This is a genomic window from Shewanella woodyi ATCC 51908 (genome assembly GCF_000019525.1).
Taxonomy (GTDB): domain Bacteria; phylum Pseudomonadota; class Gammaproteobacteria; order Enterobacterales; family Shewanellaceae; genus Shewanella; species Shewanella woodyi.
Window position 1 is genome coordinate 5,882,494 of sequence record NC_010506.1, and the last position, 52,910, is coordinate 5,935,403.

General features: G+C 42.6%; 44 protein-coding genes (1 of these 44 running past the window's edge). 13 read left to right on the forward strand and 31 right to left on the reverse strand.

The genetic code is table 11. The features are described from left to right. Together SWOO_RS25110 and SWOO_RS25115 are read left to right on the forward strand one after the other, a co-directional pair. Positions 1–162: the final stretch of an SLC5/6 family protein gene (locus SWOO_RS25110; RefSeq protein ID WP_012327456.1), read on the forward strand. It extends 1,140 nt beyond the left edge of the window; 162 of the gene's 1,302 nt are visible here — the last part of the coding sequence; its start codon lies beyond the left edge, outside the window; it ends in the stop codon at positions 160–162. 295 nt (positions 163–457) lie between these two features. Continuing rightward, positions 458–1,762: a lactonase family protein gene (locus SWOO_RS25115; protein WP_012327457.1), complete on the forward strand. Its 1,305-nt coding sequence runs from the start codon at positions 458–460 to the stop codon at positions 1,760–1,762. Between the two features lie 102 nt (positions 1,763–1,864). Here the strand turns inward: SWOO_RS25115 and glmS are convergent, their stop codons facing one another. From glmS to glmU, 4 genes are all read right to left on the reverse strand, one after another. Then, positions 1,865–3,694: a glutamine--fructose-6-phosphate transaminase (isomerizing) gene (gene glmS, locus SWOO_RS25120; RefSeq protein WP_012327458.1), complete on the reverse strand. Its 1,830-nt coding sequence runs from the start codon at positions 3,692–3,694 to the stop codon at positions 1,865–1,867. Between the two features lie 50 nt (positions 3,695–3,744). After that, complete coding sequence (locus SWOO_RS25125; RefSeq protein ID WP_012327459.1) at positions 3,745–4,515, reverse strand: DeoR/GlpR family DNA-binding transcription regulator; 771 nt, start codon at positions 4,513–4,515, stop codon at positions 3,745–3,747. A 181-nt stretch (positions 4,516–4,696) separates the two neighbouring features. Then, complete coding sequence (locus SWOO_RS25130) at positions 4,697–6,841, reverse strand: TonB-dependent receptor (RefSeq protein ID WP_012327460.1); 2,145 nt, start codon at positions 6,839–6,841, stop codon at positions 4,697–4,699. Positions 6,842–7,047: 206 nt separating this feature from the next. Further along, positions 7,048–8,412 carry a bifunctional UDP-N-acetylglucosamine diphosphorylase/glucosamine-1-phosphate N-acetyltransferase GlmU gene (glmU, locus tag SWOO_RS25135; protein WP_012327461.1) on the reverse strand — a complete coding sequence of 455 codons (1,365 nt, stop codon included), beginning with the start codon at positions 8,410–8,412 and terminating at the stop codon, positions 7,048–7,050. A 209-nt stretch (positions 8,413–8,621) separates the two neighbouring features. On the opposite strand from glmU, the gene SWOO_RS25140 reads away from it, so the two are divergent. Then, positions 8,622–9,764 carry a hypothetical protein gene (locus SWOO_RS25140; RefSeq protein WP_012327462.1) on the forward strand — a complete coding sequence of 381 codons (1,143 nt, stop codon included), beginning with the start codon at positions 8,622–8,624 and terminating at the stop codon, positions 9,762–9,764. 45 nt (positions 9,765–9,809) lie between these two features. Here the strand turns inward: SWOO_RS25140 and SWOO_RS25145 are convergent, their stop codons facing one another. The 16 genes from SWOO_RS25145 to SWOO_RS25220 all read right to left on the reverse strand — a co-directional run bounded on the left by SWOO_RS25145 (position 9,810) and on the right by SWOO_RS25220 (position 24,108). Then, positions 9,810–10,238 (reverse strand): F0F1 ATP synthase subunit epsilon, encoded by a 429-nt coding sequence (locus tag SWOO_RS25145; RefSeq protein WP_012327463.1) that lies wholly within the window; start codon positions 10,236–10,238, stop codon positions 9,810–9,812. Between the two features lie 72 nt (positions 10,239–10,310). Further along, the gene (gene atpD / locus SWOO_RS25150) at positions 10,311–11,687 is read right to left on the reverse strand and encodes a F0F1 ATP synthase subunit beta (RefSeq protein ID WP_012327464.1); all 1,377 of its coding nucleotides are present in this window, start codon (positions 11,685–11,687) and stop codon (positions 10,311–10,313) included. A 35-nt stretch (positions 11,688–11,722) separates the two neighbouring features. After that, positions 11,723–12,583, reverse strand: coding sequence for a F0F1 ATP synthase subunit gamma (atpG, locus tag SWOO_RS25155; protein ID WP_012327465.1), 861 nt, complete (start codon positions 12,581–12,583; stop codon positions 11,723–11,725). Positions 12,584–12,631: 48 nt separating this feature from the next. After that, entirely contained in the window at positions 12,632–14,173 is a 1,542-nt protein-coding gene (gene atpA, locus SWOO_RS25160; RefSeq protein WP_012327466.1) for a F0F1 ATP synthase subunit alpha, read from the reverse strand. A 14-nt stretch (positions 14,174–14,187) separates the two neighbouring features. Beyond that, positions 14,188–14,721, reverse strand: coding sequence for a F0F1 ATP synthase subunit delta (gene atpH, locus SWOO_RS25165; RefSeq protein ID WP_012327467.1), 534 nt, complete (start codon positions 14,719–14,721; stop codon positions 14,188–14,190). Positions 14,722–14,737: 16 nt separating this feature from the next. Next, positions 14,738–15,208 carry a F0F1 ATP synthase subunit B gene (gene atpF, locus SWOO_RS25170; RefSeq protein WP_012327468.1) on the reverse strand — a complete coding sequence of 157 codons (471 nt, stop codon included), beginning with the start codon at positions 15,206–15,208 and terminating at the stop codon, positions 14,738–14,740. Positions 15,209–15,245: 37 nt separating this feature from the next. After that, a complete protein-coding gene (gene atpE, locus SWOO_RS25175) occupies positions 15,246–15,497 on the reverse strand; it encodes a F0F1 ATP synthase subunit C (protein WP_011639455.1) in 252 nt (83 codons plus the stop codon). A 65-nt stretch (positions 15,498–15,562) separates the two neighbouring features. Beyond that, positions 15,563–16,357 (reverse strand): F0F1 ATP synthase subunit A, encoded by a 795-nt coding sequence (atpB, locus tag SWOO_RS25180; RefSeq protein ID WP_012327469.1) that lies wholly within the window; start codon positions 16,355–16,357, stop codon positions 15,563–15,565. Positions 16,358–16,369: 12 nt separating this feature from the next. After that, positions 16,370–16,753 carry an ATP synthase subunit I gene (locus tag SWOO_RS25185; protein WP_012327470.1) on the reverse strand — a complete coding sequence of 128 codons (384 nt, stop codon included), beginning with the start codon at positions 16,751–16,753 and terminating at the stop codon, positions 16,370–16,372. A 225-nt stretch (positions 16,754–16,978) separates the two neighbouring features. Further along, positions 16,979–17,869, reverse strand: coding sequence for a ParB/RepB/Spo0J family partition protein (locus SWOO_RS25190; protein ID WP_012327471.1), 891 nt, complete (start codon positions 17,867–17,869; stop codon positions 16,979–16,981). Between the two features lie 15 nt (positions 17,870–17,884). Beyond that, positions 17,885–18,676 (reverse strand): ParA family protein, encoded by a 792-nt coding sequence (locus SWOO_RS25195; protein ID WP_012327472.1) that lies wholly within the window; start codon positions 18,674–18,676, stop codon positions 17,885–17,887. 90 nt (positions 18,677–18,766) lie between these two features. Then, the gene (gene rsmG, locus SWOO_RS25200) at positions 18,767–19,387 is read right to left on the reverse strand and encodes a 16S rRNA (guanine(527)-N(7))-methyltransferase RsmG (protein ID WP_012327473.1); all 621 of its coding nucleotides are present in this window, start codon (positions 19,385–19,387) and stop codon (positions 18,767–18,769) included. 111 nt (positions 19,388–19,498) lie between these two features. Continuing rightward, complete coding sequence (mnmG, locus tag SWOO_RS25205; protein ID WP_012327474.1) at positions 19,499–21,391, reverse strand: tRNA uridine-5-carboxymethylaminomethyl(34) synthesis enzyme MnmG; 1,893 nt, start codon at positions 21,389–21,391, stop codon at positions 19,499–19,501. A gap of 459 nt (positions 21,392–21,850) precedes the next feature. Next, a complete protein-coding gene (gene mioC, locus SWOO_RS25210; RefSeq protein WP_041417850.1) occupies positions 21,851–22,291 on the reverse strand; it encodes an FMN-binding protein MioC in 441 nt (146 codons plus the stop codon). Between the two features lie 201 nt (positions 22,292–22,492). After that, positions 22,493–23,305, reverse strand: coding sequence for a bifunctional 2-polyprenyl-6-hydroxyphenol methylase/3-demethylubiquinol 3-O-methyltransferase UbiG (ubiG, locus tag SWOO_RS25215; protein ID WP_012327476.1), 813 nt, complete (start codon positions 23,303–23,305; stop codon positions 22,493–22,495). Positions 23,306–23,466: 161 nt separating this feature from the next. Continuing rightward, positions 23,467–24,108, reverse strand: coding sequence for a LysE family translocator (locus SWOO_RS25220; RefSeq protein WP_012327477.1), 642 nt, complete (start codon positions 24,106–24,108; stop codon positions 23,467–23,469). A 671-nt stretch (positions 24,109–24,779) separates the two neighbouring features. On the opposite strand from SWOO_RS25220, the gene SWOO_RS26420 reads away from it, so the two are divergent. The 3 genes from SWOO_RS26420 (at position 24,780) to SWOO_RS25230 (ending at position 28,236) form a co-directional block, all read left to right on the forward strand. Next, positions 24,780–24,911 carry a hypothetical protein gene (locus SWOO_RS26420; protein ID WP_258955850.1) on the forward strand — a complete coding sequence of 44 codons (132 nt, stop codon included), beginning with the start codon at positions 24,780–24,782 and terminating at the stop codon, positions 24,909–24,911. A gap of 163 nt (positions 24,912–25,074) precedes the next feature. Continuing rightward, entirely contained in the window at positions 25,075–26,439 is a 1,365-nt protein-coding gene (locus tag SWOO_RS25225) for an alanine/glycine:cation symporter family protein (protein WP_012327478.1), read from the forward strand. 618 nt (positions 26,440–27,057) lie between these two features. After that, the gene (locus SWOO_RS25230) at positions 27,058–28,236 is read left to right on the forward strand and encodes a winged helix-turn-helix domain-containing protein (RefSeq protein WP_012327479.1); all 1,179 of its coding nucleotides are present in this window, start codon (positions 27,058–27,060) and stop codon (positions 28,234–28,236) included. A gap of 711 nt (positions 28,237–28,947) precedes the next feature. On the opposite strand, the gene SWOO_RS25235 is transcribed toward SWOO_RS25230, so the two are convergent. The 5 genes from SWOO_RS25235 to SWOO_RS25255 all read right to left on the reverse strand — a co-directional run bounded on the left by SWOO_RS25235 (position 28,948) and on the right by SWOO_RS25255 (position 38,281). Next, positions 28,948–30,216: a NupC/NupG family nucleoside CNT transporter gene (locus SWOO_RS25235; protein WP_012327480.1), complete on the reverse strand. Its 1,269-nt coding sequence runs from the start codon at positions 30,214–30,216 to the stop codon at positions 28,948–28,950. A gap of 179 nt (positions 30,217–30,395) precedes the next feature. Beyond that, positions 30,396–31,235: a 5'-methylthioadenosine/S-adenosylhomocysteine nucleosidase gene (locus tag SWOO_RS25240; protein WP_012327481.1), complete on the reverse strand. Its 840-nt coding sequence runs from the start codon at positions 31,233–31,235 to the stop codon at positions 30,396–30,398. Positions 31,236–32,381: 1,146 nt separating this feature from the next. Further along, entirely contained in the window at positions 32,382–34,724 is a 2,343-nt protein-coding gene (locus tag SWOO_RS25245) for a DUF2357 domain-containing protein (RefSeq protein ID WP_012327482.1), read from the reverse strand. Between the two features lie 26 nt (positions 34,725–34,750). Further along, positions 34,751–37,018 carry a hypothetical protein gene (locus SWOO_RS26340; RefSeq protein WP_012327483.1) on the reverse strand — a complete coding sequence of 756 codons (2,268 nt, stop codon included), beginning with the start codon at positions 37,016–37,018 and terminating at the stop codon, positions 34,751–34,753. A 12-nt stretch (positions 37,019–37,030) separates the two neighbouring features. Next, positions 37,031–38,281: a DNA cytosine methyltransferase gene (locus SWOO_RS25255; protein WP_012327484.1), complete on the reverse strand. Its 1,251-nt coding sequence runs from the start codon at positions 38,279–38,281 to the stop codon at positions 37,031–37,033. Between the two features lie 350 nt (positions 38,282–38,631). On the opposite strand from SWOO_RS25255, the gene SWOO_RS25260 reads away from it, so the two are divergent. From SWOO_RS25260 to SWOO_RS25275, 4 genes are all read left to right on the forward strand, one after another. Then, a complete protein-coding gene (locus SWOO_RS25260) occupies positions 38,632–39,192 on the forward strand; it encodes a DUF2913 family protein (protein WP_012327485.1) in 561 nt (186 codons plus the stop codon). A 64-nt stretch (positions 39,193–39,256) separates the two neighbouring features. After that, complete coding sequence (locus SWOO_RS25265) at positions 39,257–39,649, forward strand: hypothetical protein (RefSeq protein ID WP_012327486.1); 393 nt, start codon at positions 39,257–39,259, stop codon at positions 39,647–39,649. An 813-nt stretch (positions 39,650–40,462) separates the two neighbouring features. Continuing rightward, positions 40,463–40,894, forward strand: coding sequence for a DUF417 family protein (locus SWOO_RS25270; protein ID WP_012327487.1), 432 nt, complete (start codon positions 40,463–40,465; stop codon positions 40,892–40,894). A 52-nt stretch (positions 40,895–40,946) separates the two neighbouring features. After that, complete coding sequence (locus SWOO_RS25275) at positions 40,947–41,939, forward strand: catalase family peroxidase (protein WP_012327488.1); 993 nt, start codon at positions 40,947–40,949, stop codon at positions 41,937–41,939. A 994-nt stretch (positions 41,940–42,933) separates the two neighbouring features. Here the strand turns inward: SWOO_RS25275 and SWOO_RS25280 are convergent. After that, positions 42,934–44,043, reverse strand: coding sequence for a Fic family protein (locus SWOO_RS25280; protein ID WP_012327489.1), 1,110 nt, complete (start codon positions 44,041–44,043; stop codon positions 42,934–42,936). A 265-nt stretch (positions 44,044–44,308) separates the two neighbouring features. Between SWOO_RS25280 and SWOO_RS25285 the strand changes: the two genes are divergently transcribed. The 3 genes from SWOO_RS25285 (at position 44,309) to SWOO_RS25295 (ending at position 48,255) form a co-directional block, all read left to right on the forward strand. After that, complete coding sequence (locus SWOO_RS25285; protein WP_012327490.1) at positions 44,309–44,536, forward strand: hypothetical protein; 228 nt, start codon at positions 44,309–44,311, stop codon at positions 44,534–44,536. Positions 44,537–44,850: 314 nt separating this feature from the next. Further along, entirely contained in the window at positions 44,851–45,606 is a 756-nt protein-coding gene (locus tag SWOO_RS25290) for a sulfotransferase (RefSeq protein ID WP_012327491.1), read from the forward strand. A gap of 102 nt (positions 45,607–45,708) precedes the next feature. Continuing rightward, positions 45,709–48,255, forward strand: a complete 2,547-nt coding sequence (locus SWOO_RS25295) for a helicase-related protein (protein WP_229377276.1) — start codon at positions 45,709–45,711, stop codon at positions 48,253–48,255. Between the two features lie 745 nt (positions 48,256–49,000). Here SWOO_RS25295 and mnmE read toward each other — a convergent pair. The 5 genes from mnmE to rpmH form a co-directional block, all read right to left on the reverse strand. Continuing rightward, the gene (gene mnmE / locus SWOO_RS25300) at positions 49,001–50,362 is read right to left on the reverse strand and encodes a tRNA uridine-5-carboxymethylaminomethyl(34) synthesis GTPase MnmE (RefSeq protein ID WP_012327493.1); all 1,362 of its coding nucleotides are present in this window, start codon (positions 50,360–50,362) and stop codon (positions 49,001–49,003) included. A 121-nt stretch (positions 50,363–50,483) separates the two neighbouring features. Continuing rightward, positions 50,484–52,118: a membrane protein insertase YidC gene (gene yidC / locus SWOO_RS25305; RefSeq protein WP_012327494.1), complete on the reverse strand. Its 1,635-nt coding sequence runs from the start codon at positions 52,116–52,118 to the stop codon at positions 50,484–50,486. A 3-nt stretch (positions 52,119–52,121) separates the two neighbouring features. Continuing rightward, on the reverse strand, positions 52,122–52,379 hold the full coding sequence (yidD, locus tag SWOO_RS26195) for a membrane protein insertion efficiency factor YidD (RefSeq protein ID WP_012327495.1): 258 nt from the start codon (positions 52,377–52,379) through the stop codon (positions 52,122–52,124). Continuing rightward, positions 52,346–52,699: a ribonuclease P protein component gene (gene rnpA, locus SWOO_RS25310; protein ID WP_157582146.1), complete on the reverse strand. Its 354-nt coding sequence runs from the start codon at positions 52,697–52,699 to the stop codon at positions 52,346–52,348. The genes yidD and rnpA overlap by 34 nt, the downstream gene beginning before the upstream one ends. 24 nt (positions 52,700–52,723) lie before the next feature. Then, entirely contained in the window at positions 52,724–52,861 is a 138-nt protein-coding gene (gene rpmH / locus SWOO_RS26200) for a 50S ribosomal protein L34 (protein ID WP_012327497.1), read from the reverse strand. Between the last annotated feature and the right edge of the window lie 49 nt (positions 52,862–52,910).

A 52,910-nucleotide genomic window follows, 5' to 3' on the forward strand; every position in this document is an offset into this window, starting at 1 on the left:
ACTTCAATCTGCAGCCCTATCTTTGGTCTGGTTGGTTGTTTAATCCCAGCTTACCTAGTGTATAAAGTGCCACAGTTAAACAAGTATAAAGGTCCAGCAACTAACTTCATCATTATCACTGGTGTACTCCTTTGTATATCTCCCTTTATTGCATTTAGCTAACCTGCTCATAGACGCCCTTTAGGGGCGTTTATTTTTTCCAGACAAAAAAATTCCCGCTATAAGCGGGAGTTTTCTTTTAAATATAGACCAAAACCAGATAAGCGCGAATTCCCCCTCAACCAAGTATGACTAAGCCAGCATAAACTCCCGCTAATTTAGAGGTGACCGACTCCTTTTTTGAGCACTTCAGATACCTACCCAAGTTAACTAGAACAGTAAGATATTGTCTGTAAATACAAAAATAATTCCAAAATATATAAAAAGGTATAACAACGCCTAACGATGGAGCTTATCAATGAAAAAAACAGATACTCTAAAACTACACCAATTTCTACTTCCTATAGTCACAGTCGGGCTCATCTCTCTTTTAGGGTGTGAATCAAAAGTAGTTCAAACGAGTCGAGAAGCTTTATCCACTATCTATGTAGCCTCCAACAAGGCTGACGGCAACACAGTGGTTGGCTTTCGCAGTCTAGCAAATGGGAAATTTAAACAGCTTGGTGAGTTTCCAACAGGTGGAGAAGGTACGGGCGATCTTGAAATACCAGCTCTTCAAAAAGATGAAACACACCCTCTTGCCAATGGTGATGATCCTCTTATTTCTGCCAATGGTATTGTTGCGACCGATGATGGTCGACACGTACTTGTCGTGAACGCTGGTGATTCGACTATCAGCCTATTAAGAGTAAATAAGGACGGCTCACTCACACAGAAAAATACAGTCGAAGCGGGTGATAAATTTCCGGTAAGTATTGCCAGTCATGGTCAACATGTGGTGGTTGCTAGCGTAGGAGTCGATAACGGTAACGGCAGTATCAGTGCTTATATTATCAATACTGACAATAGATTAACGCTAGTACCAGGTTCTCGTCGAGATCTCAAAGCGAGACCTTCTACTACCTCTTTCAGCCATGATGGAAAACACTTAATCGTAAATGAGCTGGTTACTGGAAAAATAAAAATCTTTAGGATGTTAGATAACTCATTGTCAGCAGAACCCATTTCCACCATCAACTCCCCGCGCACAGCTAAGCGATTTCAGGCTATTCCGGTGGGATTTGATACTGGGGTATCAGACAGTGGCGATCTAATTTTTATGTCAGAGGCCCGTTTTTTAACCCCTGAATTTGGATTACGTGAACAAGCCAATGTTGTACCGCAAACACCAAAATACTCTTGGCAAACAGGCTCACTTTCCAGTTACACCTTAGATGGGCAAGGCAATATAAGTCTAGTTTCAGCAGATGTCCTCACAGGTAATAGTGTTGAGGGCGGAGAGATAGCCAACTGCTGGGTTGCACTCTCTCCAGATCAAAAAACACTATGGGCTGCGAATGCACTATCCAGCTCCATTAGTTCATTTGATATTAGCAATGACGGCTCTGTTCGATTAAAGAATGCCACCGCCTACAAATCTAAACCTGAAATGCTTTTCTTTAGCGACTTAGATACTAGTCATGACGGTAAGGAGTTATATCAACTGGTCGGCAATATGGGTCAGGTGATGATATTCGATATTCAAAACAATGGTGACTTAACAGTTAAACAGACACTAAGCGGATTACCAAAGCTAGGAGCTTATGGTTTGCTAGTTCTATAGCGCCTTTGTACTTTGTCTATATCATTAGTTGAAAACAAAAATGGCGGCTCCATAAGGAAACCGCCATTTAAATCTCACCCAATAGAGTAAGAGTTAAACCGATTACTCTACCGTTACCGATTTAGCTAAGTTACGTGGTTGATCCACATCAGTACCTTTAATTAAGGCAACATGGTAAGAGAGTAATTGCAAAGGTATGGTGTAGATAAGCGCTGCCATAAACTCATCACAATGAGGCACTTGAATCACTTTCATGGTGTCATCAGACTCAAACTCAGCATCCACATCGGCAAATACGTACATCAAGCCACCACGAGCACGTACCTCTTCAACATTCGATTTTAACTTTTCAAGCAGCTCGTTGTTTGGCGCAACCACAATCACAGGCATATCGGCATCGATCAAAGCCAGTGGACCATGCTTTAGCTCGCCAGATGCATAAGCTTCGGCGTGAATGTAGGAGATCTCTTTAAGCTTAAGTGCCCCTTCCATCGCGATTGGATATTGGTCGCCACGACCTAAAAACAGTGCGTGATGCTTGTCAGCAAAATCTTCGGCAAGTTCAGCAATAGCATCATCTAATCCAAGTGCTTGCTCAACTTTAGCTGGCATAGATTGTAAGCTTTGAGTAATTTTAGCCTGCATCTCATCTGACATACCATTATGGCGACCCACAACCGCTGTTAGCATCAACAGACCAGCAAGCTGAACCGTGAACGCTTTAGTAGACGCAACACCTATCTCGGCGCCAGCTTTCATCATATACGCCATATCTGATTCACGTACCAGAGATGAACCCGGTGAGTTACAGATGGTCATAGTGGCTTTGTAGCCCATCTCTTTTGCCAAACGCAGTGCAGCTAAAGTATCCGCCGTTTCACCAGACTGAGAGATAGTGACTAACAAGCTGTTAGGGAACATATGAGATTTGCGGTAACGGAACTCAGATGCGATCTCTACGTTACAGGAAACACCAGCCCAATCCTCTAGCCAGTAACGTGCAGCCATTCCCGCATGGTAGCTGGTACCACAAGCAATAATTTGTACGTGTTTAATATCTTTTAGAAACTCAGCAGCGTTCTCACCAAATGCTGAGTCCAACACAGTCCCGCTAGCAATACGCCCCTCTAAAGTATGGGCTATAGCACGTGGCTGCTCGTAGATCTCTTTTAGCATGTAATGACGGTACTCCCCTTTATCACCAGCATCATGGGTCACTTCAGACTCTTTTACTTCACGCTCAACAGCATTACCATCAATATCAAAAATGCTAACCGTACGACGTGTCACCTCAGCAACATCCCCCTCCTCTAAGAAAGCAAAAGAGCGTGTAACTGGAAGTAAAGCTAACTGATCGGAAGCAACAAAGTTCTCCCCAAGACCAAAACCGATAACCAATGGACTACCGCTACGGGCAACAATCATACGGTCACTGTCTGTACGGTCGATAACCACAGTACCGTAAGCACCTTCAAGCTGTTTCACCGTTGCTTGTACTGCAGCTAGTAGTGTGTCGTGGCTCTTTAACTCATGGTGTACTAGATGGCAGATAACTTCGGTATCTGTATCTGATGTGAAGACATAACCTAAGCCTTTAAGCATCTCACGTAGCTTGTTGTGGTTTTCAATAATACCGTTGTGAACAACAGCAATATCACCGCTAGAGAGATGAGGATGAGCATTACGCTCACTTGGCTCGCCATGAGTAGCCCAGCGCGTATGAGCGATACCTGTACCGCCTACTAATGGAGAATCATCAAGTGCAGCCGATAGCTCCTGCACCTTACCAACACGACGAGTCGTTCTTAGCTCTCCATCATTAATAACGGCGACACCAGCTGAATCATATCCACGATATTCAAGACGTCTAAGTCCCTCAACCAAAATTTCAGCAACATCCCTTTGCGCCACAGCGCCTACGATTCCACACATATTGATTACCTAATCTCTATAAACCAGAGTTAAAATTAAAATGAATTTGCTTAACTTACATGGCGTGCAAGTATGACCCGCACACCATGGTTAGTAATACTTTCAACCGCTTCTGCGGCAAGTCTGTCATCGGTAACAAGCACGCTCACCTTGCTCCATGGCAGCTCTAAATTAGGGATACGTCGCCCAACCTTGTCGGACTCAAGCATCACAATGACTTCCCGTGATACTTCTGCCATCACCTTACTAAGACCAGTTAACTCATTGAAGGTAGTAGTGCCGCGCTCGAGATCGATACCGTCGGCACCGATAAAAAGCTGATCAAAGTTATATGAACGCAATACTTGCTCGGCAACCTGTCCCTGAAAAGATTCAGAATGGGGATCCCAAGTACCACCTGTCATCAACAGAGTTGGCTCATTTTCCAGCTCATGTATCGCATTGGCCAACTGCAGAGAGTTGGTCATCACAAGCAGACCACGCTTACTGTTTAACTGCTGAATAAGCCCAGATGTCGTACTGCCGCTGTCGATAATGATGCGATTATGATCATTGATAAGTTCTGCCGCAGTTTCGGCAATCGATAACTTATTGGGTGCTATCTTGGCAGTAAACTGCTGTGTCACCTCATCAGGGATAGCAACCGCGCCACCATAACGACGTAACAAGAGACCTGTTTTCTCTAGTGCAGCTAGGTCTTTACGAATAGTGACCTCAGATGTTTCGAAACGAGTAGATAACTCATCAACACTGACCTCACCCTGTTCATTTAGGATGCTGATAATGCTATGTCGGCGCTGCTGGGTATTACGTTTGTTCATAAAACCTTTCAGTTAAGTTTCGTTTCGAAAGATGCATTATAGTGAAACGAAACTTTTTTACCAGTTTTGAAACTAGATAAAGATCAAAAAGTGCCAAAATTTAAGCAAAAAAAGCCCCTATCCAAGATAGAGGCTTATTTATTAAAGAATTTTATCAAAGAGTTAATCAATAAATATCAATTTAGAACTTAGCTTCCAAAGCTAAACCAAAGTGACGACCTTCACCCACTGTGACATCTTTGTAGTTACCACCAGCAATGTAGTCAGTATCAAATAGGTTCTTCACGTTCAAACGCACGCTCACATCACTGCCCATCACATCCATTGAGTAGGCTGCGCCCATATCGAAACGTACATAACCATCTTTAGAGATAGTATTCTCTGTATTAGCGAAACGCTCGCCCACATAGACAGCACCAAAGTTAAGGGCTAAATCATCGGTCATCTCATAACGAGTCCAGACGTTAGCCGACCATTCTGGTGCATCAATAGGTGTCTTACCATTTAACTTATCGCCTTCAGGTCTTTGATACTCAGCGTTAAGGTACATCATAGAACCGGTTAAGAACCAGTTATCACTAACCTGACCTTGAGCGCCCATCTCGAAACCTTTATGACGTTGTTCGCCACTTTGGGTCGTAATAGTTTGATGGCCACCAGAAATAGGGTTAGTAAGATCTTCTGTCACTGTGACGTTTGATACAGTGATATCGAATACTGCTGCGGTAAGCAGCAAGCTATCGTTAAACAACTCCCACTTTGTGCCTATCTCATACTGTTCACCATACTCAGGCTCAAGGTTCATCTTGTCATTCACATCTTCAGAATCGTTAACGATCCCTTGCGGTGTAAAGCTCTTAGAGTAGTTTACATAGATGCTGCCGTTATCAGCGGGCGAGTAGATAACACCAAACTTAGGTGAAACTGCGTAGCTGTTATTGCCTTCGCCATCTTTTTTCTGCTCATCGTAGCGAACACCAGCAAGCACCTGCCAACTGTCATTAATGGTGATCAGATCCTGAATATAGAAGCCGTAGTGCTTATAATCACTCTCATACTTAGAGTCATCATCATTGTAATCCAGTCCAGGGTTAGCGATTGGCTGACCAGGAATAACTGTCTCTGGTGCACCTTTTACCCGTAACTGGCCATAGTAATAGTCCAGCATATTAGCGCCAATCAGGAACTGATGATCGAGTCCGCCAGTTGAGAACTCACCCACAAAGTCCATATAACTTGTTTTATGCTGCCAGTCATCATAGCGATCGAACGGCTTCACCGTGTAACCATTACTGAATGGGTCTTCAGAGTATTGAGGCGATGAATCTAAGCGCTGACGGTTAAACTGCTGATCGTTATAACCCGCTTTTACCTTCCAATCATCACTGATGTGGTAAACGATATCCGCGCCCATATTAGTGATGGTATTATCGGTAAATGCCCATGGCTGATCCCAGATAATGTCACGGCCACCAATTAAGTCACCACTGCTGTTTAACCAGCCTCCGGTATCGATACCTGTCTTATCTTGAGTGTGATCATACTTAAGTGACAGGAGTAGATCGTCAGTGATATCAAACTCTAGATTTAAGTAACCTAACCAGCGATCACGCTCTTGGTTAGTGCCATCTTGATATTCACGCCAGTAGTTAGTGTCTTGCTTTACTAACACTGTACGGTAACGGATCGTTTCAGCTTCGTTTAGACTGCCACCTGCATCTAATTGAAAGCGAGTAGAGCCATGTTCATCGGTATCAAAACCGATATCAAGCATCGTCTCGTAAGTTGGCTTCTTGGTCACCATGTTGATCAAACCACCAGGGCCAGATTGACCATACAACATAGAAGATGGACCTTTTAGTACCTCAACTTGCTGTAATGTTTCAATAGGCTGCACATAGTGAGACCACTGCTGCTGACCATTAATCAAATAACCTGAACCTGAAGATAGTTCAAAACCACGAATACTAAATACCTGACGGTTCCACTTCTCAGAGCCACCAGTCACACTTGAATCGTTAACCAGTACTTCAGAAAGATTGGTTGCCAACTGCTCATCGGTCACAAAGTCAGGAATAACATTGACCGATTGAGGAGTGTCCATCAAATCGATATCACCACGCATAGCGCCTGATGCCGTTCCAGCTTTGTAATCATTAAAGCTTCGACCGGTAACAGTAATACGTTCAATATTAGCTGTAGGTATCTCTATGCTTTCCAGCTCTTCAGCAACAACTGAAGTAGCAGATAGTGCAGAGAATATTGCAATACTGATAGATGAATAGTTAAAAATACGATTTTTCAAAACACGCTTTATAGAAGACATTGCCAACCCCAATATGGATATCAAGAGCGAAAGTTGGGCGTAATATAAATGAGAATTATTTTTATTTAAGTTTCTTTACACAAGTTTACAAACACTAGTGATCAAGCTCTAAAAAACAGTAAAAACGCGTGGTGAAGTAATAGGAATAAGTGGTTAAAAAACAAAAAAGGCAGCTTATTAGCTGCCTTAATCGGGAAGAGATAAAACTACTTTTTCAGCTTAACCGGACGTGGCCATCCAGTCAGATGACGCTGCTTAACACGTGTAATAACCAACTCGTCGGCAGCCACATCTTTAGTTATGGTTGAGCCAGCCCCTAAGGTCGCTCCCTTGCCTATGGTTACCGGTGCAACAAGTTGCGTATCGCTGCCCACAAAGACATTATCTTCGATTACTGTCAGATGTTTATTGGCGCCGTCATAGTTACAAGTAATAGTCCCTGCACCTATGTTTACACCACTGCCAATCTGCGCATCACCAATATAAGCAAGGTGTCCTGCTTTGGAACCTTCACCCAATACCGCCTTCTTCATCTCAACAAAGTTACCTATGTGAGCATCACGTTTAAGCTCAGCACCAGGACGAAGACGGGCAAATGGGCCGGCACTCGCCTCAGCGCCCACTTTGGCACTTTCAACGATGGAGTAAGGCTTAATCTCGGCATTGTCGCTAATCTCACAATCGATCAAGATAGCACCAGCACCAATAGTGACGTTATTACCTATGGTCACCTTCCCCTGCATGATGACATTGACATCTATCATCACATCCATACCAACGCTCACCTCACCACGTATATCGATACGAGCAGGATCTCTTAGGTTAGCCCCTTCAAGCATGAGTTTTTCAGCTGCACGAGCCTGATAAGCACGCTCAAGTTGAGCTAACTGCACTCGGTTGTTAGCACCTTCCACTTCAATCGCAGAATCAGGCTGAGCCGTGGTAATGGCAACCCCATCTCTGTGTGCCATGGCTACGATATCTGTAAGGTAGTATTCGCCCTGAGCATTGTTTGATGATAACTGACCAAGCCAAGCTTTTAACTGCTTACCAGGAGCTGCCATAATGCCAGTGTTGATCTCATTGATAGCAAGCTGCTCAGCATTGGCATCTTTCTGCTCAATAATACCCACAACCTTATTTGCTTCACGTACGATACGACCATAACCCGTAGGATTAGGTAGATTAACGGTTAAAATAGCTAAGCCATTCTCTTCACGTGCAGCCAGCAGAGCTTCCAGTGTAGATGCTTGAATCAGCGGCACATCACCGTAAAGAATAAGCACTGTATCGTCATCAGCGATATTAGAGTTAGCCTGAGCCACCGCATGACCAGTACCAAGCTGCTCAGCTTGTAGCACCCAGTTAAGCTGCTGCTCACCTAACACACTTTGTAGCTTCTCACCGCCATAGCCGTACACCAGTTGAATAGCATCACTACCAACATTGTGAGCCGTATCGATCACATGCTGCACCATACTTTTATGGGCAATAGGATGTAAAACTTTAGGGAGATCTGAGCGCATGCGTGTTCCCTTACCTGCGGCCAAAATCACTACGTTCAATGCCATGGAGATATCCTTGAGCTGGTGCTAATTAAAGTATGCTAATACCAAAAAGTATAAGGTCTGTTTTATGGGCTGATTTTAACGGAAATCCCCATAAAAAGATAACCAAGTAACTCCCAATTTAAATACTCTAATCTATCCAGCCAAACATTTTTAATCTAATATCTGGCACTTTTGAAATATGCCTGTTAAATGTTTAAAGAAGAGCCCACATGAAAGAACTAATACTTACCCCATTAAAAAACGAAAATAGAGGTGGCGATATAATAAGAAGCTGCTCTATTTCTAGACTAAACGAGGGTAAAGAGGAAACTTCTTCACAAATACTTTGGTTTCAATTTCCTAAAGTAACTGAAGCTCCAGCCTCAGATGACTGCGACAGTTACTTACTATCTATGCTCTTAGAAGGCATGAAAGAGAACAGAAAAATCATAGTGAAAGGCTCTGTTTCACTAGAGTTACTATCAAACCTAGTTGAACTTCAATCAGCATGGAATAAGTGGCTTCCCAAAAAATACAATGTTGTAGATATTGAGGTCGATTTAATAAGAGAACCAGAGCTGCGTAAAAAAGGGGCTGTTTGTGCTTTTTCTGGTGGAGTAGATGCCACTTTTTCTGTTTGGCGCCATAGCCAGAAAAAACACAGTTACCGCTCCCAACAGATCAACCTATGCGCACTAATCCATGGTTTTGATATCCCTCTTACAGAGCAAAAAGCATTTGATAATGCTTTTATACGTGCAGAAAAAACTTTGCTGGATTTAGAGCTAAAGTTGGTTCAAATTAAAACTAACTACCGTGAAATATCCAAAGTATTATGGCCTCATTCCCACGCGCTAGCCTTAGTTGCAGCATTAAACCAATTGAAATATCAAGCGGGTACAGGCTTGATTGGAAGTAGTGAATCTTACGACTCATTAGTGATTCCTTGGGGATCATCCCCAATAACAGATCACCTATTAAGCTCAGATGAATTTACCGTTATTCATGATGGAGCATCTCACAATAGAACAGAAAAAGTATCTGAGATAGCAGAGTGGACAACTGGCGCCAACAACCTAAGAGTCTGTTGGGAAGGAGATGTTAAAGATAAAAACTGCGGCAAATGTGAAAAATGTATCCGAACTAAATTAAATTTTTTAGCTTGCGGTTTTAGTATCCCTAAATGTTTTCCAACCGATACTAACTTAACTGAACAAATCATTAAGTTGAAATTCAGAAATGATGTAGAACGAACTGAATGGGCTGAAATAATAAAACATGCAGATAAAAACAATATCAAAGCAGATTGGAAAAAAGCAGCAAATACCGTAATAAAAAGAAAATCTTGGTACAATTTTATCAAATTAAAATAAACAAAAAAGGCGCCCTAGGGCGCCTTTTTTCATCAAACAATAACCTTATCTGGCAATGTTCTTTTTGATGGTATCAACAACACGCAACTGAGCAACAGCCTGAGCTAACTCATTTGCTGCGGCAGCATAGTTGAAGTCAGCGCCAGCATCTGCCATAGCAGACTCTGCACGACGCTTAGCTTCTTCAGCTGCTTTTTCGTCAATTTCATCGGCACGCTTAACTACGTCAGCCAATACTGAAACAGATGAAGGTTGAACTTCCAGGATTCCGCCCGAAAGATAAAACACCTCTTCTTTCCCATCTTGCTTGACGATGCGTGCCATGCCAGGTTTGATATTTGTCAGCAGTGGCGCGTGACCAGGCATAACACCCAGATCACCTTCTGAACCAGTTACTTGTAGGTGTGCTACAAGACCAGAAAAGATGCTATTTTCTGCACTAACAATATCAAGTTGTACTGTCATGGCTGCCATCGGTTCTCCTTAAACTAGTTATCTGCACTCATATTTTGAACTAAAAGTTCTCAACAAGTGCAGAGCACTGAGTTATTTTTTGTTAGCTTTCTCAACAACTTCGTCGATTGAACCAACCATGTAGAACGCTTGCTCTGGAAGGTTGTCATACTCACCTTCAAGAATACCTTTAAAGCCACGGATGGTGTCTTTAAGAGAAACGTACTTACCTGGAGAACCAGTGAATACTTCTGCAACGAAGAAAGGCTGAGAAAGATATTTTTCAATCTTACGAGCACGAGATACTGTTGTCTTATCTTCATCAGATAATTCATCCATACCTAGAATCGCAATGATATCTTTCAGCTCTTTATAGCGCTGAAGTACAGTTTGTACACCGTTAGCAACATCATAATGCTCTTGACCAACAACCAAAGGATCTAGCTGACGTGAAGTCGAATCCAATGGGTCAACCGCTGGGTAGATACCCATAGAAGCGATGTTACGTGACAGTACAACAGTCGCATCTAAGTGAGCGAAGGTTGTTGCTGGTGACGGATCGGTTAAGTCATCCGCAGGTACGTATACGGCTTGAACAGAGGTAATAGACCCTGTCTTAGTCGATGTAATACGCTCCTGAAGTACACCCATCTCTTCAGCCAGTGTTGGCTGGTAACCTACTGCTGATGGCATACGGCCTAGCAGTGCAGATACTTCAGTACCCGCCAAGGTGTAACGATAGATGTTATCAACGAAGAAAAGAACGTCTTTACCTTCGTCACGGAACTTCTCAGCCATAGTTAGACCAGTCAGTGCCACACGTAGACGGTTTCCTGGAGGCTCGTTCATCTGACCATATACCATGGCCACTTTATCTAGAACGCCAGAATCTTCCATCTCGTAGTAGAAGTCGTTACCCTCACGAGTACGCTCACCTACACCAGCGAATACTGATAAACCTGAGTGTGCTTTAGCGATGTTGTTAATAAGTTCCATCATGTTGACGGTCTTACCAACACCAGCACCACCAAACAGACCAACTTTACCACCCTTAGCGAATGGACATACAAGGTCGATAACCTTGATACCAGTCTCTAAAAGCTCAGTTGTGTTTGATTGATCTTCATATGAAGGCGCTTCACGGTGAATAACGTAACGTTCTTCTTCACCAATTTCACCCGCTTCATCAACTGGCTGACCTAATACGTTCATGATACGGCCTAGGGTCTTTTCCCCAACCGGAACAGAAATAGGTGAACCAGAATTTACAACCTCAAGACCACGACGCAGACCATCTGAAGAACCCATAGCGATGGTACGAACAACACCACCACCTAGTTGCTGCTGTACTTCCAGCACCAAATCTTCACTTTTGATCTCTAGAGCGTCATATACCTGAGGTACGGCATCTTGTGGAAACTCAACGTCCACAACCGCGCCAATTACTTGGACAACAGTACCTGTGCTCATGATAAATCCTCTAAAACTTGTATTCGTTACCTAGCCTAAACGGCAGCGGCACCTGAAACAATTTCCGACAGTTCCTGCGTAATCGCAGCCTGACGAGCCTTGTTATAGACCAACTCCAAGTCACTGATAAGTTCACCAGCGTTGTCTGTTGCAGCTTTCATAGCAACCATACGGGCCGCTTGTTCGGATGCAATATTTTCAACAACACCTTGGTAAACTTGAGACTCCACATAACGGACCAACAAAGTATCCAAAAGCTCTTTTGGATCTGGTTCGTATAAGTAGTCCCAGTGATGAGAAATCTCATCTTCTTCTGACTTAGGCAAAGGTAGCAGCTGCTCGATCACAGGCGTCTGAGACATAGTATTAACGAACTTGTTAAATACCACGTACAAACGATCTAGCTTGCCTTCGTTGTATGCTTGAAGCATGACACGTACTGTTCCGATCAGGTCAGCGAGCTTTGGAGCATCACCTAAACCTGAAGCATGAGCAGAAACTTGTCCGCCAAAGCTATTGAAGAACTGTACGCTTCGTGCGCCGATTGGGCAGAATTCAACTTCTGCACCAGCTTCACGCTGCTTCTTCACGTCTGCGACAACCTTTTTGAAAAGGTTAACGTTCAGACCACCACAAAGACCACGGTCGGTTGACACAACAATGTAACCAACACGCTTGGCTTCTCGCACTTCCAAATATGGATGCTTATATTCGAGAGAACCTTGCGCCACGTGACCGATCACCTTACGCATATTTTCTGCATATGGACGACTAGAAGCCATGCGATCTTGTGCTTTACGCATTTTACTCGCGGCAACCATCTCCATAGCAGACGTGATCTTCTGAGTGTTTTGTACACTCGCGATCTTGGTTTTAATCTCTTTAGCGTTGGCCATCTTTACTCTCCAATCTGGACCTGAGGCGCCTTACGACACCTCTGTTCTTTACCAGGTTTGAGTTTCGACGAACTTGTCGAGGCCAGCCTTCAACTCACCTTCGATGTCGGCATTGTAGTTGCCAGTCTCGTTGATGGTCTTCATAAGGTCAGCATGCTCGCTGTTCATGTAAGAGAGCAAAGACGCTTCGAAATCACCAATCTTATTAAGCTCTACGCTCTTTAGGTAACCTTTTTCAGCTGAGAAAATAGACACAGACTGATCAGCTACGCTCATAGGGGCGTATTGTTTTTGCTTCATAAGTTCAGTAACACGCTCACCATGCTCAAGCTGAGCACGTGTTGCATCATCTAAGTCAGATGCAAACTGTGAGAACGCTGCAAGCTCTCGATACTGTGCTAGTGCGCTACGAATACCGCCAGACAGTTTCTTGATGATCTTAGTCTGAGCCGCACCACCAACACGAGAAACCGAAATACCTGGGTTAACAGCTGGACGTAGTCCAGAGTTAAATAGGTCAGTTTCAAGGAAGATCTGACCATCGGTAATCGAAATTACGTTGGTCGGTACGAATGCAGATACGTCACCCGCTTGAGTTTCAATAATCGGCAGAGCAGTCAAAGAACCAGTTTGGCCTTTCACTTCACCTTTAGTGAACTTCTCAACATACTCGGCGTTAACACGTGAAGCACGCTCTAACAGACGAGAGTGAAGATAGAATACATCACCTGGGTATGCTTCACGTCCTGGTGGACGCTTAAGTAGCAATGAGATCTGACGGTAAGCAACTGCTTGCTTAGAAAGATCATCATAGACAATCAGTGAATCTTCACCGCGGTCGCGGAAGTACTCACCCATTGAACAACCAGAGTATGGAGCCAAATATTGTAGAGCAGCAGCTTCAGAAGCTGTAGCAACAACAACAATGGTGTTCGCCAAAGCGCCATGTTCTTCTAGCTTGCGTACCACGTTAGCAATTGTAGAAGCCTTCTGGCCTACAGCTACGTATACACACTTAATGCCAGTATCTTTTTGGTTGATGATGGCATCGATCGCTAGAGCGGTTTTACCGATCTGACGGTCACCAATGATCAACTCACGCTGTCCACGACCGATAGGGATCATAGAGTCAACGGCTTTATAACCAGTTTGTACTGGTTGATCTACTGACTTACGTTCAATAACACCTGGTGCGATCATTTCAACAGGAGAGAAACCATCGTTATCGATAGGTCCTTTTCCGTCGATTGGCTCACCCAATGTGTTGACTACGCGACCTAAAAGACCACGGCCAACTGGGACTTCCAAAATACGACCAGTTGTTTTTACTTTGTCGCCTTCAGCCAAAGAGGCATAAGGGCCCATAACTACGGCACCGACAGAATCACGTTCTAAGTTCAACGCGATTGCGAAACGGTTACCAGGCAGCTCGATCATTTCACCTTGCATCACGTCGGCTAGGCCGTGGATGCGGATGATGCCGTCACTAACTGCAACGATAGTACCTTCGTTGCGAGCTTCACTAACGACTTCGAACTGCTCGATCCGCTGTTTAATCAGATCGCTGATTTCAGTGGAATTCAGTTGCATGCTCAAACTCCCAATTACGATTGCAGCGAATCAGACAGACGCGAAACTTTTCCGCGGACCGAGCCATCAATGACTAGGTCTCCTGCCGTGATAATTAGTCCAGCAATAAGGCTGGCATCTATGCTGCAATTAAGCTTAACTTTGCGTGTGAGACGTTTCTCTAGAGAAACACTAATTTCCTGTTGCTGCTCTGAACTAAGCTCAGTGGCTGAAACTACATTAGCTTCAATCTCTTTTGCCCATTCATGCTTCATCTCAACAAAAAGTTGAGAAACAGCAGGTAGTGTTTCTAAACGACCGTTTTCAGCCATTACCTTTAACAGGTTTTGACCTTGCTCATTGACCTGCTCGCCACAAACTCCAATAAAGAGTTCTGCAAGCTGGTGGCTGGCTAAAGAGCCAGATAGCAGTGGCTTCATGGTTTCGTTTTCACTGACCATGGCCGCGAAGTTCAGCATCTCTGCCCAACTATCAACTGCGTTCTTTTCAATAGCAAAATCAAAAGCTGCCTTTGCGTAAGGACGAGCGATGGTGGTTATTTCAGCCATAACTCAAACTCCTTATTTAAAGTTCAGCAACTAGTTTATTAACTATGTCACTGTGGGCGGCTTCATCGATAGAACGCTCAAGAATCTTCTCTGCGCCAGCGATGGCTAGAGTAGCAACTTGCTTACGCAAGTCTTCTTTAACGCGATTACGTTCAGCTTCAATTTCTGCTTGACCCTGAGCGATAATCTTAGCGCGCTCAGCATCTGCTTCGGCTTTTGCTTCATCAACTATTTGAGCTTTGCGTTTGTTCGCTTGCTCAATAATCTCATTAGCAGTGGCTTTGGCGTCTTTTAGTTGGTCAGTGGCTTTAGCCTGTGCCAACTCAAGGTCTTTCACGGCACGGTCAGCATCAGCTAAACCGTCGGCAATCCTTTTTTGGCGTTCTTCGATGGCATTCATCAAAGGAGGCCAAACAAACTTCATGCAGAACCACACGAAGATAATAAAGGCAACCGTCTGACCGAGTAGGGTAGCGTTGATATTCACAACAGCCTCCTAGTTAGTTTAAAGACAGAAGCGTTTATTACAGCATTGCACCTAATGGATTGGTGAAAAGCATAAATAGTGCAATACCAACACCGATCATAGTTACCGCATCAAGAAGACCAGCAACGATGAACATTTTAACTTGCAGCATTGGAGCCATTTCTGGTTGACGCGCAGCGCCTTCCAAGAACTTGCCACCCAATAGGCCAAAACCGATAGCGGTACCAAGTGCACCCATACCAATTAGTAGAGCAACAGCGATTGCTGTCATGCCTAATACAGTTTCCATCTCTATCTCCAAATATCTAAATCTAGTTAGTTTATTTTTTCGCTAAAAAAAATTTTCAGCAATCCTTAATGATCTTCATGCGCCATGCTTAAGTAAACAATGGTCAACATCATGAAGATAAACGCCTGTAGGGTAATAACCAAAATATGGAAAATTAACCAGCCTAGTTGTAGTGTCACACCTAGAGTAGATAATGCCCAGTTAGCACCATACATCAACGCAATAAGGATGAAGATCAACTCACCTGCATATAAGTTACCGAACAGACGCAGTGCCAATGAGATTGGCTTAGCGATCAAAGTTACAGTTTCTAACAGGAGGTTGACGGGTATCATTGCCTTATGGTTGAAAGGCTGCAGTGTCAGTTCTTTAACAAAACCTGATATGCCTTTGACTTTAATGCTGTAGTAAATAATCAGCAAGAACACACCAATAGCCATACTAAAGGTGATGTTTAAGTCAGTCGTTGGAACCACTTTCATGTAAGGGATGCCAGCTGCCATAGCTAACTCAGGTATCCAGTCAACTGGAACCATATCCATGAAGTTCATCATGAATACCCAAACAAAAATCGTTAATGCCAACGGAGCAATAACAGGATTGCGGCCATGGAAGGTTTCTTTCACGCTAGAATCGACAAACTCAACAATCATCTCGACAAAACATTGAAGTTTGCCAGGAACGCCTGTTGTAGCCTTCTTTCCAACGCTACGGAATAGCCATAAGAATAGAACACCAAGCCCAACCGAAAAGAACAACGAATCAATGTGCCATGTCCAGAAGCCTTCACCAACACTTAAGTTGGTAAGGTGGTGCTGGATATAGCCCTGCGGTGTTAACGCTTCACCAGTTGCAGCCATGATTCATCCCACTTAACTTTGCTTGAAATATAAAGGAGCTGTCCAATGCACGATTAACGCTAAGGTATAACAAACAAAAAGTGGCATAAAACCAATTTCCATATTGATAAACACTAGTGAAAACATTGCTATTGTAAGCAGCAACTTTACCGCTTCCCCCCAGTAAAAAGTCTTAACGACCTTTCCAGCTGAACTTGCTCCCGTGTGGGAAAAAGCGAGGGTTGCGAATACAAAATTAGGGAGTACAGCAATGGCGCCACCTGCTAATGCAGATAAACCATACTGAGCTCCCCACGTGGCGAAAAAGAAAATAGAAGCACCCCCAGCAACCGCCGCCTGCATCAATACCAATTTATAGGCTGACCATCGGCCACGGCGTGCTAAAACCTTACTCAATTTACCTTCTCCGCATTAAGGCTTTATTGTTTCGATGACCGGATCACAATATCCAAAAAATACCGAACAACAAAAAAGCTTGCGAAAGTATACCTTTTCGGGCCTTCAAAGCAAGTTTAAGCTGAGGAAAATCGACTCTTTTAACGTGATCTACGACCAAAGATGCAAAAGTCTAAAACTAACAGATGTCACAAAGTTACATAATATAGCGGTAACATGAGTTTTTTAACCGATTTTGCTGATAATGCCGTCTAATTCAGCGAGATCTTGATAGTTTATTACTAATTTACCTTTACCTTTCTTATTATGGGTAATGGAAACCTTCGCACCTAACCTCTCAATTAATTGGCTTTCCAAGCGCGCGACATCGTGATCTTTTGCAGGTTTATCTGCAATTTCAGGTGGGTTTAAGGTTTTATTAACTAAGCGTTCAGTTTCACGAACAGTTAATTCTTTTGCGGCAACCATTCTGGCAATAACGGTCTGTTCTTCGCCATCAATAGCCAGTAAAGCACGAGCATGGCCCATATCGATATCACCATACTCTAACATACGCTTAACAGGCTCATTGAGACCATTGAGACGAAGCAGGTTAGAAACCGTGGCACGTGATTTGCCCACAGCATCGGCGATTAATTGATGGGTAAGATTAAACTCCTGCATCAATCGTTCGAGGGCGATAGCCTCCTCCATCGCATTGAGATCTTCACGTTGAATGTTCTCAATAAGCGCGATAACAACAGCAGATTCATCAGGCACCTGTTTAACAATACAGGGCACTTTACTCAACTTTGCTAGCTGAGCTGCGCGCCAGCGACGTTCACCGGCAATAATCTCGTACATAGTAGGCGAGACTTTACGCACTAAAATAGGTTGAATAACACCTTGGGCTTTTATCGACTCAGATAGCTCATCCAGAGCCTCCGGCGACATATCTTTACGTGGCTGATATTTTCCCGACTGCATCATGTCTACATCTAGCATGATAAGGTCATCGTTCTTAATATCTTGATCCGTTGAGTCACTCTGTCCTTGATTTAACTTAGCACTCGCAGCGCTACTGGTGCTGAGAAGTGCGTCTAGGCCTTTGCCTAAACCACGCTTTTTAACTGTCATTTCCATAGCCCTAAATTACGCCTGTTCGCCCTGAAGGTCATGCTGCTCAGCACGACGAATAATCTCACCTGCCAGTGACAGGTATGCTTTTGCGCCCGCACTGGATTTATCATAATACATTGCCGGAGCACCAAAACTTGGTGCTTCAGCGAGTCGTACATTCCTTGGTATAACCGTACGATAAACTTTTTCACCAAAATGCTGTTTAAGTTGATCAGAAACATCATTGGCTAAACGATTACGGGGATCATACATGGTACGTAAAATCCCTTCGATGCAGAGACCAGGGTTAACCATGGCTCCAATTTTACTGATGGTATCCATCAATGCAGTCAGACCTTCCAGTGCATAATACTCACACTGCATAGGCACTAACACAGAGTCGGCAGCCGACATGGCATTCACCGTCAACATATTCAGTGATGGCGGACAATCAATAAAGATAAAGTCGTACTCATCTTTTACAGGTGCCAATGCATTGCGTAATCTGATCTCTCGGGCAAAGAACTCCATCAACTTGATCTCAGCTGCCGTCACATCACCATTACCAGCAATCAGATCATACTTACCGCTGGTATCTCGGTAGACAACTTCATCGAAAGACTTCTCATCGACCAACAACTCATAGGCTGTATTTTCAACACTGTACTTATCGATACCGCTTCCCATGGTCGCATTGCCTTGAGGATCGAGATCTATCAGTAATACCTTACGCTTTGTGGCGGCTAAAGATGCGGCTAAATTGACGCAAGTTGTTGTTTTTCCCACACCACCTTTCTGGTTAGCTACGGCAATCACTTTACCCACAATACCATCCTGTATGTCACTTTCTGCTATTCAACACTGTTGAAACCAATACCAAGTTGCTTGAACCACTAAAGAAATGCAACTTTATCGCTATTTTTTAATCACTCTTAAAAGGTGTCTTTGCTCATCAAGACGAGGAACCTGAAGCTCAATAATATCAGTAACTTCAAATCCTTGTGGAATGTTAGCCATCTCATTATCGGCTAATTGCCCCTTTAGAGCATAGTAACAACCCGTTTCAGATGGTAGGTGATGACACCAATGCAGCATATCCTCAATAGAAGCAAACGCACGGCTAAGCACACCATCAAATTTAACCTCTGGCTCAAAAGCTTCAACTCGACTTTCGACTGAGCTGATATTGTGGATACCAAGTTCATGCTGAACCTGCTTTTGAAAACGGATCCGCTTACCTAAACTGTCTAGCAATACAAAGGATCGCTCTGGATTCATAATAGCTAACGGGATCCCAGGTAAACCAGGTCCAGTGCCAACATCGATAAAACGCTCACCCACAAGATGCTTAGACACAGCTAAGCTGTCCATAATATGGCGGATCAACATCTGCTGCGGATCACGGATAGAGGTCAGGTTATAAGCTTTATTCCACTTGTTGAGCATCTCAACAAAACCAACAAGCTGTTTTTTCTGCTCTGTGGTTGCAGACAGATTCATTTCAGCCAGATACTCATCTAATTGGGCAGATAACACAGGGTAGATCCTTAATTACGTATGACTAAAAACAGTATTATTGACATTATGAAGTGCCAGAAACAGTAAGGGAAGCGCTATTGGCTTCCCTTAGAAGTAAATCAGATATATTTATGAAGCTTTTTTACGTAATAGGCCGCGACGTTTCAGGTGTACTAACAAAATAGAGATAGCTGCTGGTGTCATACCAGAGATTCTCGACGCCTGACCTATGGTTTCAGGTTTATGGTCGTTAAGCTTAGCGATCACCTCGTTCGACAAACCTGGTACCTCTTGATAATCAAGATCTAGAGGTAAGCCTGTGGTCTCATGGCGAATCGCTTTATCGATCTCATCCTGTTGACGTTGGATATAACCTGAATACTTAACCTGGATCTGCACCTGCTCAGCGGCACGTGGATCATCAAGTCCAGGACCAAAGCCTTCTAATGACATCAACTTAGGGTAATCCATCTCAGGACGACGCAGCAGATCTTCAAAAGAAGCTTCACGTGAAATAGGTGTATTCAGTTCAGGGTTTAATACATCAATCAAAGGTGAATTAGGGTGAACCCATTGACTACGAAGACGTTGCAGTTCAAGTTCTATCGATTCACGCTTTTCGCTAAATTTAGCCCAACGCTCATCATCGACTAAGCCAATTTCACGTCCTTTTTCAGTTAGACGTAGATCGGCGTTATCTTCGCGAAGCAGTAAACGGTATTCCGCACGGCTAGTGAACATACGGTAAGGCTCTTTGGTTCCCAGCGTCGAAAGGTCGTCAACCAAAACCCCAAGATAGGCTTCATCACGGCGTGGGCACCAGATCTCTTTGCCTTGAACCTGCAGTGATGCATTCATCCCCGCTAGAAGTCCTTGTGCTCCCGCTTCTTCATAACCGGTCGTACCGTTAATCTGTCCAGCGAAGAAGAGGCCATCGATAGATTTGGTCTCAAGTGAGTTTTTCAGATCCCTTGGATCAAAGTAATCATACTCGATCGCATAACCTGGGCGGATAATCTCAGCGTTTTCCATCCCCTTGATTGAGCGAACAAGGTTTAACTGTACATCGAACGGTAAACTCGTAGAGATACCATTAGGGTAGATCTCATTAGTGTTTAAGCCTTCAGGTTCGATAAAGATCTGATGAGATGACTTATCGGCAAAACGGTGGATCTTATCTTCGATAGAGGGGCAGTAGCGTGGGCCAACACCTTCAATCACTCCTGAATACATAGGACTTCTATCGAGACCACCACGAATAATATCGTGAGTTTTCTCATTGGTATGAGTCACAAAGCATGAGATCTGCTTAGGATGTTGACTCACATCACCGATAAATGACATCACAGGTAGAGGCGTATCGCCTTTCTGCTCGGTCATCAGGTCAAAATTTATGGTATTGGCATCGATTCTAGGTGGAGTACCTGTTTTTAATCGACCAATACGGATCGGCAGTTCACGTAGACGATCGGCCAGTGCGATCGATGGTGGATCACCCGCTCGTCCACCACTGTAGTTCTGCATACCGATATGGATTTTACCACTGAGGAAAGTCCCCGCGGTCAATACCACTGCTGGTGCTTCAAATGCTAATCCCATCTGAGTCACAACACCTGTCACTCGTCCGTTCTCAACAATCAAGTCATCTACGGCTTGCTGAAATAATCTAAGGTTAGGCTGATTTTGTAGGATCTCTTGGATTTTAGCTCGATATAGCGCTCTATCTGCTTGAGCACGTGTGGCTCTTACCGCAGGTCCCTTGCTTGAGTTAAGGGTTCTGAATTGAATACCAGCATAGTCAGTAGCAATTGCCATTGCACCGCCTAAGGCATCAATCTCTTTTACCAAGTGTCCCTTACCGATCCCGCCAATAGCTGGATTGCAAGACATCTGTCCTAAGGTGTCGATGTTATGCGTCAGCAGTAGAGTTTTAGAACCCATTCTTGCTGCGGCTAATGCTGCTTCAGTACCAGCATGACCACCACCGATAACAATGACATCGAACCTTTCATGAAAATGCATGAGTAAACCTTAAATTTAAACTTTAGTAGATAACGAACAAACTGTGAATTTGAGCCGAGTATTTTAGCACCTGAACAGACCTTGGTGAAAGATCAATTTCACTCTGGAGATCCACTGAAGATCTGCTTAATAGATCTTAAGATCTTTATATAGATCCTTTATTATGTTTACTATTAGGATCGCTGTTTTCTGTGGGTAATCGTTTTTTCTATTTAAAATCAACAGTTAATTGCGATCAGATCCTGTGATCTATTTAAGATCTAACTGACTTAAGCTTGGGGATAGATCGGCTACTTATCCACAAGGTGGATCATTAAGCAGATCGGATGTGGATCAATACAGAGTTTGATCAGATCAAAATAATACCTTATCCACACATTTATCATTTTAGATCGTAATATGTGGATAAAGTAGATCTAATCTGTGAGTTGATCTTAGCTTTATACCTAAAAACTGATCTTAAAGTCGATCTTGCCACTGAGATAACCAAGTAAGCGCTGGGTCTTCGGGGATCGAGTCGTATTGAACATCGATCTGGATCTTATCCACATAAACTTGTGCACCGCAATCCTGCATTGCTTGAGCTAATTTTTCCGGCCCTTCACAAAAAGTATCGTAACTTGAATCTCCGATCGCACAGATGGCAAATTTTGTCTTAGATAGATCCGGATTTTTAGCGAAGATCTCGCTTAAAAATGGGGCTAAATTGTCGGGAAGATCGCCGGCTCCATGTGTTGAAGATACGATTAACCAGAGTGATTCTGTATCTAGATCTTGTAGTTTTGGAGCCATATGGAGCTGGTTTTCATGGCCTAATCCGCTTAATTGCGCGGCTATCTCATCGGCCACATACTCTGCGTTGCCTAAGGTTGTACCTATTAATATCTCTATTTTTGACATGGGAACTCTCATTTTCCGGCAATAAAGCGGCTGTTTATCGCCATTTCTGCTCAATATTTGAGGTCATCATAAGGGAAAACAGAGGTAGGGTTGCTTTTTTAAAGGTAAATATGGGAGTAAAGAGGAAAAATAGAGCAAAAAAACGCATATCTCGTAGCAAAAGCTTAGATTATTGGCTGGTTTGTACCGTTTAAAGGGGGGCTATTTAGGTTTGTAGGCGTAAGAAAGGTAGTTTACATCGGTATTAGAGGTGATGCTCCACTGTTTAGTGAACGGGTTAAAACTCATCCCTTGGCTTGTTATCGGGGTTAATCCATTAGCCGAGATCATGGTATTTATCTCCTTTGGCGTTACAAAATAGTGCCAATCATGGGTGCCGATAGGGAGGTATCTCATCACGTACTCGGCGCCAATAATACCTATTACATAGGATTTAATGGTGCGGTTTAGTGTTGCCATAATAAGAATGCCGCCTGGCTTTACCAACTCACAGCAGGTTTTAATCAGGGCTTGTTGATCTTCTACATGCTCAATAACTTCGGTATTCAGAACCACATCGTAGTGCTTTGAACCTATTCTATCGCTTTGATTATTGGCGATATTTATTGGTTGTTTGGCTAATAGATCTTCTGCCAAGCAGTGCTGATAATTAATATTAATGTTATTTTTTTCAGCATGTTGTCTAGCTAAATCAATGTTATAGCAACTGGCATCGATACCAGTTACATGGGCACCTTGTTTAGATAAAGGCTCGCAAAGTAAGCCAACACCGCAGCCAATATCGAGCATTGTAAGGTCATTAAAGGGGATGTCTTGGGTGAGATCTCGTTTGAAATGTTCGGCGATCATCATCTGGATCGCAGTTAAGCGAGTTAAATTAAAGGCTAAAACGTGTTTGAATTTACCTTGGGGATCGCGCCACTCTTCAGCGAGGGCATCAAATTTAGCGATCTCCTCATGGGATTTTAACCCCTTTGCTAACCTTCGAGGTGTTAACCGACTCTTATCTAACATCAACGACTACCAATTTGATCTGTTTCAGTTCAAGAGTATATACGTATCAAATGGAGATTAGTTCACTATTGTATAGAGGGGATTTGGTTAAAAGGAAGTTGAATTGAGAGGAGTAGGCAGGCCTTTGGCTCTGCCTAGATGTATTATACCCAAACCATATATTAGCTCATGGTCTGTACTTGAGAGGCCAGTAACCAGATGGCTAAGGTGAAGAAGATCAGTCCCATAAACTTGTTCTGATTGGCTCTAAACTTCTCATTTTTCAGTAGCGGTTTTCCTAAGCTTCCCACCATGCCCACCAGCAAGAGATTAAACAGTAATCCCATCACATTTAGCAGTAGACCCAATGCCAGCATCTGTTCGCCTGAGCTGGCCGTTAACTCTGCCGACACGAATTGGGGCAGAAACAGCACAAAAAACAGCAGGGCCTTAGGGTTGAGCAGATTGCTGAATACGGCGCGGCGATAGAGAATTTTAGCTAAATTATTATCCTGAGCCACCTCGGGAGCATCAATAGGCCCAGCACGCATGCAATCCCAGCCCATCTTTAATAGATAAGCGCCGCCTAATATGCGCAGTAGCTGCAGTGCCATCGGGTTCATGGCGATTAAGGCTGAAACTCCCATTGCCGCTAACAGGGTGAGCAGTAATCCTGAGGTGGCATTGCCAAGACTGGCATAAAGACCTACTTTTTTGCCATAACTAAGGCTTGAACTGGCGATTAACAACATGTCAGGGCCAGGGATCAAAAGTAGCGCTATAACGGTTGTGATATAGAGAGGGAGTAGAGCGAGATCGATCATCAAAAATGCACTGGTATTTAAAGAAGCGGGGATTCTACTCTTATTTGCTGTTTTTTACAGCGAGTTCTGCTTCGACTGATTGATAAGTGCTCAAAAAGTGTCAAAAAGGGCAATGACAGAAGATTTACCGCTATTTATGATGATCGGTTTAGATTTAATTTGAATAGTTAAAGAGTTTTTTAAAACTTTTTAAAAATAGATACTCCCTAAACTTGTAGCCCTTAAGCCTGCACAGTTTTGCATTGGCCTACCTCATTACTTGCCATTATCTTATGGTTTGCGGTGATAAGGTTCGCTAATTAAAGGTGAGCTTATCTTGTCATTCGACTTAACTGATAGAGGACGGAATATTTTTAACATACTGTTTATCTGTCTATTTATTTTAGTTTTTACTTATATTTTATTAAAGGAGTTGAAGCTAAGAGGAGGGTTAAGGTGTGATAGCTAAGAGCTGAAAGCATAAAATATTTGGGTAGTTTATGCTTGTGATTAAGTTAAATTGTCAGCTTAAAAAATGTTCAAAAAAATGACGTTCTAGCGAGTTTTTGACGTATTTTAAAAGGGTCAATAATGGAAAAAACATGAATAAAATCGGCAAGATATTGACAGTGTTTTCTTCATAATTTGTCAGTTATATTTACTGTGTCAGAGTAAAATTATGAGTCGCTATTATGTTTCGCAACCTGTGTTACGCCGTTATCTGTTACGCCATCTGGCTAACTTACCAAGACCTGTCTGCGTATTTAGATACGCCATCAGAAGAGGTGGCTCAACTTGAACAAGAGCTAAATGATAATGGTTAGAGCCTGTCATCCTGAACAAGCTTCAAGATGACACTGCAAGAGTCATTGGGTTTTAAGTTCTAACCTCCACTTATATATTCCCCTCTAACCACTTACTGTTTGTTAATTCATCTGTTTATCTATAGCTTGGGCTTATATCTCAAATAGCTACATTAGGTTAACTATGACGTTAGCATCCATCTCTGCTGAATTTGCCGATCTTGCTTGGGGACCACATATGTTGGTGCTCTTAGTGGGGGGCGGGCTCTTCTTTATTCTCTACTCTCGCTTTATCCCTTTTAGATATCTGGGTCATGCAGTGGCTATTGTTCGAGGCAAACACCCTGATAAGGGGGCTGTTGGCCATATCAGCCACGCCGGTGCACTCTCCAGTGCTATGGCTGGTACTGTGGGAATGGGCAATATTGGTAGTGTGGCAGTGGCGATCGTGGTGGGTGGCCCAGGGGCTATTTTCTGGATGTGGATCAGCGCCATTGTTGGTATGGCGACCAAGTTTTTTACCTGTACTCTCGCCATTATGTATCGAGGCAAAGATGAAAACGGCCAAGTGCAGGGCGGCCCCATGTACATTATTACTCAGGGGCTAGGGAAAAAGTGGCACTTCTTAGCGGTCTTTTTCTGTGTGGTTGGTTTAGTGGGTAATTTCCCTCTGTTTAATACCAATCAGCTGGTTCAAATTCTCAAAGAGTGGCTGATCATCAAGCCAGGTTTCTATGGTGAAGATCAACCCACTTTTTGGTTAGATCTCTCCATGGGAATTGTTGTTATGTTTCTCGTGGCAAGCGTGATCTTAGGGGGAATAAAGCGGATAGCCAGCGTGGCATCCAGTGTTGTGCCAACCATGATACTGCTTTATATGAGCTGCGCTTTTTATGTTATCGCTACCCATATTGAGGAGATCCCCGGATATTTTAGTCTAATTGTAGAGCAAGCTTTCTCACTCAACTCAGTGGGCGGCGGCATACTGGGCACCATGTTGATCGGCATCCGCCGCGCTGCGTTCTCTAATGAAGCGGGAATAGGTACAGAAGTGATGGCACATGGCAGTGCGAAAACCAGTGAGCCCGTGAAAGAGGGCTTAGTTGCCATGTTGGGCCCAGCTATCGATACCTTGCTGGTCTGCAGCGCCACTGCGATGATCATATTGATTTCTGGCGTATGGCAGACCACTGATGTATCCGGCGTTAGTTTATCTGCCAGAGCCTTTGAGTCGACTATGCCGGGAGTGGGACCTTACTTACTGATAGTCTGTGTGTTCTTTTTTAGTATCAGTACCATCTTTACCCAAGCCTTTTACGGCGGCCAATGTTTTAGTTTTCTGTTTGGGGCCAAGCGAGTGAAGTATTACCAATACTTCTTCCTGCTGGCTATCTTGTTTGCCGCGACAGCGACCTTAGATGAGATAGTTAATATTATCGATGGTGCTTACGCCTTAATGGCGATACCCACTATGGTCTCAGCGCTATTGCTGGCACCTAAGGTGAAAGCGGCTGCAGATGATTACTTTGCTCGATTAAACAAAAGGTAATTTAGCTTTAGCGATGAAGCTATATCATCGCTTTGAGTGTTCCATTAAATTTTTGATGTTTGATTGATTCTTGGTAACCAAAGCTTCATTGGTATTTATCGCCTCCAGCGGGGTTATGTGCAGATGCTTCTGCGAGACGCCGCGAGCACTATCCCTGTGGGCTCTGCGATGAAATCTGACCTACAGGGATAGTAGGAAATGCCGAATAATGAAGGGAATATTATCGGCCTTGTCATCGAAGCTCGCAGCTGCATCTACACTGGTTGATAAGCCTGAGGTCAATTCTTCTATTTGGCTTTTTTATTTTTGTTTTGCTTTTCTCTGAGATCTCCGTGTTCTTTGTGGTGGATAGCTTTACTTCTTTGAAACTTACTTTGCTTTGGAATGTAATAATCGTATCTGCACTTGGTGGTAAATCTAAAAGAACTTCTTCGGCTTACCTTTTTCCGAGTACTCCGTGTTCTCCGTGGTAAAAAGCTATTACGTATTGAAATATCATCTTCGGTTTAAGTTTATTCTACATAAGGTTATATTTTTGATGACCGATATTTTTGGTGTTTTAAAGTCGTGCTTTTTCAACTTTGATACCAATAAATTTTAATTTATTGAAGGGGAATGATGTCGAGTCCATATTCAGCGAATGAGTGGTTACAGCTCAATCTGCAACAGCAGGGCTTGCTTACACCTGCTGATTCAGTCAGTAAAGCTGTAGAGCAGTTGAGTTATGTGCAGATAGATTCCATCAATGTGGTGGAGCGGGCGCACCACCATGTACTCTTTAATCGAATCTCTGACTATCAAACATCGATGTTGGACTCTGCCATGGCCAAGAGTGAGATATTTGAATATTGGTCCCATGCCGCTGCTTATCTGCCAATTGAAGATTTTCGCTTTAGTCTGTGGCAGAAACAACAACTAAAGCAGGGCGGTAAGCACTGGTTTGAGCCTGAGCATAAGGTGATGCGGGAGGTAAAAGCTAAAATTGCAGCTGAAGGACCACTAAAAGCCAGCCATTTTACCAATACTTCAAAAGCTGCCACTACAGGTTGGTGGGATTGGAAACCGGCTAAGCGTGCGTTAGAGCAGTTGTTTATGCATGGCGATCTTATGGTGGCGCAGCGGGATAAATTTCAAAAGGTCTATGATCTGACCGAGCGGATATTACCCTCTCATATCGATATGCAGCTGCCCGATGACACTGAGTTTGCCCGCTACCTTATCTATCGTTATTTAACCGCCCATGGTTTCGGCACTGTGCAGCAGATGGTTTATCTGCGTAAAAAGATTAAACCTAGCTTAGTTAAAACCCTTAATGAGCTGTGTTTAGCAGGTGAAGTAGCCCGCTTTACTGAGTCCGGTTTAGAGTACTTCTATCTGCCCCACCAGCAGCTATTAACCTCACTACCAGATCGTGTCTGGCTGCTAAACCCCTTCGATAACTTAGTGATCCAGCGGCAGCGATTGAATCAGCTATTTGACTTCAATTATCAAATAGAAGTTTACGTACCCGCTGCCAAACGGCAATTTGGTTATTACTCGTTACCAATACTCTGGCGAGATCGCTTTATTGGCCGAGTCGATGTTAAGGCAGAGCGAAAACAAGGAGTGCTTTTACTGCAGAAACTCACCATAGAGGAGGGCGCTTTTAGCACTAGCGCAACTAGTTCTGAGCTTGAGGAGTTTATCGCTGCGTTTAGGTTAGCGGTTGATGAGTATGCCGCGTTTAACAAGTGCGATGAGTGGGAGTTGGTTGAAACTAATCTGTTTAATGACTTGTTGATTAACAAGGGGAGGTAGCTTCAACGATGAAGCTATATCATCGTTTTTATTATCACATTCCCATTTGGGTTTTGATACTTGGTTGATACTTGGTTGATACTTGGTCGATAGTTGTGAACCATGGCTTCATTGATATTTATTGCTTGCAGCAGGTGCTGTATATGGATATACGAATGTCGTGATCACATGGATGTGAATGAACGCCCTCATGTGTAGGTAAGCTCTCGGGACGCTGTGAAGCTATCTGACTTACATGGTCTTAAGCGTTCCTGACGCTTTAAAGACATTTCCCATATCCTTATGGGTCAGAGTAGGAAATGCAGAAAAATGTACGACTGAATGGATTCAGGAGGTAGAGTAACGCAGGGAGCAGTTACCGAGGGAACATTTTCTGCCATGGCCGCTTCACGAAAACCAATAACGTCCATGTTAAAAGGCCAGTTCGATATCCCTATCTCTCGTTCGAAGAGTATTACTTCGTAATACCTCACCATGTTTTCGAGACCCTCTTGCCTACCTACACCTATTTATAAAAGCAGTGCATCTCTTCGATTTTGCTTTTCTCCGAGATCTCCGTGTTTTCTGTGGTGGATAGCTTACTCACTTTGCTTGGTGGTAAATCTAAAAGAGCTTCTTCGATTTAGGTCATCTCTAAACAGAGTGTTGAGCTGTGTTTAGAGATGGCCGACTAATGGCTTGTGTTCAAACTAACAAATGAGAATCGGCTGATTAAGCAAGACTCATAAACAAACCAGCAATGGTTGCTGCCATCAAGTTCGACAAGATACCCGCAAATAATGCCTTTAAACCTAATGATGCAATTTCAGAGCGGCGCTCTGGCACCAAGCCGCCAATTCCGGCAATCGCAATCGCTATCGTACCTAAGTTAGCAAAGCCACACAGTGCAAATGATAGGATCACTTGGGTGCGTTCAGACATAGGTAAGCCTGTAGCCTCAACAATCATGTCACCGTTTAGATATGGTGCTAAGTTGATATAAGCAAAGAACTCGTTGATAACAATTTTTTGGCCGATAAACGAGCCAGCTAATAGTGCTTCATCCCAGGTCACACCCATTAACCAAGCAATAGGTGCAAATAGATAGCCAAGGATCAGCTGTAAGCTTAGGCCATCAAAGCCAAACCAATTACCAATACCACCTATCATGCCATTCATTAGCGCTACTAAACTGACAAAAGCAAATAGCATTGCGCCCACAGCCATGGCTAATGACAAACCATTCATGGTGCCGGTTGTTGCTGCGTCAATAATATTGGCAGGTGGGTTTTCCTCTACAACCGTTAGGTCTTGATCGTTTATTTTTTCAGTTTGCGGGATTAATAACTTAGCAAACAGTAAGCCACCAGGAGCGGCCATAAACGAAGCCGCCAAAAGATATTCCATCTTAATCCCAAGCTGGGCATAACCGGCTAGCATGGTGCCAGCAATCGAGGCTAAACCACCACACATTACTGCAAACAGCTCTGCACGGTTCATCTTAGGGATATAAGGCTTAATCAGCAGTGGTGCCTCTGTCACACCTAAGAAGATGTTGGCACTGGCAGACATAGACTCTGCTTTACTCGTATTTAGGATTTTTTGCAGTGCGCCTCCAACAGTGCGAACCACCCATTGCATAATTCCGAGATAGTACAGCACCGCTGAAATAGCCGAGAAAAACACGATAATAGGCAGAACTTTAAAGGCGACAACAAATCCACCTGGGCCAAACAATTCATACATTTTATCGCTAACAAGGCCGCCAAACATAAACGACATACCTTCGTTACTGTAGCCAATCACGGTCGAAACGGCTTCTGCCATATTTAAAATAACGGCTTGGCCGAATGATGAATAGATGACAAACGCACCCATTATAAGTTGCAGTAAAAACGCCAGTCCAACCGTGCGGTAATTAATGGCTTTACGGTTTTCAGACGCAAGAAAAGCCACTGAAAGCAGGGCGATGATGCCAACAATACTGATTAATATTTGCATGTATTTTGTCTATTGATATCTAAGTTAAAGAAAGGGATTCACTTGAAATCAGGCCTATATTTAGCCTGATTAAGCGTTAAATTAAACTATTCTAGGCAAGCGTCAGCGGGCGGGAATACCAAAGGTATTCCCGTTACTTAAGGCTCTGTAAAATAGCCTGTTAATTAGTAAAACCGGCTTTAAAAGGTTTTGATTAATGCCTTGATGACATCAAGCACATAAACCTGACAATCAATCGCTGTTTGCGGCTCAAAGTCTTGCTTATGTTGGTCGGTATTAGACAGTACGCGAATACTCACAAAAGGCAGTTTGTAAGCCTCGGCAACTTGCGCAGCCGCAGAGGTTTCCATCTCTTCAACTGAGGTGCCCATGGTTTCGTGGAACCAGTTAATACGGTCAACTTCACGGTTCCATTCATCACAGCTACCAATTCTACCCACTACCACTTTGCCTTGGGTGTAACTGCTTGCTTGAGACAGGGCTATTTCAACTAAGGTAGGGTCAGCTTTAAAGTGATTGTGCTCAACCACAACGCCGTTTTCACGCAGGTACATTGGCATATCGAAGTTCTGCCAAGTTGTTGGGTGTATGCCTTGGCCTTTTTCAACAAACTCAATTTTGTAAGCGCCCATATTAAAGCTGGTTTCACCAATCACTATATCTGAGCGAAACAGCTTTGGATCGTGGCCACCAGAAGTGCCCTGATTGATGATAACTTTTGGTTGGTAGTGCTCAATCCCTAATGTTGTAGATGCGGCCGCATTGGCCAAACCAATCTCGGTACGCGAGACCACAACAGGATACCCATCTAATAGGCCTTCCCAGAAAGTCCATGAGCCAAATGTCTTCTGTTTTACATCGCCTAGAGCTGCAACAAGGTTCTCGACTTCAACGTCCATCGCGCCTTGAACTAGGATTGGGTTTTGCATTTCAGTAGTTAATTTTACAGTGTCTGGCTTTTGCTGATTTAGGTGTTCAGAGTGTAGCTTTTCAGTTAGTAGCTGCTCGTGAGTTGGCATGACAAATAACTTCAAATGGAAAGTGCGCGGATATTAGCAATGGGATATAGGCCAAACAACGAAATGAAAAGTAAAATACTTGTTGCCGTTTAGGTGAGCTAAAAATTGTCTAATTACTAGCTGAAATATCTAATTTTTAAGTATTGTTAATACTTGTTTTGTAAAGATATTTCAAAAGGTGCTTATTCGTTGAGCACCCAGAGTTAGCCAGTGACTTTAAATTAGAAAACAGTATTCAAAAAAACACGCTATTGAGCAGGGGAAATTGGGGGCTGTAATGTAGCCTAGTTAAGGCTGGAGAGTGAGGAGGCGGGATTAAATCTGGAATTTAGTTGGATAAGGGAGAGATGAAATTACACCAATTGAGGTAAACAAGTGGCATAAAACCACTCGTTTGATTATTTGGAGTTAGGCTGCTTGGACATTTTCACCACCATGAATATGGCTAAATCGAATAGCACTTCTTCGATTTAAGTGATCTCTAAACAGATCATTGAGTTGTTGTATTTTTGATGACCGATTACTTCATCAATTAACCAATTTGTTTAGTGACTTGTTGGTTAACAAGTTACGCAAGTAACTTTTTAAAGTTAGGTTGTTAGCCTTGGATATTTCTTATATTGGCTGGGTTAATAGTTAAGCATTACTGTTATCTTATCTATCGCCTCCAGCGGGGTTAGTTAACTTCAGCGATGAAGTTATATCATCGTTTTACTGGCAGATTCCCATTTAGATTTAATACTTGGTAGACTGTTGGAAACCATAGCTTTATTGGTGTTTATTGCTTGCAGCAGGGTTGATTAGCTTCAACGATGAAGCTATTTTATCGCTTTAACTATCTAATCTAATTTGGTTTTTTTACTTAGTCGATAATTGGGAACCAAAACCTTATTGATGTTAATCGCCTCCAGCGGGGCTATGTGTAGACACTTCTGCGAGACGCCACGAGCACAATCCCTGTGGGCTCTGCGATGACTTCCATGTCATCGAAGCTCGCAGCCGTATCTACACCTTATCTCTAAAAAGCAGTGAATCTCTTCGATTTTGCTTTTTTCCGAGATCTCCGTGTTCTCTGTGGTGGATAGGTTTAGCCTGTGCTGTAAGCCAATGCTGAGTTAGGTGCGGACTATTAGTCACATTTGCCTGCTACCAAGTTTCATCAAGTTCTGCGTAGAGCTGATATGAATCTGTTATATCATCCCAATTACTAATTACATCAAGGTACTCAGCTTTAGTTAGCTTAAACTTGAAATGCTCTTCATAGGGAATCTCTAGTTTGTTCTTGAGAGGGGTTGGCTCACCAGTAAATTCAAATAACCAATATAGGCGTTCATCACTGCTAACTTTACCTGTCAAGTTATCATCTATGTTGTGCCTTGGTAGCAGTTTTACATTAGCAACGCGATAAAGGTATCGGCCATACTGCGTATTATCAGTTGGGTTATCTCTTACGGTCACGATAAAGTAACGCACTTCACGGATAATATTTCGATGTACATTTTGGCGGTTGGTCGCTAATAGCTGGGTATGGTAACCCTTTAATGTGCCAGATCTTGCCTGTTGTATATAGGCGTTACCACGGTTGATCTCATTAAGAGGCGCTATCATGGTTAAGCCGTTATGACGAATAGCATTTTGACCATAGGGTGGTATACGTGCAGCATCCTCCACAAAATAGTAATCATTGCTTCGCTTCTGATAAGCTGATTTTGGCCCACCCAGCTTCTGTTTAAGGTAACTTTGCAACCACAAACGGTGACTTGATGAGTCCGGAGCATCAGGAAGTAAGGCAAAAGCACCTATACCTATTTGTTCTATTGCCTCTTGGTAGGGGTTTTCATCTTTTATTTGATCACAAAATCCAGGATATAAAGCGAATGCTCCCATTACAGGGCGGCTTTTTATTGGCTTTTCATTGTCACTTTGTTGCTGGTGAATGATGGCATCTCGGTAGCGATGCATCTGGTTTATTGCATCTTCTGGTACCGCGTCTTTCCCCTTAATTTGGTAATTATCAATTCGATACTTAGCATCGAATAAAATTAAGAATGATTCACCATTTGTTAGCGTTACCTGTACGACAATATCTGGGCGCTGATTAGCAAGCCAAGTGCGAGTTTCAGTGCCTTTAGGTGAAAAAGAAGGCTCGTGAGCGAGTTTAATTACCATGCCATCACAATCACGTTTAAACTCAAATGCAGCCGCCATTCCATCTTTACTAAACTGTTTTTCAAACTGAACTTGCTTTAATCTGGATAGTTCGCGTTTCTGCTCTTGAAAACCAAGGCTTTTAATTACTTCCATCACTTCAACAAAACACCAGATCTCATAGAGTTCGGCTATCGATTTGACTGAAATGTCAGAATGACCATTGGCTTTATTTAAGTAGTGTTTTAACTGTTGCCATACCTTGTAGACCTTGGCATAGCCAGTTCTTTGCTGGAGTACTTTGGACTCACTACTTAGTCCATTAAAGTTGCCCACTTCGCGCCAAAGTTGTTGTTTACTCACCTTACTAAAGCTTTTTTGCCAAGTTTGCAGCTGTTTAATAAACGAGTTGGAAACTTTTGTGTTTTTCTCGTTATTTATCGCTGTAATCAACGATCTTAATTTATCGGAAGTGCTATTAATCACCATTTTTATGAAACGATTTTCAGGGGTATCAACAGCTAACTTTTTATAACCAATATTGATGCGTGGATCGGTAATACCTGCTTTCATCAGCTGCTGAGCTTTTTCAAGTTGTTTTGGTTTTAACCGTTTGCTGACTCGATCTAATTTCTGCTGCTTGGTAAATGCCTGCAATCGGTTATGAGGGGCATTGATGATCTGTTTTACGCCAAGTTGTAGCTCCTCTACTAGGCGTTCAAACTGTGCTAGCCAAAATAGTTCAAACTTATCAACACTGCGGTTACTCTTATCCACCTGTTGAAAGGTTTTACTGCTTAAACTATAACGCCATAGCGGATAAACATTATCAATGGCGTTATTGATTAAGGATAGATCTTGCTCCACCACCATCTTAGTTGCAAAGATATTAAAGCTAATTTTTACTGAGCACGGATTGCCATTTACTTGATAATCTAATTTAAAGCTACAGCGTCCTATATCATTGCCAAAATTGAGCGCAGCTTGAAGTGCATTACCGTTTCGGTTTAAGTAAAAAGCGTCTTCAATTAACTGGTGTTTGTGATTAACAGCAGCTGAGTTTTTGGTCACATGCTCTTTAAATTCAATTTCAAATCTATATTGACGATTTTCAAAAAAGAAAGGCTGCTCTAAAGGCGACTCATCATCAAATATAGCCTTATATGCTCCTTTAAAATCTTCTGCTAAAACAGCAATTTCATTATCTGCAGGCTTATTGGCTTCACGTTGTGAGTAGGTATGGGACAGTTTTTTTAACGGGCTCAAGATATCATCACAATTTACATAAACAGTAAAGTCATCATGTTCAAGCTTGATGGTAGCGCGTTTACTTGTTGTCATCGCTATCGATTATTCCTACAGCGCTATTATGGCCAGAATGAAGTAAAACCAGAGGTTAATTGAGCCGTCATTGTTTCAATCTTTTTATATGAACGACAGCCTGTTTCTAGCACTTTTTCATCAGCAGAATCATTGAATGCTCTATACAGATCTGGGCGCTGATTTTGCCAAATATCCTTAAGCTCGCTTTCTAATACAAGTGCAAGTTGCTCAAGTAAGTTACCTTCATTGCGACTTGCGAGCTTATCTTCATCTCCCTCAATGCGTGGCAACACCTTACACATTAAAAAGTCATCAAATACTGCCTGCAGCTCATGATCTGTCTTTGGTGCAAAGCTAATCACTGATAAACACAACTCATTAAAGGCACGGAATGCTAGCTCAAATGCAGTTCCTTTTAATACCTCATTGACTGCTTTAAAAAATAAAGTAGATTTTTTTGCATCGCTATCCGCCTCAACTGCCTTAAACAGCTCAAGTTTAGCGTGGCTATAGACAGGGTAACTTAATGGCTTGGCTATTTTTTTTGATTCAAAGAAATCATCAATATCATTTGGGAAGAACTCGCCAAAATCAAAGCTGAGTGCACGGTCGATCACTTTACGGGAAAAACCATGGGTGGTTTCGTCCATATTGACTGTACCAGCGACAATTAAGTTAAAGGGGATGCCGATGCCATACTTTTTAAACAGTAGCCAAGCGTTGTCATAATTATCACCTTCAAACCCAAGCTGCTTACGTAGCGAATCTGTATAGTCTGGATGACTGATTGTAGTTGCGCTTAACAGTGCATCACAGGCATAAGTGAAGTCATCTTCGGTCCACTGCCACTCTCTAGTTTCAATAACTGACAAGTAATCAGCAAAATACTGTTCAACTGGTGCAAGGTTCATTTCATCTAAACAGAGCCAGTAAGGCAAAATAGCATTCAATGAGCCGCTATCACCTTGGACAACCAATTTAATATCACCAGTTTTCTCATCTGTTTGCTCTTTCACCACTAAATCTGAATCAATAATTGCGCGCCATGATTTAGCTATAAATTCGATCACATCGGTGCTGACATATTCAACCTTTTTATTGAGACGAGATACATAACCTAAAAGATCGCTTGGTTCATGCCAATCTGGACGCACCGAGGTTAAACAGTAGGTTTCACTTAACGAGCCACTCGCTTTGACTTGTTCACGTACAAAGCGGGTTTTACCTGTACCAGATATACCAGCGAGAAGTAGGAAGGGTTTTGATAGTGCAGTAAAAGAGCTGGTGCCGTTGAAAATTAATATGTAGCGGCCTTCTTTTAACAAAATTTGATAATCGTTATATAAATTATTAAATAGTGGCATTAGGGACTGAATGTCCAGCCTTGATTCTGTTCCATCGGTCCATTGATTAGACAAATAATAATACAAGTCATTTACAAAAAATGGTGACTCAAAAAATCTAAGTTTTCCACCTGTCTTTAAGTCTTCAGTTTCAAGCTTAACCTTAGAAGCTTTAAAAAAAGAAGTTAAGCGGTATACACCATCCTCTAAATTATAGCTTCCATGCTCATTATTTTTATCTACTAAAGAGCTAAATATTTTACCATGGTGTCCGCGTTTAACTAATAGTGACAATAACTTAAACACAAACTCTGATCTTGATGATTCAGAGAGAATATTACCTCCCTCCGACTTATTTCCTGTATAAGTGGCTACTTTTTCACAGGCAAATACTGACTTTAAACTTTCACTTTCAGAAAATTGTTTTGCTATCTCTGCAATTGCTACCTGAGTTTCTGCTAATAAGTTACCAGCCTTTAATATTGGTGATATGAAAAAGTCTTCTCTATCAATAGTTTTACCTCCGCCCCAGCTAGGATAATTGGATGTAAAGTTGCGAAATAGTTCTAAATCATCCTGTGATAAATTCTGTGCATAAAAGTAGCTTTCTATTTGTTTGTCAAAGTCTCTTGAACCGCCTCTTAAAGCTTTAGCTATCTCTTGTAAATTCTCACCAGTAAATATATTAGAAAATAATTTCTGGTGATTATTTAACCCTTCAAGAAACTCAGATAGTTCATAGGCGATATAAAACCAAAAGTTAGATAAATATATAGATTTATCTGTAGAAGTTGTTATTTTTGTCGAATACTCAGCCCACTCTACCGCTGTATAACCACCAGCTTTATTAGTTTTGATGAAATTCTCATAAGCAAAGTTAAATTCTTGAGATAACCTTACATCTGAAAATGATACTGATTGCATCACTTTATTTAAATATTCAAACTTTTCAGATAAATTTATGAGCATTAACTAACTCCGTTAAATGATTTTTTTTATTTCTTTGGCTAAAGCATCAATTACAGGGACTGAAACGCTATTACCAAACTGCTTATAGGCTTGAGTTTTTGATGCACTAAATGCAAACTCTTCAGGAAAACCTTGTAGTCTTGCTGCCTCTCTTGGACTAATCTTTCTAGGATTTCTTCCCTCTTGATCTAGAAGAATCTCACTACCATCCTTGTAGTAGCGGGCGGAAATAGTGTTGGTATATTCACTCTCTGGTGAAACTAAACCGTAGCCAAACCCTTTACCCTTAGCTTTATTCTCAATTTTTCTTCGCTTATGACCTGCCCATAGCTTGTCAGATATGGTTAACTTTTCACAAGGCTCACTCTCTAATATATCGGCAACCTTCGTATCCTTACCTGATGGTTTTGGATATTGGAATTGTTCAATAAGACCGTCTTTCCATAAAATAATATATATACGCTGTCTGTTTTGAGGCACACCAAAATCAACAGACCTCATTACCATTTTTTTAGCTTCTATTTGGATCTGTTTAGCTGTGCCGTGCTCTATCAACTCTTTCGAAATATTACAGCTATAGCCTATGTCTGTTAGGGTTTTCAATATAACCTTTAATGTATACCCTTTATCGTGACTGACTAGACCTTTAACATTCTCTAAAAGTGCAAATTTCGGCTGTTTCTCTTCGATAATACGCGCAATATTATGGAAGAGCGTCCCTCGAGTATCTTCTATTCCCAACTTAAGACCTGCATGTGAAAATGGCTGACAAGGAAAACCAGCAAGTAATACATCGTGATCAGGGATATGAGTCGGATTTATCGCTGTAATGTCACCAAATGGAAGCTCACCATGATTAGTCTGATAAGTTGCTTGCGCATGCTTATCAAATTCAGATGAAAAGACACAAGCACCATCATTTTGTTGAAACCCTAAGCGTACTCCTCCAATCCCAGCAAATAGGTCAATGAATTTGAATTTTGAATCAATGACAGGTTTTAATTTTTGATGGTCAAAGACAAGTTCGAAAAACTGTTCTTTATTGATAAAGATCGCAGCTTCAGATAGAAGCAATTTAACCTCTGTCTTTAGCTGTTTTGGATCTGACTTGATATGATCGCAAAAAAACTCACTCTCTGTTGCTAACGCATGAAGCCACTGATCTACTAATGCTTTAGGCTCTGTACCTTCAGGTACATGTGGCAGCACCATAGGTTCTATTAAAATTTTTGCTTGTTCGAGTGAATTTGGATCAGTTTTCATTAATAGTTACTACAATAATTTTTTGTGATGAGTAGTAGTTAATTGCCACTAAAACTCTGTATGTGTTTGTATTTGTTCTTAATGTGTGGTTTATCTAGACTTGTTGTTAATTACTTAAGAATTATGATCATTAAATGATGTAGTTTGATAAACACTGGGTGTTGATTCAATTTTACTTAGAAATCAATATACATTAAAAATGAGCTTCATCTTATCAACTAGTGATAAATCCACAAGTGATACCTTGTTAAACCTAGGTACTTGAACAATTTTTATGTATTGCCTACATAGAAGTCAAAGGTGCTTTGATTTACACATTGCATTAAGGTTTTAATACAAAATCAAAGGTAATGATTATTAGTAATATTTTTCAAGTGTTTACGGATAATGCTATCTTACACTTATACTTAGAACTGTCTGATAGGGGTGGGTTCTCCACTCATGAACATCGGAATCAGATTTTAGTACGGTTTATTAAAAAATCCTTAAAAAATCAAAAGTATAAGATTATTAGAAAAGAACTGAAGCGTTTGTTACATGTAAGAGGGAATACCTCCATTTCTTTAGAGAGTAGGCTTTGGGACTTTAAAATTGTTAGTGATAAAAGTAAGTCAGACTTAAGGCATTTGTATGATCTTTTAGAGTATCTAAACCTAGATTTAGGTTTAGAGTCTCGGTTTTTTATCGATGAGCCCGATGAGAAATTTATCAGTATGAAACAATATGAAGTAGAAAACTGTTTCAATAAGAAAGGAGAACAATTAACCCCGATTTCAATGACTATCGAAACTGCAAAGCTGGATAAAGTGATTGACTATATAAGTCAAAAATCACCTTTTACAGTCGAAATTGCTTCTAGTTCCAGTAAGTGCTTTTTTATAGTCATATATCTGTTTTTAAATAATAAATAATAAATTTTCACTGTTTATTACAGGCTATAATTAAGTAAGAAAAGTCTGCTCAGGAAGTTAAGCTATGCTTCAATACAAGCAAGAGTTTGGTGAAGGTTTTGAACTGGGGTTTGAGCTTGGTCATTTCCCCTTTCTTCAAGATAAGAGCTGGCACAATGATGTGTGTCCAAGCTTTATGTTTAAGGCCCTGATCGACCTAAATAACCCAGACCTAAACCAAAGTAAGCAAAAGGAACAATACCTAGTATTGTGGGTTGATTATGAGAATGGAGGTGATCGTGAGAACACTACTACGAGCCGCTACTCTATTGTTACTGCGACTAATCTAGGTTCATTGCATGAACCAGAGATTTATCATAATGAAAGCAGTATCACTGTTTTTGAAGCCGAAGATCCCAAAGCCTTAACCCAATATCTCTCAGCACTCTCGACCCTCTCTATTTCGGAAACCAGTTAAGCTTCTCTAATCTTTACCTCTGTGAACTCCGTGTAGCGAAGGTCAATAACGTTCTTGTTTAACAGCCAGTTCGCTATCCCTAGCTCTCGTTCATTTGCACGTAGCTTTGCTACATTCACCGTGGTGAGAATGCTCCTATTTGTGTATCAAGATAAAAGCTATTTACCACAGAGGGCCGGAGGACTTGGAGAACAGCGAAATCGAAGAGGCAGTTTTGGTTTTCCCTCCAATCTTTACCTCTATGTTGACTCTTATCTTATGTTTCCACTCGAAACTTGCAGCGTAGCGCCCTAGAAGTGAGCCTGTGAAGGTTCTCGCAGGGCAACGCTGCTCCTTTCTAATATAAAGATAAAAGCTATCTACCACGGAGAACACAGAGGGAGCGGAGAAAAGCAAAATCGAAGAGATAACCTTTTGCTTTACCAGCAGGTGTAGATACGGCTATGACCGTTGGTAGCATGGATGCTACCGTCGAACCTCCATGGAAGGATTTACGGTGTGTCATCGAAGTATCGACACATAACCCCGCTGGAGGCGATAAATACCAATAAGGTTATGGTTTCCAATTACCAACCAAGTATCAAAACTTAAATGGGAATGAGAAAGTAAAAACGATGATATAGCTTCATCGCTGAAGCTAACAAGGTTTGATTACCTTTAATCCACCAAGTACCGAATAAGCCAAATGAAACCAAAAGCTAACCAAAAAAATATTTGATCAACTTGTTATTCGACAAGTTGAAAGATTTTTTTGATTACAGCTGTCTCATTCATTGCTACTTAATCGAAGTAGTGTCTTTGGGATTAAATACGATGAAAACAACAAATTTTGGCTATCTGTTTGGTGTGCTAGGTGTATCTTTGGTGTTGCTGTGGTTGGGCGTTTATAAGTTCACTGCTACTGAGGCTAAGTTGATTGAGCCCTTGATAGTGAACCACCCCTTGTTAAGTTGGGTTTACCAAGTGCTCTCTGTACAAACGGTTTCGAATCTTATTGGCTCGGTTGAAATTCTTGTAGGCATAGGCCTGCTGTTGGGATTTAAAAACGCAAAAGTCGGTTTGGTATCTGGGCTATCTGCTGTGGGTATTTTTGTAGTGACACTCAGTTTTATGCTGACAACACCGGATACCTGGAAAGTCTCAGATGGCGTGCTGATCACTAACTTCTTTCTGCTTAAAGATTGGGTGTTTCTTGCCATCGCAATCATGGTGGTTGAAACACATCGAGGCGCATTAAAGGGATAGTTGCTATCTCTACTCTTTCTATTCTTTTTAGCTGTTCTATAAAGGGGTTATCATGGATTCATATCGTCTTGTTTCGTTTATAAATACCTGCTTACTGACAGGTGTCACCGTGCTTTCATCTTCTGTATTCGCTGCTGATAGAAGCAGTGCTGAGCTGGTGGATGCCGTCAATGGCACGCCTGATTCAGCCAGTCGTGAGGCGGGTAAAAAAGTTAAATTGCGCAATCATGCGAAGGGTTTTTGCACTTCAGGGTCGTTTATTCCTAACCCTAAACTGCACAACACCTTGGCTATTCCCTTTTTTAAACAAGCAGAAATACCTATCACCGCACGTTTCTCCCTTGGTGGGACAAATCCACATGCATCGGATAGAGGTGCGGGGCGCTTTATGTCGCTTAAGATTGATGGTGACAAGGAGAGCCTTAATTTTGTGACGACTAATTCTCCGGTCTTTTTTGCCAGTAATTTGGAGGAGTTTTTCAACTTTCAAACAAAGGTGAAGCAGGGAGCTGAGGGTAAACAATGGCTTGTGGATAATCAGCCAAATGCTAAAGCGTTTTTTGATTACATCAAAACCTTGCCGCCGAGTGCCAGTTTTGCCAATAGCCGCTATTTTGGGGTTAACAGTTTCCTGTTTAGTGCAAATAATGGCGATATTAAGCCTGGACGTTGGAGTTTTGAACCGGTTGATGGAGTGGTTAATCTTAGCCAAAACCAGCTTGATAAGTTACCAAACAACTTCTTAAAAGATGAATTGTTAACTCTTATTCAACAAAAGCCCGCTATCTGGGATCTTTATATTCAGTTAGCAGAGCCCGGTGATGAGATTAACGACCCCACAGTATTATGGCCTGAGACACGCCAACGCCTGTTAGTCGGGCAAGTGTTGATTGATGGCAGCAGAGACAGTGAGAGTGCAACTATGCAGTGTGACAGGGGAATATTTAACCCGGTACTATTGCCTGAAGGGATCAAACCTTCTGCTGACCCCATATTAAATGCTCGCACTCCCGCCTACATTGAATCATTTATCCGCCGCCAATAGTCAAAAATCTATTCGCCTCATATTATGAGGCGAATAGGATTCCTAATTGCCTCATTACCTCTATTTTTCTTAGTAAAACTTACTTAAGTACCTGTACAAAAATAAAGTCGGTCATCAAAAATAGAACGGCTAAACGCCTAAAGAGATAATCTAAGCTATCACCACAGAGAACACGGAGCTCTCAGAGAAAAGCAAAATCGAAGATACTATCTGCTTTTTAAAGATAAGGTGTCGATGTGGCTATGGCTTCCAAAGCAAGATGAGCTTTTACAGCATTAAAGCTATCTACCACGGAGAACACAGAGGGAGCGGAGAAAAGCCAAATCGAAGAAGTGAGTCATGGCTCTACCAACAGGTGTAGATACGGCTGCGAGTTTTTAAAACAAGATGAGCTTTCACAGTATTAAAGCTATCACCACGGAGAGCACGAAGAACTCGGAGAAAAGCCAAATCGAAGAGATATAAGTGGCTCTACCAAAAGGTGTCGATGCGGCTACGCTCTTCCAAAACAAGATGAGATTTCACAGCATTAAAGCTTATCACCACGGAGAACACGGAGAAAAGCCAAATCGAAGAGACATAAGTGGCTCTACCAAAAGGTGTAAGTGAGACTGAGACCTTATATTTCAAGGATGAAATAGTAGAGCGCCCATGGATGGGTTTATAGCGTGTTGAAGGATTACTTGCACGTAACCCCGCTGGAGGCGATTAACACCAATAAGGTTATGACTTTAAATTACCAACCAAGTACCAAAAAATGATGAGAATTATATAGTTAAAGCTAAAGGCCGCTTCGTCGGTGAAGCTAATAAGGCCTGCTGCAAGCAATAAATATCAATGAAGCCATGGTTCACAACTATCGACCAAGTACCAAAATCCAGATGAGAATTAGATAGTTAAAGCGATGAAATAGCTTCATCGTTGAAGCTAACAAACTTCAAAGTAAAAATGAAAGCCAAATGAAACCAAAACCTAACCAGAAAAGCTATTTGCGTTACTTGCTAGCTAGCAAGTAACGGGTACTTCGCCCACCAGCATCGGCCTTAACCAAACACTTTTGTTCAACTAACTGGGCTAAATGACGTGTGGCTGTTGCACGGCTTACTTTAGCGACCTTTTGGTACTGGCTACTGCTAATTCCAAGCTCAAACTCACCGTCTAAAAGCCGATTAAGCACTTTGACTTGCTCAGTTGTCAGCTTTTTACCACTTAATGTCTGATCGACTCGTTGCCAGTAGTTGGTTTTGGCTATAGTTTGCGCTATATCGTCTAATGATTTTTGTAAACTCGCGTTGAGTGTATCTAAGAACCAGACAAGCCAAGTTGTTATATCGAGTTCACCTTTCTGGCTTGTTTCTAGCATCTCGTAATAGGCTTGGCGGCGCTCTAACACAGTAACAGACATGGCATAAAAACGGATTGACCTGTGTTCAGCTTGGGTTAGGGCTAAGTCTGTAAGTAGTCGAGTTATACGGCCATTACCATCATCGAGAGGGTGCAAGGTCACAAACCATAGATGTGTAATTGCCGCACGAATTAAGGGATCTAGATCAGTATCGTGACGAGAGTGATTAAACCAAGCAATAAACTGCTCAAGTTCTCCATCGAGTATTGAGCGAGGAGGCGCTTCGAAGTGTACTTTGGGCTTATCTATACGGCCCGATACCACTTGCATTGGCTCCTCTCCCCGTAAGGTTCCACCTTGGATAGAGTTAAATAGACTATGGCCTTCAGGGAATAGTAGATGATGCCAGTTTAGTATTCGCGTTAAGGTTAACTCTGATTGCCAATTTTGCAATGCATCTAAGGTCATCTCTGCCAGGCCATCAGTTTGCACTGTGGTGGGGAATGGCTTTTTGTCACTGACACCAAGTTTATTGGCTAAGGATGAGCGTACCGAGAAGGCATTGAGCTTTTCACCTTCAATAGCGCTTGAATGTATGATGTTCGCCAAAAGCGTATCGAGTGTGATTTGGACTGAAGGGTCTTGATCTAACTTGCCAAGAAGTAGACCTTGATTGAAGTTAATCTGACGCAGTAACTGCGAGACTTTGCTGCTATCCCAATGAAAATTAGGCCAATCAGCCTGCTGCCAAATCCACATATCTATCGCCTTGAGTCGAATACACTCTTTATTCTACTCACTATATGAGTAGAATAACAACTTATTCGCCTCACTTTATGAGGCGAATAGGGATCCTAATTGCCTCATCACGACTGTTTGTTTGCGTAAAGCTTGTCTGAGTATTTGCAAAAAATCTGAGTCGGTCATCAAAAATAGAACGGCTAAACGCCTAAAGAGATAATCCAAGCTATCACCACAGAGAACACAGAGGGAACGGAGAAAAGCCAAATCGAAGAAGTGAGTCATGGCTCTACCAAAAGGTGTCAATGCGGCTGCGAGTTTTCAAAACAAGATGAGTTTTTACAGCATTAAAGCTATCTACCACAGAGAACAAGGAGAAAAGCCAAGTCGAAGAGATATAAGTGGCTCTACCAAAAGGTGTCGATGCGGCTATGACCTTCCAAAGCAGGATGAGGTTTTACGCAGTGAAACTCTTCGAATGAGAGATAGGGATATCGAACTGGCTGTTTAACATGGACGTTATTGGCTTTGGTAGAGCTTACAGGGAGCGTACTTGCAGCGTGTCATAGAAGTATCGACACATAAGGGGCGTTCATTCACATCCATGTGATCACGACATTCGTATATCCATATACAGCACCTGCTGCAAGCAATAAACATCAATGAAGCTTTGGTGTTACATAAACTTCAAAGTAAAAATAAAAGCCAGATGAGACCAAAACCTAACCAGAAAAGTTATTTGCCAAACTTGTTAACCGACAAGTTCAGATAAACTAGTGTTACAATCCACCCACCTCAGGCTACACCTGCTAAAAAGCCAAACCTATGACTGAAACTAGCAAATTAAAACCAACAACAAACACAGCTGCAAACCCAACATCTAACTATAGAAAGATGACTAAGGCCTTCATCATAGGCCTACCTCGATCTGGTACAACAAGCGTTAGCGTGGCACTGCTTGAGCATGGTTTTAAAGTGGCACATCAGGGATTCACTAAGCAGACCTTTGAGTTAGCAGATATCGTGTCTGACGCTCCCTGTTTCAGTGATTACAAGCAGTTAGCTAGGTTATATCCACAAGCTAAGTTTATCTATCTCGATAGGGAGCTTGAGGCTTGGGTGCCATCGATGCAGATGCTACTAAGCCGTATGTTGCCTCATCTGGACCGCAAAACTGGGCGTTTTCATCCCATTTTAAAGCGTAGTTTTAGCCACAGTTTTGGTGTCGGCGAGGTGAGTGACCCTATGGATGGACAACATTTAGTTGAGTGTTATCAGCGTCATAAGAAAGCCGTATTTGAGTTTTTCTGCTCAGTAGAACAGCATCAAGATAACTTTATGAGTATAAATATCAGCGAAGAGGGAAGTCTATCTAAGTTACTCAATTTCTTAAGCTTTGAGAGTGAACAAAACGCTTCTGAGATGAACTTTCCTCACTTAAACTTCCCACATTTAAACTTTCCACACTTAAATAAGGGCCGAAACGTGGCCAGCTGGGATGAGTATAAACATGGGAATAAGATCAGCAGTAATGCTGCAGGCCCTGAGAATCGTAAGTTTTTCGACTATAAATTAATTTGATTTAATCTAGCTTAGTAGCTATTCAAATTTTATTAATATGGCAGTTCAGATATTGTTTGGCTTTACCTTGTTTCCTCAACCGCCTTTGCCCGTTAGACTTGTGTGAACTTTCCCACTTTTGCCATTATCCCTATGTCCCCTAAAAGCCACCAGCCCGTACTCACCTCTCTGCCTATCGATGCTATCTATGATGACTTTAAATTAGCATTTAAAGACAATCACTTAGTGGTTGAGTCCGATACTGGATCTGGTAAGTCTACTCGTTTGCCTCTTTGGTGTGCTGAAGTGAGTAATGCAACGTCTGGTGAAAATGGTAAGGGTAAGCGGGTGCTGGTTGTGGAACCAAGACGGGTGGCTTGTTTGGCGCTAAGTGCTTTTGTTAGTGCCTTAATGCAGGAGGTTGATGGCTCTACAGATAAGGTGGGCTACGCTATACGTTTCGATTCTACGGTGACAGATAAGACCCAGATAGCCTTTGTGACTCCAGGGATTGCGCTGAGGTGGCTGTCGATGCCAAAGGGTGATGATGAGAAGGCGGGTTTAGCCTGTTTCGATACTGTGATTATCGATGAGTTTCACGAACGACGTTGGGATACGGATCTGCTACTGGCGATGCTTAAAGCTAAGGCTGAAAAAGATAAAGATCTTAGGCTGATACTGACCTCCGCCACCATAGATGGGGAGAGGTTAACTGACTATTTAGGAAGAGATTCTGCTATTGGTGCTCGCCGATTACAGGCTCAAGGAAGAAGGTTCCACGTGGAACTTAGGTATGAGGCGAAAGAGAGTCATCATCTGCCTGATGTTCGTGGTGTGGAACAGAGGGTAAAAACGGTGATATCTGGGCTTTTATCTGAAACCAGAGGAGATATTCTGGTTTTTCTTCCTGGTAAGCGTGAGATCCAATCTTGTTTGCAGGCATGTGTGTCACTGACAGCTGCACAATCACAACTTGAGTTATTTGGTCTCCATGGTGGCATCTCTGCCAATGAGCAGAAGGAGATACTGCAAAATTCGGATAAACAAAGGGTGATTTTTGCCACTAACATTGCCGAGACCTCACTGACTATCCCTGGAGTCACTGCTGTGGTGGATTCAGGACTTGAGCGCAGAACTCATCAACGAAATGGCCGTACTGTGTTGTCGTTAGCGCGGATCTCTAAAGCCAGCAGTAATCAACGTATGGGACGTGCAGGTCGAACTGAGGAGGGGATCTGTGTTCGTTTGTGGGGAATGGGGGCGCCACTGGAGGCTATCACTCCTCCTGAATTACAACGTGAAGAGCTGGTGGAACCTATGTTAGCGGCTGCTTCCAATGGTCATCTGTTAAGTGAGCTTAAGTTTGTTGATGTTATTCCAGCTAAAGCACTGGAGATAGCCGAGACTAAGCTAAGCGCGATGGGAGCAATCGACAAACTGGGAGTCATTACTCCTCACGGTATTAAGTTACTGCCACTACCGATAGATACCCAATTTGCTCACCTGATAAGCGCCATGCCTGATGATGAGAGCCGTGGCTTGATGGTAGACCTTGCTGCAGGTTTGAGTGTGTCACAACGTCTATTTGTGCTGCCAAGTTCTGAACAAGAGTTAAGAGAGCTTAATGAGTGGGAACCCATCGGCTGTGATGCTTGGATCTTAGTTAAGCTTGTTCGTGAAAAACCGCCTGAATCACTACAGGTAAATAGTGATGCCCGAAAGGAGGCGCGTTTGCTTTCGAATCAAATCCGCAGCTCTCTTGGTCTAGTATCGCTGGCTCAAGAGACCTCTGTACAAGCTGCAAGGCAAGGGTTGCGTGAATTTTGGTTACTCGAGGTGATAAAGGCACTACCTGAGTTGGCTTTTGTGCGTCGTGAAAAACGTATAACGGCGTTAGGTAATGGTTTTAGTGAGGTTCAGATAGGTCGAGATAGCCGTTTCTGCAGTGAGCTTAAAGATAGTCAGGGTCGAGAGAGCGCTGTTGCAGCTTTGGTGTTTGATCAACACTCTATTGCAGGCAAAGGCAGTAAGCAGACGCTTAATTTAGCCACGTGCATGGCACCCATTAGTGTGAAGATGCTGCTTGAGGCTGGCTTAGGTGAGGAGCGCCTTGCAGATAATCGTGAACAGGGAAGTAAACATAAACTCCTTGTACAAACCCTCTATGCTGGCAGGGTGATTGGTACTCACCTCAAGGAGGTTGAGGGGGAGCAAGCTGTTGAGGCGATAGTGCGTAGTATCAGTGTTGGGCGAATTTTTAAGGGCGTTGCAGCTCGTTTAGAACGTGATATCTCAGCTTGGAATATCTGGTTAGCATTAGGTAGAGCAGAGAGTGAGATGCCGACATTGGCACTTAACACTTACCTTAAGGATAAATTATCTGAGCTGGGAGTTGAGTCTTTTGATGATCTTGAGCTTGTAGAGCCTGAGGATCTCTTGTTTGAGGGAATACCTGAGTGGGAGCGTGAGGAGTTTGATGCCATGTACCCCTTAAAGCTAGAACTGGCTGAGCTTAAGCTGGCTGTTGAGTATCTGCCAAAACGTAAGTTGGTCACCTTAGTCTATGCCAGTGGATTAAGAAAGGGCGGTCCTAAGCGTTGGGAGTTGCCTCGTTGGCTTGGTTGGAAGATCCAATATCGTAAAGCAAGTCGCGTATTGGACATAAAATGAACCGTTTTTAAATTTTTATAAAACAGACTTGGCCCAATGATTTTTAGAAGCAGAAAAAGTTAAAAAATCAGTTTTTCAAAATACCAAAATACCTCGATGCTTTTTGCTGAGATTTAAATCTTCTATCTGTTTTTTTGAGGTAAAAATGGCCGTAAACAAGCTAGGTTCTGTTAAGGCGATTATGATCCCTTGTGGATAAAAAGATCTTTTACCGTGTAGATCACTATTTGAATCGATCTATTTGCGTATAACTTATCTACAGCGAAAATATTTTTTAATAATTATTCAGTTTTATTCAAAAGTAGATCTGTTTTTAAATAAATTAAAATCAATAGCTTACGTAACGATCTAAACAGAGGTTAAGATCTTAAGTTGACTTTGCACAGCTTGTTGATATCTCTGTTGATTGTTTTGATCAAGATCATTGAATTTTATGGGGTAGCGACAGCTGTGGGATCCTGTGGCGGGTAGTATATAGATGGAATTTTATCCACTGTTTGGGGATAAAATTTATCATTTTTTTAACCCTTGTAGATCGCTCTATTCTGAGCAAGAAAATTGATCATATTAATACTAATCAATATAGGAAGTTGATCTACTCTGAGTGTACTCTTGCCCCAGTTTAGTGGAGAGTTTTCGTCATCCTGAACTTGTTTCAGGATCCATCTTTTGTATGGTTTAGGATAAGTGTTTACGTTGGGGAGGATGAGGCCACCTGAGAATCAGATGGCACTCTTTTGCTTTGTTACTTACCGATACAGAAGCTGCTGAAGATCTTGCCGAGTAGGTCATCAGAGGTGAACTTTCCGGTAATCTCAGACAAGGCCATCTGGGTCATCCTTAACTCTTCGGCGAGCAGTTCACCCGCTAAATAGACCTCTAACTGCTCTTTGCCTATCATCAGATGGCTGCTGGCAAGATCTAGGGCTTCTAGGTGACGACGTCGTGCGATAAAGCCACCTTCAAGGTTACTCTGGTAGCCCATTAATGATTTAAGGTGCTGTTGCAGTGATTCAACGCCTAAGCCTGTTTTGGCTGAGATCTTAAATACGCTGTGGCCATGATCTTGGGTTACGGTTAAAGGCTCCCCAGTGATATCGGCTTTGTTACGCACTACAGTGATCCCTAAATTTTTAGGTAGACGGTCGATAAAGTCTGGCCAGATCTCGCGGGGATCGACCGCATCAGTTGTGGTGCCATCGACCATAAAGAGTACCTGATCGGCGGTCTCAATCTCAGCCCAGGCGCGCTCAATACCTATCATCTCGACGGTATCATCGGTATCACGAAGGCCTGCTGTGTCGATAATATGCAGCGGCATACCATCTAGGTGGATATGCTCACGTAGGACATCACGTGTGGTACCGGCGATTTCGGTGACAATAGCGGACTCTTTGCCTGCCAATGCATTCAGCAGACTAGATTTACCTGCATTGGGACGACCAGCAATCACCACTTTCATCCCTTCACGTATGATGGCGCCTTGCTTGGCACTGGCTTGTACGCTGTCGAGTTTAGTGATTATGCGATTAAGTGAGCCTGCAATCTTACCGTCAGAGAGGAAGTCGACCTCCTCGTCAGGGAAGTCGATGGCTGCTTCGACGTATAAGCGCAGGTTAGTGACCTGCTCTACGAGTTCATGTATCTGCACCGAGAACTCGCCTTGTAGTGAGTTTAGGGCGCTTTTAGCCGCTTGCTCGCTGGTGGCATCGATAAGATCGGCAATCGCTTCCGCTTGGGTCAGATCCATCTTATCGTTCATAAAGGCTTGTTCGCTGAACTCACCCGGTTTAGCAATACGTACACCGTCCACTTCCATCACACGCTTAATCAGCATATCTAGGACTATCTGGCCGCCGTGTCCCTGTAGTTCTAGAACATCTTCACCGGTAAAGGAGTTCGGGCCTTGAAAATAGAGGGCGATACCTTGGTCTATTACAGCGTTTTCGGCATCTTTAAAGTCACAGTAATCGGCATATCGTGTCTTTGGCAGGTGACCTAACACAGCCATAGCAACATCACTGGCCTTGTCTCCTGAGATCCGAATGATACCTACACCGCCACGCCCGGGAGCGGTTGCCTGTGCCACGATAGTATCTGTTGTCATTACTGTGATTCCTACATTTGGATAGTGAAAAAATGAAAGATAAAAAAAGTATATCTCTCATAAAAAGCAAAAAGCGGCCAATACCAAGTATTAACCGCTTTTTCTTAGTTGGAGTTAAGGGTTATTTTAACCCTTTTTTCTCCAAACCTGCGTAGATGTACTTCTGCTGCGCGATTGCAACTAAGTTACCTACTAACCAGTAAAGTACTAGACCTGCAGGGAACCATAGGAAGAATACGGTAAATACCACTGGCATCCACTGCATCATCTTAACTTGCATTGGATCCATTGTCGGTGCCATAGGCTGCATCTTCTGCATCACAAACATAGAGACACCCATTAAGATTGGCATCACGTAGTAAGGATCTTGTACCGAAAGGTCGGTGATCCAAAGCATGAACGGTGCATGACGCAGTTCAACACTTTCAAGCAGTACCCAGTATAGGGCGATGAAGATTGGCATCTGTAACAAGATAGGTAGACAGCCACCCATAGGGTTAACTTTCTCTTTCTTGTACAGCTCCATCATGGCTTGACCCATCTTCTGACGGTCATCACCGAAACGCTCTTTCATCTCAGCAAGCTTTGGCTGTAGATTACGCATCTTAGCCATAGAGGTGTATTGAGCTTTAGTCAGTGGGTATAACAGACCACGTACCGTTAGGGTAATAAGAATAATTGCCGCACCCCAGTTACCTACAATTGATTGGAAGAACATCAATAGTTTGTAGATTGGAACTGCTAGCCACCATAGGAAGCCATAATCAACAACCAAGTTAAGGGTTGGAGAGATAGCCGACAGTGCTGCCTGATCTTTAGGACCAACGTAGAACTGAGAGGTGATCTCTTGAGTCGCCCCAGGTGCTACATCAAAGATGGCGCCACGGAAACCTATGTTTGCCTGACCGCCAGCACTGATGCTAGAGAAGATGATGTTTTGATCGTTTGCTGGTGGTACCCAAGCAGAAACGAAGTAGTGCTGTAGCATAGCAGCCCAGCCACCTAACGTTTTCTTGTCTAGGTTTTTATCAGCCATATCTTCGAAGCTGTATTTCTCGTAACGTGTGTCTTGAGTCGAGAAAGCCGCGCCGCGATAGGTAGGCATCATCATGCTGCTTTCGCTTTTCTTGATGCTGTGTTTAATCTGACCGTACATCTGAACTTGCAGCTGCTTATCTGTCTTGTTATCGATGACATAATCGACATCTACGTCGAACTTGCCACGATGGAAGATAAACATCTTAGTGTAAGTTGCACCATTTTCAGCAACATAAGTCAGTGGCACCTCTAGAGTGTCTTGACCTGCAGCTAAGCTGTAGTTGCGTGAAGCACTGTCGAAGTGCGCGCGGCCCTTAACACTGCTGTCGATACCGTCACGGCCGATAAGTCCACTCTGAGCAATATAGTTAATATCATTAGTTTGCTCTAGTAGTACAAATGGCTCGTCATTTTCTAGCTCAAGTTTATGTTCAACTAGGGCTGAATAAACGATATCACCACCAACCGGATTAATCTTAATGATTAATTGATCAGTGTTCACTGTGATGAGATCTTTCGATGCGACAACGGCAGCAGGAAGTGCTGAGTCTGCATCGGGTACATCAGAGCTGTGAGAATCAGAAGCTGACGAAGCAGTGACAACCGATGAAGATTGAGTCGCTACTGGTTGTGGGGCTTGATCTGTCTGCCACTGTTGCCAAAGCAAAAAGCTGACAAAAAGCAGACCGATAAGCAATATATTGCGTTGAGATTCCATAGCCTATTTATTACACCTGTGTGTTTTTGGGGGGACGGGATCGATTCCGCCCGGATGCAAAGGGTGACATTTTAGTATGCGTCGTGCAGCAAGCCAACAACCTTTTACAGATCCATGCAAACGAATCGCTTCAATTGCATATGTGGAACAAGTTGGATGAAAACGGCACTTATTAGCCCCTAAAAAGGGGCTGATGAAGACTTGGTAGCCACGAATTAACGTGGTTGCTAGCCATTGTAACGGCGATTGAGTTTTCGCCATAGCTTTTCTACCAATTTATGGAGCTCTGCATTTTCCATCTCTACCACGCCATTTCTGACGAGCACAACGATATCGATAGCGGGAAGTTCGTGCTGATGCAGACGAAAATTATCTCTAATGATACGTTTAATTCTGTTTCGCTGATGGGCTTTCTTTACAAAACGCTTAGCAACAGTGAGTCCGATACGCGGATGTTGTTCAGTATTTGGAATAGCAAGTAAAGTTATTTCAGCGGAAGAAGCTTTGATGGGTTTTGAGAATACAGATTTAAATTGCGCGGGAGTTAACAAACGTAACTCCCGCGTAAAGGTGTAGCTAATAGTCACCTGATTTCCAACTTAAAATTAAGCTGAAAGGCGAGCACGACCCTTGGCACGGCGACGAGCCAGTACCTTACGGCCGCTTACTGTAGCCATACGAGCGCGGAAGCCGTGAGAACGCTTGCGCTTTAGGGTGCTTGGTTGAAAAGTACGTTTACTCATTGTGGCAATCCGTCTTTGGTAGTTAACAATCCTTACACTCAAAAAATAA

Excerpts from the sequence above, each read along its gene's own strand:
- SWOO_RS25115 (WP_012327457.1), top strand. The coding sequence starts at position 458 with ATGAAAAAAACAGATACTCTAAAACTACACCAATTTCTACTTCCTATA.
- glmS (WP_012327458.1), bottom strand. The coding sequence starts at position 3,694 with ATGTGTGGAATCGTAGGCGCTGTGGCGCAAAGGGATGTTGCTGAAATT.
- SWOO_RS25125 (WP_012327459.1), bottom strand. The coding sequence starts at position 4,515 with ATGAACAAACGTAATACCCAGCAGCGCCGACATAGCATTATCAGCATC.
- SWOO_RS25130 (WP_012327460.1), bottom strand. The coding sequence starts at position 6,841 with ATGTCTTCTATAAAGCGTGTTTTGAAAAATCGTATTTTTAACTATTCA.
- glmU (WP_012327461.1), bottom strand. The coding sequence starts at position 8,412 with ATGGCATTGAACGTAGTGATTTTGGCCGCAGGTAAGGGAACACGCATG.
- SWOO_RS25140 (WP_012327462.1), top strand. The coding sequence starts at position 8,622 with ATGAAAGAACTAATACTTACCCCATTAAAAAACGAAAATAGAGGTGGC.
- SWOO_RS25145 (WP_012327463.1), bottom strand. The coding sequence starts at position 10,238 with ATGGCAGCCATGACAGTACAACTTGATATTGTTAGTGCAGAAAATAGC.
- atpD (WP_012327464.1), bottom strand. The coding sequence starts at position 11,687 with ATGAGCACAGGTACTGTTGTCCAAGTAATTGGCGCGGTTGTGGACGTT.
- atpG (WP_012327465.1), bottom strand. The coding sequence starts at position 12,583 with ATGGCCAACGCTAAAGAGATTAAAACCAAGATCGCGAGTGTACAAAAC.
- atpA (WP_012327466.1), bottom strand. The coding sequence starts at position 14,173 with ATGCAACTGAATTCCACTGAAATCAGCGATCTGATTAAACAGCGGATC.
- atpH (WP_012327467.1), bottom strand. The coding sequence starts at position 14,721 with ATGGCTGAAATAACCACCATCGCTCGTCCTTACGCAAAGGCAGCTTTT.
- atpE (WP_011639455.1), bottom strand. The coding sequence starts at position 15,497 with ATGGAAACTGTATTAGGCATGACAGCAATCGCTGTTGCTCTACTAATT.
- atpB (WP_012327469.1), bottom strand. The coding sequence starts at position 16,357 with ATGGCTGCAACTGGTGAAGCGTTAACACCGCAGGGCTATATCCAGCAC.
- SWOO_RS25190 (WP_012327471.1), bottom strand. The coding sequence starts at position 17,869 with ATGACAGTTAAAAAGCGTGGTTTAGGCAAAGGCCTAGACGCACTTCTC.
- mnmG (WP_012327474.1), bottom strand. The coding sequence starts at position 21,391 with ATGCATTTTCATGAAAGGTTCGATGTCATTGTTATCGGTGGTGGTCAT.
- mioC (WP_041417850.1), bottom strand. The coding sequence starts at position 22,291 with ATGTCAAAAATAGAGATATTAATAGGTACAACCTTAGGCAACGCAGAG.
- ubiG (WP_012327476.1), bottom strand. The coding sequence starts at position 23,305 with ATGTTAGATAAGAGTCGGTTAACACCTCGAAGGTTAGCAAAGGGGTTA.
- SWOO_RS25220 (WP_012327477.1), bottom strand. The coding sequence starts at position 24,108 with ATGATCGATCTCGCTCTACTCCCTCTCTATATCACAACCGTTATAGCG.
- SWOO_RS26420 (WP_258955850.1), top strand. The coding sequence starts at position 24,780 with ATGTTTCGCAACCTGTGTTACGCCGTTATCTGTTACGCCATCTGGCTA.
- SWOO_RS25225 (WP_012327478.1), top strand. The coding sequence starts at position 25,075 with ATGACGTTAGCATCCATCTCTGCTGAATTTGCCGATCTTGCTTGGGGA.
- SWOO_RS25230 (WP_012327479.1), top strand. The coding sequence starts at position 27,058 with ATGTCGAGTCCATATTCAGCGAATGAGTGGTTACAGCTCAATCTGCAA.
- SWOO_RS25235 (WP_012327480.1), bottom strand. The coding sequence starts at position 30,216 with ATGCAAATATTAATCAGTATTGTTGGCATCATCGCCCTGCTTTCAGTG.
- SWOO_RS25240 (WP_012327481.1), bottom strand. The coding sequence starts at position 31,235 with ATGCCAACTCACGAGCAGCTACTAACTGAAAAGCTACACTCTGAACAC.
- SWOO_RS25245 (WP_012327482.1), bottom strand. The coding sequence starts at position 34,724 with ATGACAACAAGTAAACGCGCTACCATCAAGCTTGAACATGATGACTTT.
- SWOO_RS26340 (WP_012327483.1), bottom strand. The coding sequence starts at position 37,018 with ATGCTCATAAATTTATCTGAAAAGTTTGAATATTTAAATAAAGTGATG.
- SWOO_RS25255 (WP_012327484.1), bottom strand. The coding sequence starts at position 38,281 with ATGAAAACTGATCCAAATTCACTCGAACAAGCAAAAATTTTAATAGAA.
- SWOO_RS25260 (WP_012327485.1), top strand. The coding sequence starts at position 38,632 with ATGATTATTAGTAATATTTTTCAAGTGTTTACGGATAATGCTATCTTA.
- SWOO_RS25265 (WP_012327486.1), top strand. The coding sequence starts at position 39,257 with ATGCTTCAATACAAGCAAGAGTTTGGTGAAGGTTTTGAACTGGGGTTT.
- SWOO_RS25270 (WP_012327487.1), top strand. The coding sequence starts at position 40,463 with ATGAAAACAACAAATTTTGGCTATCTGTTTGGTGTGCTAGGTGTATCT.
- SWOO_RS25275 (WP_012327488.1), top strand. The coding sequence starts at position 40,947 with ATGGATTCATATCGTCTTGTTTCGTTTATAAATACCTGCTTACTGACA.
- SWOO_RS25280 (WP_012327489.1), bottom strand. The coding sequence starts at position 44,043 with ATGTGGATTTGGCAGCAGGCTGATTGGCCTAATTTTCATTGGGATAGC.
- SWOO_RS25285 (WP_012327490.1), top strand. The coding sequence starts at position 44,309 with ATGGCTCTACCAAAAGGTGTCAATGCGGCTGCGAGTTTTCAAAACAAG.
- SWOO_RS25290 (WP_012327491.1), top strand. The coding sequence starts at position 44,851 with ATGACTGAAACTAGCAAATTAAAACCAACAACAAACACAGCTGCAAAC.
- mnmE (WP_012327493.1), bottom strand. The coding sequence starts at position 50,362 with ATGACAACAGATACTATCGTGGCACAGGCAACCGCTCCCGGGCGTGGC.
- yidC (WP_012327494.1), bottom strand. The coding sequence starts at position 52,118 with ATGGAATCTCAACGCAATATATTGCTTATCGGTCTGCTTTTTGTCAGC.
- yidD (WP_012327495.1), bottom strand. The coding sequence starts at position 52,379 with ATGGCGAAAACTCAATCGCCGTTACAATGGCTAGCAACCACGTTAATT.
- rpmH (WP_012327497.1), bottom strand. The coding sequence starts at position 52,861 with ATGAGTAAACGTACTTTTCAACCAAGCACCCTAAAGCGCAAGCGTTCT.